Origin of the sequence: Nocardioides sp. IC4_145 (genome assembly GCF_011250565.1) — a bacterium.
Taxonomy (GTDB): domain Bacteria; phylum Actinomycetota; class Actinomycetes; order Propionibacteriales; family Nocardioidaceae; genus Nocardioides.
The window spans coordinates 1-57,394 of sequence record NZ_JAANMS010000005.1; the positions used below are offsets into that span (position 1 = coordinate 1).

The 57,394-nt window shown below is 74.1% G+C and carries 50 protein-coding genes, 2 pseudogenes and 1 riboswitch (1 of these 53 cut by a window edge); of the genes and pseudogenes, 16 read left to right on the forward strand and 36 right to left on the reverse strand.

Going from position 1 to position 57,394, the window contains the following annotated elements; all coding sequences use genetic code 11:
- The first annotated feature begins 482 nt into the window (after positions 1–482).
- Positions 483–1,650 (forward strand): annotated as a pseudogene (locus tag G6553_RS22005) (DUF222 domain-containing protein).
- A 669-nt stretch (positions 1,651–2,319) separates the two neighbouring features.
- On the forward strand, positions 2,320–3,243 hold the full coding sequence (locus tag G6553_RS03775; protein ID WP_166189319.1) for an NADP-dependent oxidoreductase: 924 nt from the start codon (positions 2,320–2,322) through the stop codon (positions 3,241–3,243).
- Between the two features lie 21 nt (positions 3,244–3,264).
- On the opposite strand, the gene G6553_RS03780 is transcribed toward G6553_RS03775, so the two are convergent.
- The 3 genes from G6553_RS03780 to G6553_RS03790 are packed head-to-tail and all read right to left on the reverse strand — an operon-like array spanning position 3,265 to position 5,774.
- A complete protein-coding gene (locus G6553_RS03780) occupies positions 3,265–3,843 on the reverse strand; it encodes a GNAT family N-acetyltransferase (RefSeq protein ID WP_347565468.1) in 579 nt (192 codons plus the stop codon).
- Positions 3,813–5,204: an amidase gene (locus G6553_RS03785; RefSeq protein WP_166189321.1), complete on the reverse strand. Its 1,392-nt coding sequence runs from the start codon at positions 5,202–5,204 to the stop codon at positions 3,813–3,815. Before G6553_RS03785 ends, G6553_RS03780 begins: the two co-directional genes overlap by 31 nt.
- Positions 5,205–5,222: 18 nt before the next feature.
- The gene (locus G6553_RS03790) at positions 5,223–5,774 is read right to left on the reverse strand and encodes an NAD(P)H-dependent oxidoreductase (RefSeq protein ID WP_166189323.1); all 552 of its coding nucleotides are present in this window, start codon (positions 5,772–5,774) and stop codon (positions 5,223–5,225) included.
- Between the two features lie 107 nt (positions 5,775–5,881).
- On the opposite strand from G6553_RS03790, the gene G6553_RS03795 reads away from it, so the two are divergent.
- Positions 5,882–6,523: a TetR/AcrR family transcriptional regulator gene (locus tag G6553_RS03795; protein ID WP_166189325.1), complete on the forward strand. Its 642-nt coding sequence runs from the start codon at positions 5,882–5,884 to the stop codon at positions 6,521–6,523.
- Here the strand turns inward: G6553_RS03795 and cimA are convergent.
- The 9 genes from cimA to G6553_RS21560 form a co-directional block, all read right to left on the reverse strand.
- On the reverse strand, positions 6,504–8,096 hold the full coding sequence (cimA, locus tag G6553_RS03800; RefSeq protein ID WP_166189327.1) for a citramalate synthase: 1,593 nt from the start codon (positions 8,094–8,096) through the stop codon (positions 6,504–6,506). The two genes, G6553_RS03795 and cimA, sit on opposite strands and share 20 nt — an antisense overlap.
- 206 nt (positions 8,097–8,302) lie before the next feature.
- Positions 8,303–9,910 carry a serine/threonine-protein kinase gene (locus G6553_RS03805; protein ID WP_166189329.1) on the reverse strand — a complete coding sequence of 536 codons (1,608 nt, stop codon included), beginning with the start codon at positions 9,908–9,910 and terminating at the stop codon, positions 8,303–8,305.
- 89 nt (positions 9,911–9,999) lie between these two features.
- Complete coding sequence (locus G6553_RS03810; RefSeq protein ID WP_207619329.1) at positions 10,000–11,061, reverse strand: iron-siderophore ABC transporter substrate-binding protein; 1,062 nt, start codon at positions 11,059–11,061, stop codon at positions 10,000–10,002.
- Between the two features lie 62 nt (positions 11,062–11,123).
- Complete coding sequence (locus G6553_RS03815) at positions 11,124–12,026, reverse strand: ABC transporter ATP-binding protein (protein ID WP_347565469.1); 903 nt, start codon at positions 12,024–12,026, stop codon at positions 11,124–11,126.
- 23 nt (positions 12,027–12,049) lie between these two features.
- Positions 12,050–13,141: an iron ABC transporter permease gene (locus G6553_RS03820; RefSeq protein ID WP_207619330.1), complete on the reverse strand. Its 1,092-nt coding sequence runs from the start codon at positions 13,139–13,141 to the stop codon at positions 12,050–12,052.
- Positions 13,138–14,217, reverse strand: a complete 1,080-nt coding sequence (locus tag G6553_RS03825; RefSeq protein WP_166189333.1) for an iron ABC transporter permease — start codon at positions 14,215–14,217, stop codon at positions 13,138–13,140. Before G6553_RS03825 ends, G6553_RS03820 begins: the two co-directional genes overlap by 4 nt.
- 123 nt (positions 14,218–14,340) lie before the next feature.
- Entirely contained in the window at positions 14,341–15,426 is a 1,086-nt protein-coding gene (locus tag G6553_RS03830) for a branched-chain amino acid aminotransferase (RefSeq protein WP_166189335.1), read from the reverse strand.
- 97 nt (positions 15,427–15,523) lie between these two features.
- Positions 15,524–16,615, reverse strand: a complete 1,092-nt coding sequence (locus G6553_RS03835) for a 3-isopropylmalate dehydrogenase (protein WP_166189336.1) — start codon at positions 16,613–16,615, stop codon at positions 15,524–15,526.
- Between the two features lie 11 nt (positions 16,616–16,626).
- Complete coding sequence (locus G6553_RS21560) at positions 16,627–16,752, reverse strand: hypothetical protein (RefSeq protein ID WP_257866254.1); 126 nt, start codon at positions 16,750–16,752, stop codon at positions 16,627–16,629.
- Positions 16,753–17,204: 452 nt separating this feature from the next.
- Here G6553_RS21560 and G6553_RS03840 point away from each other — a divergent pair, with 452 nt between their 5' ends.
- Positions 17,205–17,774, forward strand: a complete 570-nt coding sequence (locus G6553_RS03840) for a class I SAM-dependent methyltransferase (protein WP_166189338.1) — start codon at positions 17,205–17,207, stop codon at positions 17,772–17,774.
- 100 nt (positions 17,775–17,874) lie between these two features.
- Here the strand turns inward: G6553_RS03840 and G6553_RS03845 are convergent, their stop codons facing one another.
- On the reverse strand, positions 17,875–18,531 hold the full coding sequence (locus tag G6553_RS03845) for a hypothetical protein (protein WP_166189340.1): 657 nt from the start codon (positions 18,529–18,531) through the stop codon (positions 17,875–17,877).
- A 62-nt stretch (positions 18,532–18,593) separates the two neighbouring features.
- Between G6553_RS03845 and G6553_RS03850 the strand changes: the two genes are divergently transcribed.
- The gene (locus G6553_RS03850; RefSeq protein ID WP_166189342.1) at positions 18,594–20,030 is read left to right on the forward strand and encodes a PLP-dependent aminotransferase family protein; all 1,437 of its coding nucleotides are present in this window, start codon (positions 18,594–18,596) and stop codon (positions 20,028–20,030) included.
- Between the two features lie 167 nt (positions 20,031–20,197).
- Positions 20,198–21,805: an ABC-F family ATP-binding cassette domain-containing protein gene (locus tag G6553_RS03855; protein WP_166189343.1), complete on the forward strand. Its 1,608-nt coding sequence runs from the start codon at positions 20,198–20,200 to the stop codon at positions 21,803–21,805.
- Here the strand turns inward: G6553_RS03855 and G6553_RS03860 are convergent.
- The 7 genes and pseudogenes from G6553_RS03860 to G6553_RS03890 all read right to left on the reverse strand — a co-directional run bounded on the left by G6553_RS03860 (position 21,769) and on the right by G6553_RS03890 (position 28,290).
- On the reverse strand, positions 21,769–22,236 hold the full coding sequence (locus G6553_RS03860) for an MSMEG_6728 family protein (protein ID WP_166189345.1): 468 nt from the start codon (positions 22,234–22,236) through the stop codon (positions 21,769–21,771). The genes G6553_RS03855 and G6553_RS03860 overlap by 37 nt on opposite strands.
- Before the next feature lie 156 nt (positions 22,237–22,392).
- Entirely contained in the window at positions 22,393–23,112 is a 720-nt protein-coding gene (locus G6553_RS03865; protein WP_166189347.1) for a DsbA family oxidoreductase, read from the reverse strand.
- Positions 23,113–23,162: 50 nt separating this feature from the next.
- Positions 23,163–24,191: a ketol-acid reductoisomerase gene (ilvC, locus tag G6553_RS03870; RefSeq protein ID WP_347565470.1), complete on the reverse strand. Its 1,029-nt coding sequence runs from the start codon at positions 24,189–24,191 to the stop codon at positions 23,163–23,165.
- Between the two features lie 98 nt (positions 24,192–24,289).
- Complete coding sequence (gene ilvN / locus G6553_RS03875; protein ID WP_166189349.1) at positions 24,290–24,829, reverse strand: acetolactate synthase small subunit; 540 nt, start codon at positions 24,827–24,829, stop codon at positions 24,290–24,292.
- Between the two features lie 76 nt (positions 24,830–24,905).
- Positions 24,906–26,714 (reverse strand): annotated as a pseudogene (locus G6553_RS03880) (acetolactate synthase large subunit); the annotation flags it as partial.
- Between the two features lie 344 nt (positions 26,715–27,058).
- A complete protein-coding gene (locus tag G6553_RS03885) occupies positions 27,059–27,877 on the reverse strand; it encodes a VOC family protein (RefSeq protein WP_347565471.1) in 819 nt (272 codons plus the stop codon).
- Positions 27,874–28,290, reverse strand: a complete 417-nt coding sequence (locus G6553_RS03890) for a VOC family protein (RefSeq protein ID WP_166189351.1) — start codon at positions 28,288–28,290, stop codon at positions 27,874–27,876. The genes G6553_RS03885 and G6553_RS03890 overlap by 4 nt, the downstream gene beginning before the upstream one ends.
- A 215-nt stretch (positions 28,291–28,505) precedes the next feature.
- Between G6553_RS03890 and G6553_RS03895 the strand changes: the two genes are divergently transcribed.
- Genes G6553_RS03895 through G6553_RS03905 form a run of 3 tightly spaced genes read left to right on the forward strand, consistent with a single transcriptional unit; the run spans position 28,506 to position 31,965 of the window.
- Positions 28,506–29,243: a hypothetical protein gene (locus G6553_RS03895; RefSeq protein ID WP_166189353.1), complete on the forward strand. Its 738-nt coding sequence runs from the start codon at positions 28,506–28,508 to the stop codon at positions 29,241–29,243.
- Between the two features lie 57 nt (positions 29,244–29,300).
- Positions 29,301–31,301 (forward strand): sensor histidine kinase, encoded by a 2,001-nt coding sequence (locus G6553_RS03900; protein WP_166189354.1) that lies wholly within the window; start codon positions 29,301–29,303, stop codon positions 31,299–31,301.
- Entirely contained in the window at positions 31,294–31,965 is a 672-nt protein-coding gene (locus G6553_RS03905) for a response regulator transcription factor (protein WP_166189356.1), read from the forward strand. Before G6553_RS03900 ends, G6553_RS03905 begins: the two co-directional genes overlap by 8 nt.
- 77 nt (positions 31,966–32,042) lie before the next feature.
- On the opposite strand, the gene G6553_RS03910 is transcribed toward G6553_RS03905, so the two are convergent.
- From G6553_RS03910 to G6553_RS03925, 4 genes are all read right to left on the reverse strand, one after another.
- Complete coding sequence (locus G6553_RS03910) at positions 32,043–33,059, reverse strand: S66 peptidase family protein (RefSeq protein ID WP_166189358.1); 1,017 nt, start codon at positions 33,057–33,059, stop codon at positions 32,043–32,045.
- Entirely contained in the window at positions 33,056–34,009 is a 954-nt protein-coding gene (locus G6553_RS03915; RefSeq protein ID WP_347565472.1) for an FUSC family protein, read from the reverse strand. Before G6553_RS03915 ends, G6553_RS03910 begins: the two co-directional genes overlap by 4 nt.
- Before the next feature lie 110 nt (positions 34,010–34,119).
- Complete coding sequence (ilvD, locus tag G6553_RS03920; RefSeq protein WP_166189360.1) at positions 34,120–35,826, reverse strand: dihydroxy-acid dehydratase; 1,707 nt, start codon at positions 35,824–35,826, stop codon at positions 34,120–34,122.
- 60 nt (positions 35,827–35,886) lie between these two features.
- Complete coding sequence (locus tag G6553_RS03925) at positions 35,887–36,978, reverse strand: sialidase family protein (RefSeq protein ID WP_166189361.1); 1,092 nt, start codon at positions 36,976–36,978, stop codon at positions 35,887–35,889.
- A 42-nt stretch (positions 36,979–37,020) separates the two neighbouring features.
- On the opposite strand from G6553_RS03925, the gene G6553_RS03930 reads away from it, so the two are divergent.
- From G6553_RS03930 to G6553_RS03945, 4 genes are all read left to right on the forward strand, one after another.
- Entirely contained in the window at positions 37,021–37,899 is an 879-nt protein-coding gene (locus G6553_RS03930) for an EamA family transporter (protein ID WP_166189363.1), read from the forward strand.
- 60 nt (positions 37,900–37,959) lie between these two features.
- A complete protein-coding gene (locus G6553_RS03935; RefSeq protein WP_166189365.1) occupies positions 37,960–38,187 on the forward strand; it encodes a hypothetical protein in 228 nt (75 codons plus the stop codon).
- Between the two features lie 291 nt (positions 38,188–38,478).
- Entirely contained in the window at positions 38,479–39,405 is a 927-nt protein-coding gene (locus tag G6553_RS03940) for an alpha/beta hydrolase (RefSeq protein ID WP_166189367.1), read from the forward strand.
- Positions 39,405–40,631: a PQQ-dependent sugar dehydrogenase gene (locus tag G6553_RS03945; RefSeq protein ID WP_166189368.1), complete on the forward strand. Its 1,227-nt coding sequence runs from the start codon at positions 39,405–39,407 to the stop codon at positions 40,629–40,631. Before G6553_RS03940 ends, G6553_RS03945 begins: the two co-directional genes overlap by 1 nt.
- Here the strand turns inward: G6553_RS03945 and G6553_RS03950 are convergent.
- The 11 genes from G6553_RS03950 to gatC all read right to left on the reverse strand — a co-directional run bounded on the left by G6553_RS03950 (position 40,621) and on the right by gatC (position 54,269).
- Complete coding sequence (locus tag G6553_RS03950; protein ID WP_347565473.1) at positions 40,621–41,478, reverse strand: ECF transporter S component; 858 nt, start codon at positions 41,476–41,478, stop codon at positions 40,621–40,623. The two genes, G6553_RS03945 and G6553_RS03950, sit on opposite strands and share 11 nt — an antisense overlap.
- Positions 41,475–43,043 (reverse strand): ABC transporter ATP-binding protein, encoded by a 1,569-nt coding sequence (locus G6553_RS03955; RefSeq protein WP_166189370.1) that lies wholly within the window; start codon positions 43,041–43,043, stop codon positions 41,475–41,477. The genes G6553_RS03950 and G6553_RS03955 overlap by 4 nt, the downstream gene beginning before the upstream one ends.
- Positions 43,040–44,131, reverse strand: a complete 1,092-nt coding sequence (locus G6553_RS03960) for an energy-coupling factor transporter transmembrane component T (protein ID WP_347565474.1) — start codon at positions 44,129–44,131, stop codon at positions 43,040–43,042. Before G6553_RS03960 ends, G6553_RS03955 begins: the two co-directional genes overlap by 4 nt.
- 29 nt (positions 44,132–44,160) lie before the next feature.
- Positions 44,161–45,102 carry a hypothetical protein gene (locus G6553_RS03965; RefSeq protein WP_166189371.1) on the reverse strand — a complete coding sequence of 314 codons (942 nt, stop codon included), beginning with the start codon at positions 45,100–45,102 and terminating at the stop codon, positions 44,161–44,163.
- Complete coding sequence (locus tag G6553_RS03970) at positions 45,102–46,724, reverse strand: hypothetical protein (protein WP_166189373.1); 1,623 nt, start codon at positions 46,722–46,724, stop codon at positions 45,102–45,104. Before G6553_RS03970 ends, G6553_RS03965 begins: the two co-directional genes overlap by 1 nt.
- Before the next feature lie 79 nt (positions 46,725–46,803).
- Positions 46,804–46,969, reverse strand: a riboswitch (cobalamin riboswitch).
- A gap of 69 nt (positions 46,970–47,038) precedes the next feature.
- Positions 47,039–48,400, reverse strand: coding sequence for a phospholipase D-like domain-containing protein (locus tag G6553_RS03975; RefSeq protein ID WP_166189374.1), 1,362 nt, complete (start codon positions 48,398–48,400; stop codon positions 47,039–47,041).
- A 135-nt stretch (positions 48,401–48,535) separates the two neighbouring features.
- Entirely contained in the window at positions 48,536–49,282 is a 747-nt protein-coding gene (locus G6553_RS03980) for a hypothetical protein (protein WP_166189376.1), read from the reverse strand.
- 52 nt (positions 49,283–49,334) lie between these two features.
- On the reverse strand, positions 49,335–50,717 hold the full coding sequence (locus tag G6553_RS03985) for a phospholipase D-like domain-containing protein (protein WP_166189378.1): 1,383 nt from the start codon (positions 50,715–50,717) through the stop codon (positions 49,335–49,337).
- Between the two features lie 215 nt (positions 50,718–50,932).
- On the reverse strand, positions 50,933–52,438 hold the full coding sequence (gene gatB / locus G6553_RS03990; protein WP_166189380.1) for an Asp-tRNA(Asn)/Glu-tRNA(Gln) amidotransferase subunit GatB: 1,506 nt from the start codon (positions 52,436–52,438) through the stop codon (positions 50,933–50,935).
- Entirely contained in the window at positions 52,435–53,973 is a 1,539-nt protein-coding gene (gene gatA / locus G6553_RS03995) for an Asp-tRNA(Asn)/Glu-tRNA(Gln) amidotransferase subunit GatA (protein ID WP_166189381.1), read from the reverse strand. Before gatA ends, gatB begins: the two co-directional genes overlap by 4 nt.
- A complete protein-coding gene (gene gatC, locus G6553_RS04000; RefSeq protein ID WP_166189383.1) occupies positions 53,970–54,269 on the reverse strand; it encodes an Asp-tRNA(Asn)/Glu-tRNA(Gln) amidotransferase subunit GatC in 300 nt (99 codons plus the stop codon). Before gatC ends, gatA begins: the two co-directional genes overlap by 4 nt.
- A 98-nt stretch (positions 54,270–54,367) precedes the next feature.
- Here gatC and wrbA point away from each other — a divergent pair, with 98 nt between their 5' ends.
- From wrbA to G6553_RS04015, 3 genes are all read left to right on the forward strand, one after another.
- Positions 54,368–54,964: an NAD(P)H:quinone oxidoreductase gene (gene wrbA, locus G6553_RS04005; RefSeq protein WP_166189384.1), complete on the forward strand. Its 597-nt coding sequence runs from the start codon at positions 54,368–54,370 to the stop codon at positions 54,962–54,964.
- Positions 54,965–55,091: 127 nt separating this feature from the next.
- A complete protein-coding gene (locus G6553_RS04010; RefSeq protein WP_166189386.1) occupies positions 55,092–55,613 on the forward strand; it encodes a SigE family RNA polymerase sigma factor in 522 nt (173 codons plus the stop codon).
- Entirely contained in the window at positions 55,606–56,709 is a 1,104-nt protein-coding gene (locus G6553_RS04015) for a hypothetical protein (RefSeq protein WP_166189388.1), read from the forward strand. The genes G6553_RS04010 and G6553_RS04015 overlap by 8 nt, the downstream gene beginning before the upstream one ends.
- Before the next feature lie 58 nt (positions 56,710–56,767).
- Here the strand turns inward: G6553_RS04015 and ligA are convergent, their stop codons facing one another.
- Positions 56,768–57,394 carry the end of an NAD-dependent DNA ligase LigA gene (gene ligA, locus G6553_RS04020; protein ID WP_166189390.1) on the reverse strand. Its footprint extends 1,527 nt past the window's final position, so 627 of the gene's 2,154 nt are visible here — the last part of the coding sequence; its start codon lies off the right edge, out of view; its stop codon occupies positions 56,768–56,770.

The window sequence follows — 57,394 nt, forward strand, 5'->3', positions numbered from 1 at the left end:
CCCCCGCGCCTACCTCACCCCCTTCGTCGTCCGCGTCGTCGCCCGCGCCCACGAGACCGGCGACGCCCTCCACGCTCGCGGCCTCGGCGACTGACCTTCGTCGCTGGTCGAGCAGCGAGCGTCGACGAGACCCCGGCAGCCGAACCCCCGGCCTGGGGGCCGTGGGCGGTCGCGGTGGACGCAGCTGGAGGAGGTACGCCGTGGGTTCCGCGCCGTCGCCGGCTGCCGGGTCACCGCCTCGGCTGCTGTTCTCGGCTGGTTGAGGAGGGCCGGCAGGCCCGTCTCGAAATCCGCCGAGAAGCTGCTCAGATCAGTGTCCGAATGCTGGTCTGACCTGGGGAAACGACGGCCGCACTGTCGGTGGTCGCTGCTTGAGTGGACCCATGGCCGAGGACTCCCGACACAGCGCGCACCCGGTGTGCCGCGCGGTCGCGAAGTCCCGGAAGAAGACCACCTCCACCTGCGGTGAGCAGCTGTGGAAGATGTCTGACGCCGAGGTCACCGAGACGCTCCTGGAGGTCACCCGTCTGCGGGCGCAGGTCGAGGCCCTCGAGCTCAAGCTCGCAGCAGAAGCCGACCGCCGAGCGGTCGGGGACAAGACCGGCGCGACCGACACGGCGTCCTGGTGGGGCCACGAGACCCGGCAGGACCGACCCGCAGCCAAGCGCCGGATGCGGCTGGCGGAGTCCCTCGACCGCCACGCACCCACCGCGGCTGCGCTCGCCGAGGGCGCGATCAGCGTCGACCACGCGAAGGTGATCACCGAGTGCGTCGACCGGCTCCCGGACGACCTGCCCGACCCGACCATCCCCGAGCGCGCCGAGAAGCACCTCCTGAACGAGGCACTCGACCTCGACCCCAAGGCGCTGGCGATCCTGGCTAAGCACGTGCTCACCGTCGTCGCACCCGAGATCGGCGAAGAACGCGACGCCCGAGCCTTGGAACGCGAAGAGCGCGAAGCACGCGCCACCGCCTGGCTCACGATGTGCCCGGACGGGAAGGGCAGCTACCGGGGCAAGTTCTCCATCCCCACCCTGCACGGCGAGATGCTCAAGAAGGCGCTGCTCGCGTTCGCCGCCCCCAAAGCACCAAGCCAGCAAGAAGGCCGACGAGGACGCACCGGAGGTCGTCGAACGGCGCCCGTCACCGGAACGGATGGGCGACGCGTTCTGCGAGCTCATCGGACGCCTCCCGGCCGACAAGCTCCCCCAGCTCGGCGGGCTCAATGCCTCCATCGTGGTGCTGATCGACTACACCAGCCTCAAGAGCGACACCGGCCGCGCGACGCTCGAGGACGGACAACCGATCTCGGCCTCACTGGCTCGACGCATGGCGTGCGAGGCCGGACTCATCCCCGCCGTCCTCGGCAGCTCCTCCGAGCTCCTGGACCTTGGCCGGACCGCCCGACTGTTCTCCGGGGCACAACGCCGCGGGCTCGCGATCACCCAACGGGTCTGCACCGCAGTCGGGTGCGACTGGCCGGCCCACCTCTGCCACGCCCACCACGACGACAGCTGGCTCCACGGCGGCAAGACCGACATGAAGAACGCACGCCTGCTCTGCCCGAGGCACCACGCCCGCATCCACGACCCCAGGTTCGAGACCACCATCCACCCCGACAACCAGGTCACCTTCCACATGCGGACTTAGACCGCGACACCGCTGGTCGAGCAGGGAGGCGCCCCAGCGCCGACCGATGACGAGACCCCGTGAGAGACCCACGGCCGCAACCACCCGCCGACCCCTGCTTCACCACCACCACAACGGTGGACCCCCGCGGGCCGTGAGCCGGGAAGCAGCCGCGCCGAAGCATCTCGACCACGACGGCGCGCAACGACCTCTTTCTACGACCTCCCTGACAACGCTCCACCCGCCGGCCGGATGACCAACCCGACGCCCTGCGCACCCCACCGGGTTTCGACACGGCTCGCTGGCGCTCACCTGCTCAACCAGCAGGAAGGGTTTCGACACGGCTCGCTGGCGCTCACCTGCTCAACCAGCAGGAAGGGTTTCGACACGGCTCGCTGGCGCTCGCCTGCTCAACCAGCAGGAGGGGTTTCGACACGGCTCGCCGGCGCTCGCCTGCTCAACCAGCAGGAGGGGTTTCGACACGGCTCGCCGGCGCTCGCCTGCTCAACCAGCAGGAGGGGGTTTCGCCACGGCTCGCCGGCGCCCGCCCGCTCAACCAGCGGAGGGGGTCTCGTCCTCGCCGACGCTCCCCAGGGCTCGCTGCTCGACCTGGGGCCGGCGCGGGTGCATGGGACCCGGGGGTGGGCGGGCACCGGGCGGAGGACCTGGACGGCGCGAGAGAGGGACGACGTGCGAGCAGCGGTGTACGACCGGTTCGGTGGGGCCGACGTGATCGAGGTGCGGGAGGTCGACGACCCGCCGGTGGGGCCGGACACGGTGCTGGTCCGGGCGCGCGCGACGAGCGTGAACCCGGTGGACTGGAAGGTGCGCGAGGGCTACCTGCAGGGCGCCTACCCGCACCACCTGCCGATCATCCCCGGCTGGGACGTCGCCGGCGTGGTCGAGGCGGTCGGGCCGGCGGTGCGGACGGGGCTGCGGCCGGGCGACGAGGTGTACGGCTACGTCCGCCGCGACGACCTGTGCTTCGGCACGTCCGCGGAGCTCGTGCCGGCCCCCGAGCGCACGGTGACCCGCAAACCCGCGAACCTGTCGTTCGAGGAGGCCGCGGCGATCCCGCTGGCCGGCCTGACGGCGTACCAGCTGGTCGTCGAGGCGCTCCAGGTCGACGAGGGCGAGCGGGTGCTCGTGCACGCAGCCGCCGGCGGTGTCGGCCAGTTCGCGGTGCAGATCGCCAAGGCGCGCGGCGCGGTGGTCGTCGGCACGGCGCGAGCCGACAAGCACGACTTCCTGCGCGGGCTCGGCGTCGACGAGCCGATCGACTACACGCAGGGTCCGGTCAGCGAGCAGCTTAGCGCGAAGGTCGATGCCGTCGTCGACCTCATCGGCGGCGACGCGCTCGAGGACGCACCCGACCAGGTGCACGACACCGCTCGGGTCGCGTCGGTCGTCGACGCGGACACGGTGCTGGGGCTCGGCGGGCGGTACGTGTTCGTCCGACCCGAGCGCGCCCACCTCGACGAGCTCCGCGCGCTCGCCGAGGACGGCAGGCTGAAGGTCGACCTCGCAGCGACGTACCCGCTCGAGCAGGTCGGCGACGCCCACCGCGCCAACGAGGACGGCCGCACCCGCGGCAAGATCGCCGTCACCATCTGACGCAGGCGGCCGGCGGCGCGGTCACCAGACGTCCCCGTCGCGCCAGTCGCACGCGATCGGTGCATCGAGGTCCAGCGCCGGCGCTCCGAGCAGCACGAAGACCGCGCCGTCGTCGTCCGGGGTCCGCCGCGGACCCGTCGGCCCCAGCACCGAGGTCGGCCCGCGCCACGGCACCCAGCCGCGGGCGGCGTACAGCGGGACGCCGTCGTCCGAGGCTGACAGCGCGAGGACGTCGTACGCCGGCGCGAACGCCTCCAGCGCGGCCATCACCGCGGCCGCGTGGCCCCGACGTCGGTGGTCGGGGTGGGTGGCGACGGCCTCGACGTACCCGCAGCGCAGCGAGCGGGCGCCCGAGCCCGACTGCTCCCCCGGCTCGACCAGCAGTCGCCGCTGCACCAGCGACCCGTGCGCGACGAGCACCCCGTCGACGCGGACCAGCGCGTGCATGCCGCCCAGCGCGTGCGACCAGTCGGTGTCCGTGAACCCGCCGGACGGCCCGAAGGCGACGTCCATCAGCGCCCGCGCCTCGGCCAGGTCGGCCGGGTCGAGCTGCGCCGTGTGCGCGACGCTCACCACCCGGGCGGCCTGCGGTGCGCCCACGGCGTCGCCTCCTCGACCTGCGCGGCGACGGACAGCAGCAGCTCCTCCCCGGCCGGCCGCGCCGCGAGCATCACGCCGACCGGCAGCCCCTCGGGCGTCCAGTGCAGCGGGAGCGACACCGCTGGCATCCCGGTGACGTTCCAGGCCGACGTCCACGGCGTGAACCGCTTCTGCGCCTCGAAGTCCCCCTCCGGATCGGCGTCGTCGCGGATCGCGCCGACCGGCAGCGGCGGAGCGGCGACGGTCGGCGTCAGCACCAGGTCGTACGCCGCCAGGGACTCCAACGCCTGCGCGGCGAACCGCCGCATCGCCCCGATCGCAAGGCCCAGCTCGGGCCCGGTGACGGCGTGCCCCCGCTCGGACAGCCAGCGGGTGAGCGGCCGCAGCTGGTGCTCGCGACCCTCCGGCGCCGCCGACATCGCGGTCAGCACGGCCCAGCAGGTCTCGAAGACGGGCACCGCCTCGCGCGGCAGCGGCACCGCGACGTCCTCGACCTCGTGCCCGAGCGACTCGAGCAGCCGCGACGCGTCCTCCCACGCCTGCGCCACCTCCGGGTGCACCGACGTGTCGGCGATGACCGGCTCGACGAACCGCGCCACCCGCAGCCGCCCCGGCGGCCGGTCGCAAGCGGCGAGGAACGTCCCGGTCGGCTCCGGCGCCCACGACGGGTCGCCCGGGCGGCGGCCGGCCAGCACGTCGAGCATCGCCGCGGCGTCGCGGACCGTCCGGGCGATCGGCCCGGCGGTGGCCAGGCCGATGGGGTCGCCGTACATCGGTGCGCCCGAGATCCGCCCCCGCGTCGGCTTGAGCCCCACCAGCCCGCAGCAGGACGCAGGGATCCGGATCGACCCGCCGCCGTCGGAGCCCTGCGCGAGCGGCACCAGCCCGGCGGCGACCGCCGCGGCCGCGCCACCGGAGGACCCGCCCGCCATGCGCGACCGGTCCCACGGGGTCACGGCGGCGGGCCGGCCCTCGGGCTCGGTGTAGCAGGGCGAGCCGAACTCCGGCGTGCTCGTCTTGCCCAGGCTCACCAGCCCCGCCGCCTCCAGCGACCGCACGACGCCGTCGGAGACGTCCGGCACGAAGTCGTCGTACGCCGCCGAGCCGAACGTCGTCCGCACGCCCTCGGTGAGGTTGAGGTCCTTGATCGCCGTCGGGACGCCGGAGAGCGGCCCGACGGCCGAAGCGGCCGAGTCCGAGCGCGACCGCGCCTGCTCCGGGGTGAGCGTGACGAACGCGCCGACGTCGTCCAGACGCTCGGCGCGCTCGAGGTAGTGGTCCACCAGCTCTCGGCTCGAGACCTCCCCACGCCGGACGAGGGCCCCCTGCTCGAGGGCGGTCAGGTCGTGGAGGTCGGCCATGCGGCCGACGCTAGTACGTCAGGCGGCGGTCGAGGGGGCGGCCTCGTAGGCCACCAGTGCCTCGAGCGCGCCGCGCAGCTTGCCGAGCACCTCGTCGTCGTTGAGGACGTCGACCTCGATGCCCGGCTGGGAGACGGTGAGGTCCTCGAGCACGACCGCGCCGGCGACGTTCGCGGAGCGGTTGGCGTCGGCGTGGGCCCAGCGGCCGCCGTACGGCGTGGGCGTCGTGCCGACGACGGCGAACGGCTTGGCGACCAGCGCGCCGGCGCCGTACGGGCGGGAGAGCCAGTCGATGGCGTTGTTGAGGACGGCCGGCATCGTGCCGTTGTACTCCGGGGTCACGACGAGCACGCGGTCGGCGGCGGCGACCTGGCGGCGGACGTGGGTGGCGGCCTCGGGGGCGGTCTCGCCGTCGACGTCCTCGTTGTAGAACGGCAGGTGCTCCAGGCCGTCGACGATGTCGAGGACGACGCCCTCGGGCGCCTCGGCGGCGAGCAGCTCGGCGATCTTGCGGTTGAGCGAGTCGGCGCGGAGGCTGCCGACGAGCACGGCGACGCGGGTCTGGGACATGTGGCTCTCCTGAGGTCGGGTTCGGACGAACACGAGCCTAAACGGACCACGGTCCGGTTCTATTCCCGGCCCGCTCCGGCGATCCGGTCCCTACAGTGGCGGGCACCATGTCCGACCCCCTGTCCGACCCCCTGTCCGGCCCCCTGTCCGGCCCCGATCTGCTGCCGCTCCTCGGCGGCCCGCCGACCGAGCGCCGCGACGCCGCCCGCAACCGGGAGGCGCTGCTCGTCGCTGCGGACGAGCTGGTCGATGTCTGCGGGGTGGACCACGTGACGATGGAGGCGGTGGCCGCGCGGGCCGGGGTCGGCAAGGGCACGGTCTTCCGCCGGTTCGAGTCCCGCGAGGGGCTGATGGCCGCGCTGCTGGACCGCTCGGAGACGGTCTGGCAGGCCGCGGTCATCTCCGGCCCTCCCCCGCTCGGCCCCGGCGCCGACCCGATGGAGCGGCTGCTCGCCTTCGGCCGCTCGCGCCTGGAGACCACGCTGCGGCACGCCGAGCTCATCCGGGCCGCGGGCCGCGCCGGCTCGAGGTCGTACGCCGCGTGGTCGTTCACCGCGATGCACGTGCGGTACCTGCTCGGCGAGCTCGACGTGCGCGGCGACCTGCCGGTGCTCGCCACCGCGCTGCTCGCGCCGCTCGAGGTGCCGGTGCTCGAGCAGCAGGTGCGGGTCGAGGGCTTCCCGGTCGACCGCGTCCTCGCCGGCTGGGAGGACCTGGCCCGCCGGGTGGTCAGACCCCCTGACGCCTGAGGCCGAACGTCAGCCCGTCGACCAGCGCGCCCCACGACGCCTCGATGACGTTCGCGCCGACGCCGACCGTCACCCACGACGACTCGCCGTCGGAGGTCTCGATGAGGACCCGGGTGATGGCGTCGGTGCCGTGGCCCTGGTCGAGGATGCGCACCTTGTAGTCGATCAGCTCGAACTTGGCGACCTCCGGGAACGCCTGCCCGATCGCGGCGCGCAGCGCCTGGTCGAGCGCGTTGACCGGGCCGTTGCCCTCGCCGGTGACGACGTACCGCACACCCTCGGCGCGCAGCTTGACCGTCGCCTCCGACAGCGCCTCCTCGGTCGGCTTGGAGTCGGTGATCACCCGCCACGACTCGACCTCGAAGTAGGACGGGCGCGCGCCCTCGACCTCCTCGAGGAGCAGCAGCTCGAAGGACGCGTCGGCCGCCTCGAAGGTGTAGCCGCGCGACTCCAGCACCTTGACCCGGTCGGTGATCCGCGTGATCAGGTCCTTGCCCTCGGGCGTGCCGGCGTCGAGGTCGAAGCCGAGCTCGCGCCCCTTGAGCTCGATCGACGCGCGGCCGGCCATGTCGGAGACCAGCAGCCGCATGTCGTTGCCGACCCCGACGGGGTCCATGTGCTGGTAGAGGTTCGGGTCGACCTTGATCGCGCTGGCGTGCAGGCCGGCCTTGTGGGCGAACGCCGACGTGCCGACGTACGGCTGGCGCGACGCGGGTGGCACGTTGGTGACCTCGGCGATCGCGTGCGCGATCCGGGTGGCGTCCCGCAGCAGGCCGGGCGGCAGCACCTGCCGGTCCAGCTTGAGCTCGAGGTTGGCGACGACGGTGACCAGGTCGGCGTTGCCGGTGCGCTCGCCGTAGCCGTTGATGCACCCCTGCACGTGCGTCGCGCCGGCCTCGACCGCCGCGATCGTGTTGGCGACCGCGCAGCCGGTGTCGTTGTGGCAGTGGATGCCGACCCGCACGCCGGTCGTCTCGACGACGTCGTGGACCACGTCGGAGACCCAGGTCGGCAGCATCCCGCCGTTGGTGTCGCACAGCGCGACGACCTCGGCGCCCGCGTCGTACGCCGTCCGCAGCACCTCGAGCGCATAGGCACGGTTCGCGCGGTAGCCGTCGAAGAAGTGCTCCGCGTCGAGGAACACCTGCTGCCCCTCGGCGCGCAGGTGGCTCACGGTGTCGCGGACCATCGCGAGGTTCTCCTCCAGCGTGGTCCGCAGCGCCAGCTCGACGTGCCGGTCGTGCGACTTGGCCACCAGCGTCACCACACCGGCGCCGCTGTCGCGCAGCGCGGCGACCAGCGGGTCGTCGGCCGCCTTCACCCCCGGCCGCCGGGTGGCGCCGAACGCTGCGAGCCGGGCGTGCTTGAGGTCGAGCTCGTGGGCGGCGCGGCGGAAGAACTCGGTGTCCTTGGGGTTCGCGCCCGGCCAGCCGCCCTCGATGTAGCCCACCCCGAGCTCGTCGAGCTGGTGCGCGATCGACAGCTTGTCGGCGACGGAGAGGTTGAGCCCCTCCTGCTGGGCGCCGTCGCGCAGCGTCGTGTCGTAGACGTGGAACGAGCCGTGGAGGTCCATCGGTCTGTCTCTTCCTGCGGGGCTGCTGGGCTGGTGCTGCTGGTGTGCGGGCACAAAAAAACCTCTCGGGGTGCGAGAGGTCGGCGCGTCGAGGGGCTCGACGCGCTAGGGAATGATGATCCGGGGGTGCTGCACGAGGCCATCGTGCCACGCCCGTCCGCTGACCGGGACGGTCATCTCAGCACCCGGGCCGCGGGCCCTCCGCCTCAGCGGCTGCCGAGCATCCCGCCGTCCGGCAGCGAGACGCCCTCGAACGGCCGGCCGTCGTCGGGCGCCCAGGAGGTGCCGGAGGCCTGCACGAGAGCACCGAGCCCGCAGCCGAGGACCGCGACGAGCACCAGGGCGCCGACCCAGCCACGGACGCCGCGGGCGGCGGGGTCGACGACCCGCGACACCGGGCCGCGGACGCGGGAGCCGCCGGGGCCGAGCCAGAGCGCGGCGGCCAGCAGCGTGCCGCACACGAACAGGGTGGCCGGCACCGACGCCGCGACGGCGTAGCAGAGCAGCGCGCCCGCGACGGCCAGCCCGAGGCTCCACAGGAGGAGCACGATCGTGCCCGGGACCGAGCGGACGAGGTCCCAGGGCGCGCCGAGGAGCACCTGCACGCCGTCGTACCACTTGCGTCCGCGCAGCCGGCGCCGGTCGCCGGCCCGGCTGGCGGCCAGCGAGCCGCTGCGCAGCAGCCAGACGAGGAGGAGGGTGAGGACCGTCGCCACCCAGGGGTACGCCGCGAAGCCGGCGCCGACGGCCAGCGCGCCGCCGACGAGCAGCGTGCCGCGACGCAGCCGCTCCCCGAAAGAGGGTCGCGGGACGACGTACTCCGCGACGTCCCAGTCGTGCACGGTCGGCTCGTCCCCGGCGACGCGGGCGTCGTGGTCGACGAGCGTCTCGAACGGACGCGTGTGGGTGCTGTCGGCGTCGGGCCGGTCGAGCATCACCGGCAGCGTCTCGACCATCGGCTCCAGGACCGGCTCGAGCGCCGGCTCCGGCTCGGGCAGCGGCGGCGGCACGCGGCGGCCGCGGCCGACCTGTGGGCGCAGCCACGCGAGCAGCTGGTCGAGCGTGGGCCGTCGCTCGGGCTCGGGGTCGAGCGCGGCCTCGACGACCGCGGCGAGGTCGTCCGGCAGCCCGGAGACGTCGTGCTCGCCGCGCCGCACGCGGTCCATCACGGCCATCGACGGGCCGCGGCCGAACGGCGGACGGCCGGTGCCGGCGTACGCGACCGTCGCCGCCCAGGAGTGGACGTCAGAGGCGGTCGTGGCGTCGTCGCCGTACAGGATCTCGGGCGCGAGGTAGCCGGGCGTGCCGAGCAGCCAGCCGGTGTGGGTGAGCTTGGGGTCGTCGGCGACGCGGGCGAGCCCGAAGTCGATGAGGATCGGCGTGCGGCCCTCCATCAGCACGTTCGAGGGCTTGACGTCGCGGTGGAGCACCCCGGCGGCGTGCACCGAGGCCAGGCCCTCGGCCAGCGAGGCGGCGAACCACACGAGGTCGGCGCCGGTGACCGGGCCCTCCTCGACGACGTGGTCGTGGAGCGACAGCCCGGGGACGTAGCGCGTGGCGACGAACGGCACGACCGCCCACGGGTCGGCGTCGACGATCTCGGCGACCCAGCGGGACCGCACCCGCGAGAGCGAGCTGACCTCGCGTGCCAGCCGCTGCCGGGCCTCGTCGTCGCCGACGATGTGCGGGCGCAGCACCTTGAGCGCGACGCGGTCGCCCTGCGGGCCGCGGGCGAGGTGGACGACGCCCATGCCGCCCTCGCCGATCTTGGTGAGGAGGGTGTAGTCACCCACCACGGCCTGCTGCGTCGTCACCAGCGCAATCTACTTCGCAGCAGGCCCGGGAAGGCATCGACCGCGCCCGGAGCACCGGACGCGGTCGACGTGGTGGAGCAGGAGGTGGCTCAGCCCTGCGCGTCGGCCTTCTCGACTGCCGGGACGAGCGCCGCGACGAAGTCCTCGAGGCCCCAGGTCAGAGACAGCGCGGTCGGCGGGCCGACGGCGGCGACGAGCGACGCGCCGGTCACCTCCGCGACGGCGCCGTCCTGGAACTGCGACATGGCCTTCGCGCCCGCGCTCTCGGCCACCGCGGCGGCGGCCTCCTCGTCGGGCGCGTAGGAGACCAGCACGTCGGAGGTCAGCTTGTCGGCCTCCTCGGTGGAGATCGTGTAGTAGAACGACGTCTCCTCGGTGTCGAGCTCACCGACGCTCGGGGCGAGGGTGAAGCCGAGGTCCTCGAGGAACTCCACGCGCGGGTCCGCGCCGCGGTAGACGTAGAACGCCTGCGGGTCGATCGCGACGGCCGCGATGGTCTTGCCCTCGAACTCGGGGTGCTCCTCGGCCGCGGCGGCGACCTCGGCGTCGATGTCCTCGAGCACCTGCTCGGCCTCCTCGGCCTGGCCCAGCGCCTCGCCGACGGTGGTGATCACGTCGCGCCACGGGGTGGCCCACGGCTCCTCGGGGTAGGCGACGGTCGGGGCGATCTTCGAGAGCTTCTCGTAGTCGGCCTCGGTGATGCCGGAGTAGTTCGCCAGGATCAGGTCGGGAGCCGCGGCGGCGATCTCCTCGATAGGCGGCTCGGCGGTCTCGCTGAGCAGGGTCGGCTCCTCGCCGTCGAGCTCTGCGAGCGCCTCGGACTGCCACGGCATCCGCCGGTCCTCGTCGGCGCCGTAAGAGTACGCCGGCATCGCCACCGGCACCACGCCGAGCGCCAGGACGGCGTCGCCGCTGCCCCAGCCCCAGGTCGCGACCCGCTCGGGCTGCTCGCTGATCTCGGTCTCGCCGAACGCGTGGGTGATGGTGACCGGCTCGAACGACTCGGCGGCGGGGCTGCCGCCGTCGGTCGCCTCGTCGTCGGAGTCGGACTCCGAGCCGCAGGCCGCCAGCGGCAGTGCGAGCAGGAGGGCGCCGAGCGGGAGCGCCAGGCGGGCCCGGCGGCGCCGGGTCAGGGGACGAAGGGACGTCACGTCCACTCCTCGTGGTGCGGGACCGGCCGAGCCCGGTCGAACGAATTTAGGTGAGGCTCACCTTACACGGGATCGGCGAGGGTGCGCCCGCGCCTGCCCACGGGCACGACGAGCGGCGAGCCGGTGACCGGGTCCGGCACGACCTGGGCCTCCAGGCCGAAGGCCTCCCGGACGCACGCGGCGTCGAGCACGTCGGCCGGGGCACCCTCCCGCAGCACCCGTCCCTCGCACATGACGACCAGGTGGTCGGCGTACCGCGCCGCGAGGTTGAGCTCGTGGAGCACCATCACGACCGTCGTGCCCCGCTCCTCGTTGAGCTCGGCGAGGAGGTCGAGGACGTCGACCTGGTGCGCGATGTCGAGGTACGTCGTGGGCTCGTCGAGCAGCATGATGCTCGGGTCCTGCGCGAGCATCATGGCGACCCAGACCCGCTGGCGCTGGCCGCCGGAGAGCTCCTCGACGCGACGGCCGGCCAGCTCGTGGGTGTCGGTGAGCGCGAGCGCCGTGGCGACCGCGTCCGCGTCGGCCGCGCTCCAGCGGCGGAACGCACCCTGGTGCGGGTGCCGGCCGCGGCCGACCAGGTCGGCGACCGTGATCCCCTCGGGAGCGACCGGCTGCTGCGGCAGCAGGCCGAGCAGGGCCGCGACCTCGCGCGGGCGCATCCGCTGCACGTCGCGGCCGCCGAGCTCGACCGAGCCGCCCGTCGGCTTGAGGATCCGGCCCAGACCGCGGAGCAGCGTGGACTTGCCGCAGCCGTTGGCGCCCACGATGACCGTCACCGCGCCCGCCGGGATCGCGAGGTCGACGCCGTGGACGACCGTGCGCTGGTCGTAGGCGAGCGTGACGCCGCGCGCGACCAGGCTGACCGGGTCGTGGTGCTGCAGCGCGTCCGCCGGGAGGTGGGCTGACGGGTCGGCCGGGTCGGCGGCGCCGGCCGGGCTCGGGCGGTCGACGACGATGCTCACGGGTTCTCCTCGGGTCGGTGCCATCAGGCGGTCCGGGCGCGTCCGCTGGCCATGAGCCAGATCAGGTAGGGGCCACCGATCGCGCCGGTGACGACGCCGACGGGGACGGTGAGGTCGGCCGGCAGCAGGTGCTGGGCCACGATGTCGGCGCCCACGACGAGAACGACGCCCACGAGCGCCGCCTGCACGAGCGCGAGGGTGCCGTCGCCGAGCAGCCGGCGGGCCACGGGGGCGGCGGTGAAGGCGACGAAGGCGACCGGTCCGGCCGAGGCCGTCGCCACGCACGCCAGCGCGACGCCGAGGGCGACCACCGCCGCGCGGGTGACCTCCGGGCGCAGGCCGAGGCTGCCGGCCTGCTCGTCGCCGAGCAGCAGCAGCGAGAGCCCACGCGCGACCACCGCCACCAGCGGCACGAGCACGACCATCGCGACCGCGAGCGTGCGCACCAGCGACCAGTCGGCCTGCCCGAGGCTGCCGGTCATCCACAGGAGGGCGAGCTGCGCCTCCTTCACGTCGCTGCGCGTCAGCAGGTAGCCGATGATGCTCGTGCAGACATAGGCGACGCCGATCCCGGCCAGCACGAAGCGGTGACCGGTCATCCCGCCCCGCCACGCCACGGCGTACAGCAACAGGCCGACGGCGCCGCCCCCGGCGAGCGCGGAGAGGGGTACGACGAAGCCGCTGGTGGCGCCGACGGCCAGCAACGCCACGACGGCGCCGGCGCTGGCCCCCTGCGAGATGCCGATGACGTCGGGGCTGGCCAGCGGGTTGCGCAGCACCGACTGGAACAGCGCTCCAGCCAGCCCGAACGCCGTGCCGACCAGGACGCCGAGCACCAGCCGCGGCAACCGCAGCTCCATGACGATGAAGTCCGCCGCGCCCTCGCCCCGCCCGGCCAGCGTGCGGAGCACCTCGGCCGCCGACAGCTTGAAGTCGCCGAGCATCAGCGCGGTCACCGACAGCACCACCGCGAGGGCGACCAGGACGACGGTGACGACGAGCCGGCGCCGCAACCGCCGCCGACGGGTCGTGCGCAGCCCGCGGCTCGCGACCTCGTGGCGCTCCTCGCGCTCCGCGCGTTCGGCGGCCGCCGGCGCCAGCACCGGGGCGCTCACGCGGCGACCGCCCGGGACCGGCGGACCAGGCCGATGAGCACCGGCGCGCCGATGACCGCGACGACGAGCCCGGCCTCGAGCTCCGAGGGCCGCACGACCAGTCGACCGACGACGTCGGCGGCCAGCAGCAGCACCGGGCCGAGCAGCATCGAGAGCAGCACGATCCAGCGGTAGTCCGGGCCCACGATCGCGCGAGCGACGTGCGGGACGACCAGGCCGACGAAGGCGATCGGGCCGACCAGCGAGACCGCCGAGCCGCACAGCAGCACGACAGCGGTGACGACGAGCAACCGGCCGCGGACGACGTCCTGGCCCAGGCCGCGCGCCACGTCGTCGCCGAGCGCGAGCGCGTTGAGCACGCGGCCGGCGGCCAGCGCCAGCGCCAGGCCGACCAGGACGAAGGGCAGGACGGCGGTGAGCACGTCGAGCGGGCGGTTGGCCAGGGAGCCGACCTGCCAGAAGCGGTACTCCCCCAACGTGCGGGTGTCGGTCAGCAGCACGACGGTGATGACGGACGTGCAGGTGGCGGTCAGGGCCGCGCCGACCAGGGCGAGCTTGACCGGCGTGACGCCCTCCCACCCGAGCGACGCCGCGCCGTACACGACGACGGCGGCGACCGCGGCGCCGGCGAAGGCGAACCAGAGGTAGCCGGAGGTCGAGCTGACGCCGAGGCCCGCGATGGCGACGATGACCGCGAGCGAGGCGCCGGAGTTGATGCCGAGCAGGCCGGGGTCGGCGATCGGGTTGCGGGTCACGCCCTGCATGAGCGCGCCGGCCGCGCCGAGTGCCGCACCGCCGACCAGGCCGATGAGCGTGCGCGGCACGCGCAGGTCGCGCACGACGAGGTGGTCGTTGTCGCCGGGCACGGGCGCGAGCAGCGCGTCCCACACCGCCGACGGCGCGACGTCGCGGGCACCCCACGCCAGGCTGGCCAGCGAGACCAGCGCGAGGCCGACCAGCAGGAGCACGACGGCGAGCAGACCGCGGGCGGCGCCGGTCGTCCGGGGCTCGGCCGAGGCCGATCCGGACGGCGCCGGGGTCGCGGACGGCGTCGGGGGGTCGAGTACGGCGCTCACGCGCGGCCTCCCTCACCCGTCTCGGTCGCGCCCGGCGCGCGACCTACTTAGGCAAGGGTAACCTGACCCGCGGTCCTGCGACACCGGTCCCGGAGGACCGTTCGGTGCCGGCCAGGAGTCCGGTCAGACGATGCGGTGCAGCCAACCGAAGGTGTCCTCGGCCCGGCCGAACTGCACGTCGACCAGCGCCTGGCGCACCTTCATCGTCAGCTCGGTCTCCGCCGGGGCGGGCACCTCGCCACCCTCCCACTTCAGGCCGCCGACCGGCGTCACGACCGCGGCGGTCCCGCAGGCGAAGATCTCGCGGATCGCGCCGCTGGTGACGCCCTCGCGCCACTCGTCGATCGAGAAGCGGCGCTCCTCGACCTGGTGGCCGAGCTTGCCGGCCAGCTCGATGATGCTGGCCCGGGTGATGCCCTCGAGGATCGTGCCGGTCGCGGGGGTGACGATGCGGCCGTCGTCGTAGACGAAGTACATGTTCATGCCGCCCAGCTCCTCGACGTACCGCCCCTCCTGGCTGTCGAGGAAGACGACCTGGTCGCACCCCTGCGCGATCGCCTGCTGCTGGGCGACCAGCGAGCTCGCGTAGTTGCCGCCGGTCTTGGCCGCGCCCATGCCGCCGCGGCCGGCGCGGGTGTACTCCTCGGTCAGCCACAGCGTGACCGGCTTGACGCCGCCCTTGAAGTAGGAGCCGGCCGGGCTGGCGATCACCATGAACGTGACGTGCTGGGACGGGCGGACGCCGAGGAACTTCTCCGAGGCGAACATGAACGGCCGCACGTAGAGGCTCTTCTCCCCCGTGCCCGGCTCGGTCGTCGTCGGCACCCAGCGTTGGTCGACCCGGACCAGCTCGTCGACGGCAGCGATGAAGTCGTCGACCTCGAGCACCGGCAGCGCCAGGCGGTGGCTGGAGCGCACCATCCGCTTGGCGTTCTCCTCGGGCCGGAAGGACCAGATGGAGCCGTCGGCGTGACGGTAGGCCTTCATCCCCTCGAAGGTCTCCTGCGCGTAGTGCAGCACCGCCGTCGCGGGGTCGAGGCTGAGCGGGCCGTAGGGCTCGATCCGCGCGTCGTGCCACCCCGCCTCGGGGGTCCACTCCACCGTGAACATGTGGTCGGTGAAGTGGTTGCCGAAGCCGGGGTCGGCGAGGATCTCGGCGAGCCGGTCTTCGGCGACGGGGTTCTCGTTGCGGGTCGTGCGGATCTGCATGGGGGTCACGGTAGTCCTCGGGGAGCTCGGGCCGGCGGGGCCGGGTCGGGTACGTCGCGTCCGCCGGCTCGAGCTCGTCGCGCTCGGGGCCGGACGGTCAGCCGGCTACTCGCGCGGCGACCGCGTCACCGACCTGCGCGGTGGTGCGCGAGGTGCCCGGGTCGCGCTCGGCGAGGTCGGCGACGACGGCGTCCTCGATGACCTTCGCGGCGCCGGGGTGGCCGAGGTGGTCCAGCAGCAGCGACGCGGACAGGATCGCCGCCGTCGGGTCGGCCTTCTGCTGGCCGGCGATGTCGGGGGCCGAGCCGTGGACCGGCTCGAACATGCTGGGCGCGGTCCGGTCGGGGTTGACGTTGCCGGACGCCGCGAGCCCGATGCCGCCGGTGATGGCGGCGGCGAGGTCGGTGACGATGTCGCCGAAGAGGTTGTCGGTGACGATCACGTCGAAGCGCTGCGGGTCGGTGGTCAGGTGGATCATCGCCGCGTCGATGTGCATGTAGTCGGTGGTCACGTCCGGGTGCTCGGCCGCCACCTGCTCGAACAGCCGCCACCAGACCGAGCCGGCGTTGACCAGCACGTTGGTCTTGTGGACCAGGGTGAGCTTCTTGCGGGGCCGGCGCTCGGCGCGCGCAAACGCGTCGCGGACGACCCGCTCCACGCCGTACGCCGTGTTGACCGACACCTCTGTGGCCACCTCGTGCGGCGTGCCGACGCGCAGCGCGCCGCCGTTGCCGGTGTAGGGGCCCTCGGTGCCCTCGCGCACGACCACGAAGTCCACGTCGCCGCGACCGGTCACGGCGTCCGAGAGCGGCGAGACGCTGCCCGGGAAGATCCGCGAGGGGCGCAGGTTGACGTAGTGGTCGAGCTCGAAGCGCAGGCGCAGCAGCAGGCCGCGCTCGAGGATGCCCGGGGGCAGGTTCGGGTCGTTCGGCTTGCCACCCACCGCGCCGAGCAGGATCGCGTCGTGGTCGCGGACCTCCGCCAGCACCGAGTCGGGCAGCACCTCGCCGGTCGCGAGGTACCGCTCGGCGCCGAGGTCGTAGCTGGTCTGCTCGAACTTCACGCCGTCGGGCGAGGCGACCTCGAGGACCTTGAGGGCCTCGGCGGTCACCTCCGGGCCGATGCCGTCGCCGGGGATGACGGCGAGCCGGACCGTGCCGCTGGTGGGGCTGGTGGTGTGGGTGGTCATGGGGCCGGACGTTAGTTGTCGTCGGGGCGCTGGCCGCCGTTGTCCCGCAGGTCGAGAGAGCGCTGGACCGCCTCGTGGCTGCGGGGGTTCTCCGGGTTGTGGCTCGCGGGGCCCCACTCGGGATACATGTCGTACATCGCTGGATCTCCTGTCGGCTCAGGTGTGGCTGTCGTCTCGGGCGGCTGGGGGTGTCTGGGGGTGACTGCCCGGGAGACGCCGCCGCGGAGGAGCGGTCGGCCCGCGGGTCGCGCGGGCCGAGGAGACCGGCAGGGATGCGGATCGCGCACGTGCTGAGGCTGATCCGCCGCGGTGGCGTCTTCGGGTCGTGCTGCTCTCCGGGAAGCGGCCCCCTGCGGGAGCTGCTCCGGGAGGAGCGAGGGGTGAGGCCCGGGAGCAAACGCCGACCACCGCGGCGAGAGGGGCCTCACGGTGCAGTGGTTACTGCTGGGCCTCGCCGCGGCGCTCGATGAGTACGAAGACGCTCCGCATGATGGGGCGACGCTACGCCGCCTCGGGGCGGTTGCACCACGGGTTTCCCGGAACCGTCCGTCATCCGAGACACCTGTCCCGGGATGGGAGACTCCCCCGCATGAGCGCGCCGCCCGACCTGCCCGACGTGGTGTCCCGTGCGTTCGCGGTCTCGCGGCGCTCGGGCTACGTCTCGTTCTGCCGCAACGAGACCGGTCGGCTGCTCGCCACCCTGGCCGCGACCCGCGGCGGCACGATGGCGGAGTTCGGCACCGGTTGCGGCGTCGGCACCGCGTGGCTGCGGTCCGGCGTGCGCGACGGCGACACCCGCATCGTGACGGCCGAGCTGGACGCCCGGCTGGCCGGCGCGGCCGCCGAGATCTTCGCCGACGACCCGCAGGTCGAGGTGCTCTCCGCCGACTGGTCGACCCTGCTCGACAAGGGCCCCTTCTCGCTGCTGTTCCTCGACTCCGGCGAGCCCACCGAGGTCGGCGTCGACGCCGTCGCGGACCTCGTCGAGGCGGGCGGCATCGTCGTCCTCGACGACTTCACCCCCTGCGAGCTCTGGCCCCCCGTCGCCGACGGCCGGGTCGACACCCTGCGCGAGCAGTGGCTCACCGACGACCGGTTCACCGCCGTCGAGGTCATGGTCGCCTCCGACGCCTCGACGCTGATCGCCACCAAGCGCTGACGGGGGCCAGCATCCCAAGTCAACTTGGGATGCTGACGCTGTGCGGCCGATGCAATGGCCGCAGAGCGTGGAGGAAGACAGGGAAGTGGGACGTCCGGCGTCAGTCGCGCGCGGAGAGGTCGACGGTCCAGCCGGGGAGCCAGGCCTGGGTCAGCGGGCCGATGGCGAGGGCGTAGAGCACGGTGCCGAGGCCGAGGACGCCGCCGAGGGCGAGGCCGACGAGCACGACGGTGACCTCGATGCCGGTGCGGACCAGGCGGATCGAGCGACCGGTGCGGCGGGAGAGGCCGGTCATCAGCCCGTCGCGGGGACCGCGGCCGAGCTGGGAGCCGATGTACATCGCGCCGGCGTACCCGCACAGGGCCACCCCGCCGACGACCAGCAGGATCCGCAGGACGAGTGCGTCGGGGCGGTCGAGCGCCCAGAGGGTGGCGTCGGCGGCGAGGCCGACCACGATCGCGTTGCTGAGCGTGCCGAGGCCGGGCATCTCCCGCAGCGGGATCCACAGCAGCAGCACCACGAAGCTCATCAGGACGACCGCCTGCCCGAGGGTGATCGGCAGGTAGCGGATCAGGCCGGAGTGCAGCACGTCCCAGGGAGCCAGGCCGAGGTCGGAGCGGACCATCATGCCGAGCGAGACGCCGTACAGCACGAGCCCGACGTACAGCTGCACCAGCCGCCGCGGCAGCCGGCCGGCGCGGAGCTGGGCGACCGGGCCGAGGTCGGCGAGCACGGGGCGGGTGGCGAGAACGGTCACCTGACCACGATGCGCCGCGATTGGACTGGTCACCAATAGCCAATCGTGCGACGGTGGCCTGCATGCAGCAGTCCGTCAGCGCCCTCCGCGTCGCCTCGCTCGTCGACGGCTTCAGCCGCTCCCCGGCCTACGCCGGTCTGGCCGACGCCCTCACCCTCCTCATCGGCGACGGCCGGGTGCCGCTGGGCGCCCGCCTGCCGAGCGAGCGCGAGCTGACGGATGCGCTGGGCGTCTCCCGCACCACGGTGACGAGGGCGTACGCCGCGTTGCGCGAGAGCGGGTACGCCGAGGCGCGCCAGGGCGCGGGCACCTTCACCCGCGTCCCGGGCGGGCGCGCCCGGTCCCACGACCGGGCACTGCTCCCCCGGCCCGGTGACGACGACGCGATCGACCTGAACTGTGCGGCAGCGACCGCGCCGGCCGGCCTCGCAGCGGCGTACGCGGACGCGGCGGCCGACCTGCCGGCCTACCTCGGCGGGCACGGCTACTTCCCCGCCGGCCTGCCGCGGCTCCAGGCGGCGATCGCGGCCACCTACGACGCGCGGGGCCTGCCGACCGACCCGGCGCAGGTCATGGTCACCCCGGGTGCACTGAGCGCGGCCGGCATCGTCGCGGCGGCGTTCGCCGGCCGCGGGCAGCGGGTGCTGGTCGAGTCGCCGGTCTACCCCAACGCCACCCAGGCGCTGCGGCGCACGGGCGCTCGGCTGGTCGAGGCCCCGGTCGACCCCGACGGCTGGGACCTCGACGCGGTCGGGGCCGTCCTGCGGCAGACCCGGCCGGGGCTGGCCTACCTCGTCCCCGACTTCCAGAACCCGACCGGGCACCTGATGAGCGACGCCCAGCGCGAGCAGTACGCCGCGCACCTGCGCCGGGCGGGCACGGTCGCGGTGGTCGACGAGGCACACCAGGCGCTCGCGCTCGACGGGCAGGAGATGCCGCGGCCGTTCGCGGCGCACGCGCCGGGGACGATCACCATCGGCAGCGCGAGCAAGAGCTTCTGGGGCGGCCTGCGGCTGGGCTGGATCCGCGCGCCGCACGAGCGGATGGCCGAGCTGACCGACGCCCGGGTCGCGATGGACCTCGGTGCACCGGTGCTCGAGCAGCTGGTGCTGGCCCGGCTGCTGGCCGACGGCCCGGTGCTGCCCGACCACGTCAGGCGGCTGCGCGAGCAGCGCGACGCGCTGGGCGCGGCGCTGGTCGAGCACCTGCCGGACTGGCGCTTCCGGCTGCCCGGCGGCGGGCTGGCGGTGTGGTGCGAGCTGCCGCGACCGCTGGCCACCGCCGTCACCGCCCAGGCCGAGCAGCAGGGCGTGATCGTCGCGCCCGGGCCGGTCTTCGCGGTCTCCGGCGGACTCGACCGCTTCGTGCGGGTCCCGTGGACGCGGCTGGTCGAGGAGCTCGAGGAGGCGGTCCGGCGGCTCGCGGCAGCGTGGGCGGTAGTGCGGGACCGGCCCGCCGGGGTCTCCCGGCGGCGTACCGGTCGGGTGATGGTGGCCTGAGCGAGCGCCGGCGAAAAACCGGTCGCGGCGGGGCCGGCCGCGGACGTATGGTCCTCCGCGTCCCATCCCCGACGACAGGACCGCCGTTGTTCCTCTGAGGTGACCCCGCGCCGCTGCCGAGCCGCCCGGCCGCTGCGACGCACCCTCCACACCTCCCGGGAGCAACCGTGCCCTCGTCCGTCGTCACCCTCTCCTCCGTCGACCTCAGCTGGCCCGACGGCAGCACCGCGCTGCGCGGCCTCGACCTGCTCGTCCCACCCGGCCGCTCCGGCCTGGTCGGCGCCAACGGCTCCGGGAAGTCCACGCTGCTGAAGGTCGTCGCCGGCCTGCTGCGTCCCACCGCGGGCCACGTCGTGGTCGTCGGCGAGGTCGGCTACCTGCCGCAGGACCTCACCACCGATCCCGAGCGCCCGGTCGACGACCTGCTCGGCCTCGCCGACCTGCGCCGCGCGCTCCGGGCGGTCGAGGCCGGCTCGGTCGAGCAGGCGCACTACGACGTCGTCGGCGACGACTGGGACGCCGAGGACCGTGCCGTCGCCGAGCTGGCCAGGCTCGGCCTGCCGCCCGACGTGCTCGACCGCCGGCTCGGCGAGCTGTCCGGCGGCGAGGTGACGCGGCTCGGGCTGGCCCGGGTGCTGCTGCGCCGGCCCGACGTCCTGCTGCTCGACGAGCCGACGAACAACCTCGACGCCGACGCCCGCGCCGCCCTGCACGACCTGGTCGCCGGCTGGTCCCGCACGCTGCTGGTGGTCAGCCACGACCGCGACCTGCTCGAGCGGGTCGACCGGATCGGCGAGCTCCGCGACGGCTCGGTGCGGTGGTACGGCGGCGGCTGGACCTCGTACGTCGCGCAGGTCGACGCCGAGCAGGAGGCTGCCGAGCGGGCCGTCACCGCGGCGCGGTCCGACCTGCGGCGGCAGAAGGCGGACCGGGTCGAGGCGGAGCGGGTCCTGGCGCAGCGCCGGCGGCAGGGCCGGGCCGTCCAGCTGTCGGGCAGCCTGCCGCCGATCGTCGCGGGGCGGAAGCGCAACGCGGCGGAGCGGTCGGCGGCGGCGTACCGCAAGGTGCACGAGGAGCGGCTCGACTCCGCGAGCGAGCGGCTCGGCGAGGCCGAGTCGCGGCTGCGCGAGGACCGCGAGATCCGCGTGGACCTGCCGGGCACGGCCGTCCCGCGCGGTCGCGCGGTGCTCACCACCGACGGGCTGGTGCTGCGCACCGGCGCGGCGGTCGAGCTCGACCTGCGTGGCCCGGACCGGGTCGCGGTGGTCGGCCCGAACGGCATCGGCAAGACCACGCTGCTGCACACGCTCGTCGGGGCCGCCGAGCCCGCGGCCGGTGCCGCGCAGGTGCACGTGCCCGTCGCGCTGCTCCCCCAGCGGCTCGACCTGCTCGACGAGGACGCCAGCGTGGTCGTCAACGTCTCGGCCCGCGCGCCCGGGCACGAGCCGGGCGAGGTGCGGGCCCGGCTCGCGCGGTTCCTCTTCCGCGGGCGGGCGGCCGACCGCGTCGTCGGCGCGCTGTCGGGTGGCGAACGGTTCCGCGCGACGCTGGCCGCGCTGCTGCTGGCCGACCCGGCTCCGCAGCTGCTGCTGCTCGACGAGCCGACGAACAACCTCGACCTGGCGTCGTACGACGCACTGGTCTCGGCGCTGTCGTCCTACCGCGGGGCGCTGGTCGTGGTCAGCCACGACCAGCGGTTCCTCGACGACGTGGGGGTCGACCGGGTGCTCGACCTCGGTCAGGCCGCGGCGGTGGGGTCGGGCGGCCAGACGTAGGGGAGGTCGTCGGGCACGCCGGGGAACCGCGGGCCGTAGAGCTCGGGGTCCTTGCGCACGAGGTTCGACTGGTGGCTGCGGTGCAGCGCCTCGTCCCCGAGCCACGGCGGGAGGGCACCCGCCTCGGCGAGCTCGGCCTGGGTGCGCACCTCGCGGACCCCGGCCGCGGCCAGGTCCGTGCCGAGGGTGGCGGCGCAGGTGTCGCCGTACCCCAGCTCCACCCACGCCTCGCAGCACGCGAAGGAGTAGCGCCCCAGCGCCTCGAGGTGGCCGCGCCACATCTTCACGGCGGGGTGGTTCTTCCAGCCGTACGTCGGGTAGGTCAGCCCGCGGACGACCTGGATGCACTCGACCCGCTGCTTGCCGAGCCGCTTCTGGTCCAGCACCCGCGCGGAGCGGTCGAAGTCGGCGTACGGGAGGAACGTCTGCACACCGCTCCGGTAACCGGTGGCCCGTCGCCGAGACGGCCGCGTAGGGGCAGGTCGCGCCGGAGCGGTAGTCCGTGACGTTCCGCAGGTCCTGGGAGCCGGAACGCCTGCCGAACGTCACGGACTACCCGGGCAACCCCCGGCCGCCTGTGGAGAAGCTCAGATGGCGCAGCCGTCGGGGCCGCAGGCGTCGGCGTCGCCGCCGACGGGCGTGAGGACCGGGTTGGCGTCGGCCCAGGCCTGGGTGAGCACCTGCTCGAAGACCTCGGTGGGCTGGGCGCCGGAGACGCCGTAGCGCTGGTCGACGACGAAGAACGGCACGCCGGTCGCGCCGTAGGCACGCGCCTGGGCGACGTCGGCGGCGACCGCGTCGGCGTACTCCTGGCTCGCGAGGACCGCGTCGACGCGCTCCTCCCCTGCCGCCTCGGCGAGGCCGGCGGTGCGGGCGGCGCCACGCAGCACGTCGTGGTCGCCGACGTCCTCGGCGCGCAGGAAGTACGCCGCCAGCAGCTGCTCCTTGAGCTCGCGCTGCAGCGCTGGGCCGCCGGTCTCGAGCGCGAGGTGCAGCAGGCGGTGGGCGTCGACGGTGTTGGTGTGGACGTTGTCGAAGAGCTTCATGTCCAGGCCCTCGCCGGCGGCGGTCTCGATGAGGGACTGCATGCCGGCGCGCATCTGCTCCTCGGACTGGCCGTACTTCTTGGCCAGCTGGCTCAGCGTCGACTCGTGGCCGTGCCGGGGGGCAGAGGGGTCCAGCTCGAAGGAGCGGTAGACGACCTCGACGGCGTCGCGGTGCTCGAAGCCCGCGAGGGCCTTCTCCAGACGGCGCTTGCCCACGTAGCACCACGGGCAGACGACGTCGCTCCAGATCTCGATGCGCATGAGACCGGAACGCGTCGCCTGCCCGCGTTTGTTCCTGGTGCTGCCGTGCGTCAGCGCGTGGCGGTGCCCTCGGTGTAGTCCGAGTCGTGGCTCTTGACCCACGCCATGAGCTTGCGCAGCTCGCGACCGGTCTTCTCGATCGGGTGCTGCTCGCCCTGCTCGCGGAACTTCTTGAACTCCGGCGAGCCGTTCTCCTGGTCGGTGATGAAGCGCTCGGCGAACGAGCCGTTCTTCACGTCCTCGAGGACGGCGACCATGTTCTGCTTGACGCGCTCGTCGATGACGCGCGGGCCGGAGACGTAGTCGCCGAACTCCGCGGTGTCGGAGACCGACCAGCGCTGCTTGGCGATGCCGCCCTCGTACATGAGGTCGACGATCAGCTTCAGCTCGTGGAGGCACTCGAAGTAGGCGACCTCGGGCTGGTAGCCGGCCTCGGTGAGGACCTCGAAGCCGTACTGCACCAGCTGCGAGGCGCCACCGCACAGGACGGCCTGCTCGCCGAACAGGTCGGTCTCGGTCTCCTCGGTGAAGGTGGTCTTGATGCCGCCGGCACGCAGGCCGCCGATGCCCTTGGCGTAGGACAGCGCGAGGTCCCAGGCCTTGCCCGAGGCGTCCTTCTCGACGGCGACGAGCACGGGGACGCCGCGGCCGTCGACGTACTCGCGACGCACCAGGTGGCCCGGGCCCTTCGGCGCGACCATGAAGACGTCGACGCCCTCGGGCGGGGTGATGTAGCCGAAGCGGATGTTGAAGCCGTGGCCGAAGACCAGGGTGTCGCCCTCGGCGAGGTGCGGGGCGATCTCCTCGGAGTAGAGCTTCCGCTGGTGCTGATCGGGGGCGAGGATGACGATGACGTCGGCCTCCTCCGCGGCCTCGGCCGGCGTGACGACGCGCAGGCCCTCGGCCTCGGCCTTCTCGCGGCTCTTCGAGCCGGGCTGCAGGCCGACGCGCACGTCGACACCGGAGTCACGGAGCGACAGCGCGTGGGCGTGGCCCTGGCTGCCGTAGCCGATGACGGCCACGTTCTTGCCCTGGATCAGGGACAGGTCGGCGTCGTCGTCGTAGAACATCTCAGCCACGAGGGCTTCTCCTTCTGGTTGGGTCCTGCCGGTTGGCGGCAGTGGGCGTCGGTGGTGCTGGTCCGTGCGGTGCGGGAGTACGCCGTGGCGTACGGCGGTCAGCCGACGGCGGGCCGCGCGGGGACGGTCACCGGGCGCAGGCTGCGCTCGGAGATCGACCGCGAGCCGCGGCCGATGGCGACCATCCCGGACTGCACGAGCTCGCGGATGCCGAAGGGCTCGAGCACGCGCAGGAAGTCCGCGATCTTGCCGGCGTTGCCGGTGATCTGGATGGTGACCGCGTCGGGGGCCACGTCGATGACCTTCGCGCGGAAGAGCTGGACGGTGTCGAGCACCTGGCCCCGGGTCTCCGCGGTGGCGGCGACCTTGACCAGGACGAGCTCGCGGTCGACCGATGCGGTCGGGTCGAGCTCGACGATCTTGATGACCTCGACGAGCTTGTTGAGCTGCTTGGTCACCTGCTCCAGCGGGGACGACTCGACGTTGACGACGATGGTCATCCGCGAGACGTCGGCGTGCTCGGTCGGTCCGACCGCGAGCGAGTCGATGTTGAAGCCGCGGCGGCTGAAGAGGCCGGCGATCCGGGCGAGGACACCGGGCTTGTCCTCCACCAGGACGCTCAACGTGTGCTTGCTCATCGACGTCCTCGCTTCGCTCCGGGCGCCGATGAGGCTCCACCTGCGCTGTCTTGAATGATTCGCTCGCTCCGCTCGCTCATGCGGGTCGGACCTCCCAGTCGTCCTCGACCCGGTCGAAGTCGGGTGCGAGGTCACGTGCGTACTTGATCTCGTCGTTGCTCTTGCCGGCGGCGACCATCGGCCAGACCATCGCGTCGCGGTTGACGCGGAAGTCGACGACGACCGGGACGTCGTTGATCGACATGGCCTTCTCGATGGTCGAGTCGACGTCGGCCGGGCTCTCGCAGGCCAGGCCCACGCAGCCGTAGGCCTCGGCGAGCTTGACGAAGTCGGGGATCCGCTTGGAGTGCAGGTCGGTGTTGGAGTAGCGCTCGTTGTAGAAGAGCGTCTGCCACTGCCGGACCATGCCGAGCGACTCGTTGTTGACGATCGCGACCTTGATCGGGATGTCGTTGATCGCGCAGGTGGCCAGCTCCTGGTTGGTCATCTGGAAGCAGCCGTCGCCGTCGATCGCCCACACCGTCGTGTCGGGGGCACCCACCTTGGCGCCCATCGCGGCCGGGACGGAGTAGCCCATCGTGCCGAGGCCACCGGAGTTGAGCCAGGTCATCGGCTTCTCGTAGCCGATGAACTGCGCAGCCCACATCTGGTGCTGGCCGACGCCGGAGGTGTAGATCGCGTCCGGGCCGGCGATCTCGCCGAGGCGCTGGATGACGTACTGCGGCGCGAGGCTGCCGTCGGCCGGGGTCTCGTAGCCGAGCGGGTAGCGGCGCTTGATGCCCGAGAGGAACTCCGCCCACGCCTCGAAGTCTCCGGTGTGGCCGGCGTCGGCCTCGGCCTTGAGCACCGTGACCAGGTCGGCGATGACCTCGCGGCAGTCTCCGACGATCGGGACGTCGGCGTGGCGGTTCTTGCCGATCTCGGCCGGGTCGATGTCGGCGTGGATGACCTTGGCGCCGGGCGCGAAGGAGTCGAGCCGGCCGGTGACCCGGTCGTCGAAGCGGGCGCCGAGGCTGATGATCAGGTCGGACTTCTGGAGGCCCGCCACCGCGGAGACCGAGCCGTGCATGCCGGGCATGCCCAGGTGCTGCGGGTGGCTGTCGGGGAACGCGCCGCGGGCCATCAGCGTGGTGACGACCGGCATGCCGGTCAGCTCGGCGAGCGCTCGCAGCTCGGCCGACGCACCGGAGCGGATCGTGCCGCCACCGACGTACAGCACCGGGCGGCGCGACTCGAGGATCAGCTTCGCGGCCTCACGGATCTGCTTGGCGTGCGGCTTGGTCACCGGGCGGTAGCCGGGCAGCTGGAGCTCGGTCGGCCACCGGAACGTCGTCATCGCCTCGAGCGCCGACTTGGCCACGTCGACGAGGACCGGGCCGGGGCGACCGGTGGAGGCGATGTGGAACGCCTCGGCCACCCGCTGCGGGATCTCGGCGGGGTCGGTGACCAGGAAGTTGTGCTTGGTGATCGGCATCGTGATGCCGCGGATGTCGGCCTCCTGGAAGGCGTCGGTGCCGATCATCGACGCGCCGACCTGGCCGGTCACGGCCACCATCGGCACCGAGTCCATGTGGGCGTCCGCGATCGGCGTGACGAGGTTCGTCGCGCCCGGCCCCGAGGTCGCCATGCACACGCCCACCCGGCCCGTCGCTGCGGCGTACCCCTGGGCGGCGTGGCCGGCGCCCTGCTCGTGGCGGACGAGGACGTGGCGGATCGAGGAGTCCATCAGCGGGTCGTACGCCGGGAGGATCGCGCCGCCCGGGATGCCGAAGATGTCGGTGACCCCGGCGGCCTCCAGCGACCTGACCAGGCTCTGGGCACCCGTGATCTGCTCGGTCATTCCTGCTTCCCCGTTCCGGTGGTGGTGCTCGGTCCTGCGGTGTTCCGTGCGTGTGTGCCTGCGTGTGCCCGGCCAACAAAAAACCCCTCGGCCGCAGGCGGCGAGGGGTGACGCGCTGGCGGGAGCCGGTCTGGCTCAGCCCACGCGTCGCGTGCGTACAAGGAGGTCCTGGCGCATGCGACCACGGTAGCCGCCCGGCCCCGCGCCCGTCACCCGGTCACGGCTGCCGTCCCAGCATACGGGACGCATGTCCCACATGCTGGGCCGGGGTGGGTTCGCGCCGGTGACAGCTTTATCGGGTGGCCGATGAAGCTGCCGGTCCCCCGACGAAACTTCATCGGGTGGCCGTGAGGTTCATCGGGGCCCCGATGAACCTCACGGCCAAGCGCTCAGGCGCCGCGGCCGAGCCAGGTGGTGATGCAGGCGCGGTTGCCCTGGGCGTCGGCGAGGACCCAGAACCGCGGGGCGTACCCGTCGTCGACGAGGGTGCCGCCGGCCTCGACCGCGGCCCGGACTCGGCGCTCGGCGACCTCGGGCGGGACGCGGAGGTCGAGGTGGAAGCGCTGCTCGACGTCCTCGGGCGAGCGCGGGTCGGACTCCTGGAACCACAGGGTCGGACCGTGGCCGGTGGGGTCGCGGAGCTCGTCCGGGGTCTCGTCGTCGCCCTCGTAGCCGAGCAGTGCCGCCCAGAACGGGCGGACCGCGTCGAGGTCGTGGGTGTCGAGTGCGAGCTCGAGCACCGAGAGGCGCTCCGGCTCCGCGGTCGCCCCGACCCGGGCGGCCGCGTCGCTGATCTCCCGGGCGAGCCGGACGTCGCGCATCGTGGTGCCGCCGACGTCGTGGCTCCACAGACGGACCACCACGGCGGCGTAGGTCAGCTCGACGTCGGGGTGATGGTCGGCCTCCTCGGCGGCCTCGCCGATCGCGGCCACGAGCCGCAGCCCGGTCGCGAAGTCACCGGTCGCGAAGCGCGCGTGCAGCTGGTCGAACATCACCCGCCAGTCCGCGAGCAGCTCGGCCTCGACGTCGTGACCGCTGAGCACCGTGCGGTCGTCGGCGCCGGGGGTGGCGTTCATGGCGACCGTGGCGGGCTCTGAGGTGACGCCAGGATCGGCGCCGCGCTCGGGCGTCGCCCGCGGCCCGCCCTGCACGCCGGGCTCGGGAGCGTCGGTCCGGCCGGGGTCGCCCTGCTGGTTCTGGTCGGTCACGGGAGCACCTTCGATCCGATGGGTCCGGGGTTGTGCGCGACCTCCCACCGATACCCGTCGGGGTCGGCGAAGTAACCGGTGTAGCCGCCCCACACCCGCTCCTGCGCGGGGCTCACCGGGTCGGCACCGGCGGCCCGCGCGGTCGCCAACGACGCGTCGACCTCCTCGCGGGTGGCCACGTTGTGCGCGAGCGTGAACGGCGCGACGCCGGGCCCGGTCGCGACCGGGCCGACCTCGGCCTCGAACGCCGCCCGCACCCACAGCGAGAGCACGAGCCGCTCCCCCACCTCGATCATCACCACGTCGTCGGGCACCTCCAGCGCCGGCTCCCACCCGAGCCCGTCGCAGTAGAAGGCGCGGCTGGCCGCCAGGTCGGCCACCGCGAGCGTCACGAAGCTGAGCCGCTGGTCCATGGCCCGACCCTGCCACGGCTCACCGACACCGGCCATTGGCCATCGGCCATCGGCCATCGGCCATCGGCCATCGGCCATCGGCCATCGGCCATCGGTCACCGGCCACCGAGACCACCAGGAGCCCACGGAGTCGGGACGCGCGGCCCTGCCGGCCGGGACGGCGGGCGCAGCACGCTCGACCCACCGAGCACACCCGTCACCACCAGGAGCACCCCATGACCGCGATCGACGCCCTCGCCACCCCCGCCCCGGACCCGGCGGCGACCACCCCGAGCACCACCACGACCACCCGCCGTACGCCGCGGAGCGGCCGTCTCTGGGGCGCGAGCGGCGCGGTGGCCGGCCTGGCCGGCGTCGTGGCGATCCAGTCCTCGCTGCAGGTCGACGCGGCGTACTCCGAGGACGCCCAGGGCGCCGAGGCGATCGCCGACCGGCTGGCCGACCAGGTGCCGCAGCTGGTCGCGCTCCACGTGTCCTCGATGGTGGCCTGCGTGCTGCTGCTCGTCGTCGCCGCGGGCCTGCGCCGCCGGCTCCAGGACCAGGCACCGGCGGGGAGCCTGCTGCCGGACGTCGCGGCCGGCGGCCTGTTGCTGACCGCCGTGGTGGCGCTGATGGGCAGCGCGTTCACGACCGAGACGATCTTCGCGATCGGCGACGAGGAGTGGCCGCTGACCACCGAGTTCGCAGCCGTGGTCGCCCACTGGGTCGGCACCGTGCCGTGGCTGTGGATGGGCGCCGGGGTCACGGGCGTCGCGGTCGCGGTGGCGTCGTTGCGCCACGCGGCGGCCCCGCGCTGGCTCGGCTGGGTCTGCGCCGTCCTGGGCGGTCTGACGCTGGTCGCCGGCATGTCACCGATGCAGTACCTCGCCGGCATGCCCGGCCCGGTCCTCGTCCTGCTGCTGGGCCTCGGGTTCGCCCTGGGCGACCGGCGCGACCGGCCGCGTCACGGCTGAGCCGCGATCGTGCCAATCGCCCCCGGGACAGCGCCGCCGCGGCCTACGCTGCGCGCCATGTCGACCGTCGACACCGGCGTCCGGGCCCCCGCCACGGGCCCACTGCCTGCACCGCCCACGCGGCCGGTGGGCCGCCCGCTGGCGGCGGGTGCCGTCGCCATCACGTCCTGGACCCTCGTCGCGGCCGCCCTCGTGCTCCTCGCGCTGGCCCGTCCGACCGTCGACGAGAACATGTGGTTCCTGCTCGTCGACCTCACCGTCGGCGCGGTCTACGGCACGGTCGCGGCCGTCACGCTGAGCCGCCGCTCCCACCCGGTGCCGTGGCTGCTCGCCGTGGCCGCGGTGGGCGGCGGGCTGGCGGGCTTCGGCGCGACGTACACGATGCTCGACATGCGCCGCGGCGACCTGCCGTGGGTGGAGCACGTCTCGGCGCTCCAGGGCACGGCGTGGATGCCCGGCACGTTCGCGCTCTTCCTCGTGGTGCCGTGGCTGGTGCGGGAGCAGGCGCTGCGGCCGCTGGAGTGGGCCGCGGTCGCGGTCGGTGGAGCGCTGTCGGTGTGGATGCCGATCGCGTCGTACCGGATGGACCCGCACTTCTTCGACTGGTGCCGCCTCACGATCGTGCTGGGCCTGGTCACCGCGCTGGCGGTGGAGGTACGCCGCCGGCGCGGGCCGGTCGAGGAGCGCACGGGCCTGGGCTGGCTGGTCCTGGGCACGCTCGTCCTCGCCGTGTCCTTCCTCCCGCTGGTGGTCACCGTCGTCACCCTGCCGTTCTGGCTGACGCCGGCGCTGCACCTGGTCTCGCAGGCGGTGTTCCCGGCCGCCGTGCTGGTCGTGGTGCTGCGCAACCGGCTGTGGGGCCTGGGGCTGGTCGTGAGCCGCACCGTGCTCGCCGGCCTGCTCGCGACCGGCCTGGTCGCCCTCTACCTCGTGGTGGTCGTGCTGCTGACCCGCGTGCTGCCCGGCGACGGCACGCCGCAGCTGCTCGCGGCCGCCTCGGTCGCCGTGGCGGTCCAGCCGGCGCGGATCGTGCTGGCGCGCCGTGTGCACCGGCTGGTGTACGGCGACGCGGCCGACCCCAGCCGCGTCGTGCGCCGCCTGGGCTCGCAGCTGGTCGGCGACGCCCCCGTCGCGGACCTGCTCGCCTCGCTGGCCGAGGACGTCGGCCGGTCGGTCCGGCTGGAGTCGGTGGCCGTGCTGGCCGACGGGCTCGAGCCGGTCCGCTGGGGCGAGCCGACCCAGCAGCCGCAGGAGCTCGCGCTCCGCCACCGCGGCGAGCGCGTCGGCACGCTCGAGGTCACCCCGCGCGCCGGCGAGTCCCTCTCACCCCGCGACCTGGCGACCCTCGCAGACCTCGGGTCCGTGCTCGCGGCGTCCGTCGCCGTCGCCCGGGCCGCGGCCGACGTCGACGCGCTGCGGGTCCGACTGGCGTCGGTGCGCCTCGAGGAACGCCGGGTCATCCGCCGCGAGATCCACGACGGCCTCGGCCCCTCCCTCGCCGGCATCCGGCTCGGCCTGCAGGGCGCCCGCAACCTGCTCGCCACCGACCCCGCCGCCGCCACCGAGCTGCTCGGGCACCTGCAGGGCGAGGTCGACGCCGCCGTCGCCGGCGTCCGCAGCCTCTCCCACCACCTCCTCCCGCCGGTGCTCGACGAGCTGGGGCTCGGCGCGGCGCTCACCGAGCTCGGCGCCCGCCACTCCGGGAGCGAGCTCCGCGTGGACGTCGAGACCGACCGGTTCGACGGGCTGCACCCGCTGGTCGCGGCCGCGGCGTACGGCATCGCCTCGGAGGCCGTCACCAACGTCGTGCGGCACGCCGGCGCCACCCGCTGCCGCATCACCGCCCTGCGCGCCGAGCGCGAGGTCGTCGTCGAGGTGGCCGACGACGGCCGCGGCGTCCCGCCCGACGCGGTGCCGGGTGTCGGGTCGCGCTCCATGCGCGAGCGGGCCGCCGAGCAGGGCGGCACGCTCACCGTCTCCCCCGCACCCGGCGGCGGGACCGTCGTCCGCGCCGTCCTGCCCGTCGAGCCCGTCCCCTCCGAGGAGCGTCATGGCTGAGCCGGCCGCCGAGTCCACAGCCCGTCCGATCCGCGTCGCCGTCGTCGACGACCACCCGGTGTTCCGGCTCGGCATGGCCGGGCTGCTCGGCTCGCTCGAGGGCATCGAGGTCGTCGCGCTCGCCGAGGACGCCGCGCAGGCGGTCGAGCGGGTCACCGACGCGGTGGACGTCGTCCTGATGGACCTCCACCTCGGCGAGGACTCCGGCATCGAGACGACCCGCACCCTGGTCCGCGCCCTGCCCCGCCTCGCGGTCCTCGTCATCACCATGGACGAGGACGACGAGTCGGTGGTCGCCGCGGTCCGGGCCGGCGCCCGCGGCTACCTGCTGAAGTCGGCCTCCCCCGAGGAGGTCGAGCGCGGGATCCGCGCCGTCGCCAACGGCGAGGCGATCATGGGTCCGCAGGTCGCGGCCCGCGCGATGGCGAGCCTGACCGGCAGCCGGACGTCGGTGCAGGTGCCGTTCCCGGAGCTCTCCGACCGCGAGCGGGAGGTGCTGGACCTGGTGGCGCGGGGCTTCGACAACGCCACCATCGCCCGCCGCCTGGTGCTGAGCCCGAAGACCGTGCGCAACCACGTCTCCAACGTGCTGGCCAAGCTCGGCGTCCCCGACCGGGCCCAGGCCATGATCACCGCGCGTCGGGCGGGCCTGGGCGGGGAGTGACGGTCAGCCGGGTGCGGCGGCGCCGGCCTCGTCGGCGTCGGCCGGGTCGAGCCATCGCGCGCGCTCGTCGCGCCCGCTCACCACTCCTGGGTGATCTCGTGGCGGTCGCCGTCGACGACGACGCGGGCGCGGGCGCCGTTGACCAACGGGGCCTGCGGCTGGACGTGGCCGAGGTCGACGTCGAGCACGACCGGCACGTCGAGCCCGCCCAGCGCGTCGACGACGGCCTCGCGCTGGCTCATCTCCGGGTGGTCGGGCGCGGCGGTGCGCCCGACGAGCACGGCGTTCGCGTGGTCGAACCAGCCGGCGAGCCGCAGCCCGTGGAGTGTCCGGGCGATCGTGAACGGGCCGTCCTCGCACGCCTCGAGGTAGACGACCAGCCCCTCGTCGGCGTGCTCGCGGCCGAACGCCGGCACGTCGCCGTACGGCGTCCCGGCGATGGGCCCCATGATCTCGACGCAGCCGCCGACCAGCCGGCCGGTCACGTCCGCGCCGCCTCCGCCGAGCACCGACCAGGTGCCGGTGCCGTCGAGGGTCATCGTCCGCACGCCGGGGTCGGCCTCGTAGTCGTCCCAGCCGCTCGTGCGGTACCGCCCCGGGCTGCGCTGCGTGACCGGTCCGGTCGCGGAGGCGACGTCGACCCAGTGCGAGAGCCCGGCCGGCGGGTCGTAGGGGGTGTCCATGAGGTTCGCCCCGTGCAGGGTGCCCCAGCCGAGGCGGGTGGTGAGCGCGACGAGCAGCAGCGAGGTGTCGCTGAAGCCGACCAGCCAGGTCGGCTCCGCCCGCTCGAGCGCGGCCCAGTCCAGCAGGTCGAGCAGGTCGATGCCGAGCTCGCCGCCCCACGGCGGCACGACCGCGGCGATCGTCGGGTCGCACAGCATCGCGGTGAGCTCGGCCGCCCGCTGCTCCTTGGGCGCCGAGGTGACCCCGGGCGTGCCCAGGCACTCCCCCAGCACCACCTCGAGCCCGCGCTCCCCCAGGGCGGCGACGGCCGCGTCGAGCCGGCCCCGCATCGAGGGCTGGACGCCCGCCGACGGCGCCGTCACGCCGATCCGGTCGCCGGGGCGCAGGGGTCGCGGGAAGCGCAGGCTCATGCCGCCATCCTGCCGCGCCCCGCCGACGTCGTGCCGAGCCGGCGGGCGGCCCGGCCGACCACCAGCCCGACGACCACGCCGAGGAGCGTCTCGACGCCGCGGTCGAGCAGCAGCGTGGCGGTCGGGGTCGGCGCGACGAGGTGGACCATCAGCAGCGCCAGCGGGGTGATCACCACGAGCGCCGCGGCGTAGTTGCGGCCGACCAGGAGCTCGGCCAGCACCTGGAGCAGGACCACGACGAGCACCACGCCCAGCGGGCTGGGGTCCCAGGCGAGCAGCAGCGCGGCGAGGCCGAGCCCGAGCGTCGTCCCGACGATGCGGTGCAACCCACGGACCACCTGTCGCAGCGGGTCGGCAGCGGCGAGCGGCACGACGGCGGAGACCATCGCCCAGTACGGGTGGCCGATGCCGAGCCCGGTCGCCAGCGCCCCGGCGACCAGGACCGCGAGCGCGCTGGGCGCGACGTGGCGCCACAGACCCGTGCTCCGCCCGATGGCCGGCTCGCCGGGCGGGCGCGTGGCGGCGTACCCCCACTGACGCCGCAGCCCGGCGCCGGCGTTGCCGACGAGGAGCGCGAACGCCGCGGTGGCGCCGGCGACGAGGAGCGCGACCGGGGCGTCGGCCGGCTCGCTGGGGATCGAGGCGCAGGCGGTGAACGCGAAGACCGGGAACAGCGCGCCGGGCGGGTGCCACCGCTGCCGGTCGGACAGGACGGCGGCGCCGGCAGCGAGCAGGGCGGCCAGGGGCACGGCGAGCCAGGCGCGGTGCTCCGAGGTGCCGACGAGCACGCCGGCCACGACCACGCCGGCGAGCAGCACGCCCACCTCGGTCTGCAGGCGCAGGCGCAGCGGCCCGACCCGCTCGCGTCCGTAGAGCGAGGTGAACGCGCCGAACGCCGCGTAGATCGACCACTCGACCCGGTCGGCCGCGAGCAGCACGAGCAGCGGCACCAGGACCGTGAGCCCGGCGCGGGCGGCGACCCGGTGCGCGCCGGCGTGCGGCCCGAAGCCGAGCAGCTCGTCGACGAGCTGTCCGGCCCGGGACCGAGGAGCCTCGGCCGTCAGCTGGTGACCGCGCCGTGCGCGGCGGAGCGGACGGTGGCGGCGTACTTGCCGAGGACGCCGCGGGTGTACTTCGGCGGGTTGGGGGTCCAGCCGACCTTCCTGCTCTCGATGTCGTCGATCTCGACCTCGAGGCTGCGGTTGAGCACGTCAAGCGTGATCGGGTCGCCGTCGCGGACGAACGCGATCGGGCCGCCGTCGACGGCCTCCGGGGCGACGTGGCCGACGCAGAGGCCGGTGGTGCCGCCGGAGAAGCGACCGTCGGTGAGGAGCAGGACGTCCTTGCCGAGGCCCGCGCCCTTGATCGCACCGGTGATCGCGAGCATCTCGCGCATGCCCGGACCGCCCTTGGGGCCCTCGTAGCGGATGACCACGACGTCGCCGGCGACGATGCGGCCCTCGGCCAGCGCGTCCATCGCGGCGCGCTCGCCGTCGAAGACCCGGGCGGTGCCGGTGAAGACCGACTCGTCGAACCCGGCCGACTTCACGACCGCGCCCTCGGGGGCCAGCGAGCCCTTGAGGATGGTCAGGCCGCCGGTCTTGTGGATCGGGCGGTCGAGGCTGCGGATGACGTCGTCGTCGAGGTCCGGCGGGGCCAGGTCGGCGAGGTTCTCGGCCAGGGTCTTGCCGGTGACGGTGAGGCAGTCGCCGTGCATGAGCCCGGCGTCGAGGAGCGCCTTCATCACGACCGGGATGCCGCCGATCTTGTCGACGTCGTACATGACGTACTTGCCGAACGGCTTGAGGTCGCCGAGGTGCGGCACCTTGTCGCCGATCCGGTTGAAGTCGTCGATGGTCAGGTCGACCTCGGCCTCGCGGGCCATGGCGAGCAGGTGGAGCACGGCGTTGGTGGAGCCGCCGAGGGCCATGACGACGGTGATGGCGTTCTCGAACGCCTCCTTGGTCATGATCTGGCGCGCGGTGATGCCCTTGCGCAGCAGGTTGACCACGGCCTCGCCGGACTTGTGGGCGAAGCCGTCGCGCCGGCGGTCGACCGCCGGCGGAGCGGCCGAGCCGGGCAGCGACATGCCGATCGCCTCGGCGACGGCGGCCATGGTGTTGGCGGTGTACATGCCGCCGCACGCGCCCTCGCCCGGGCAGATCGCGCGCTCGACCTTGTCGACCTCCTCGCGGGTGATCTTGCCGGCCAGGCAGGCGCCGACGGCCTCGAAGGCGTCGATGATCGTGACGTCCTTGCCGTCCACGTTGCCCGGCATGATCGAGCCCGCGTAGAGGAAGACGCTGGAGAGGTCGAGGCGGGCCGCGGCCATCATCATGCCCGGCAGCGACTTGTCGCAGCCGGCCAGCAGCACCGAGCCGTCGAGGCGCTCGGCGCTCATCACGACCTCGACGGAGTCGGCGATGACCTCGCGCGAGACCAGCGAGTAGTGCATGCCCTCGTGGCCCATGGAGATGCCGTCGGAGACCGAGATGGTCCCGAACTCCATCGGGAAGCCGCCCGCCGCGTGCACGCCGTTCTTGGCGGCCTTCGCGAGGCGGTCCAGCGAGAGGTTGCAGGGGGTGATCTCGTTCCAGCTCGACGCGACGCCGATCTGGGGCTTCTCCCAGTCGTCGTCGCCCATGCCGACCGCACGGAGCATGCCGCGCGCCGCGGCCCGCTCGAGACCGTCGGTGACGTCGCGCGAGCGGGGCTTGATGTCGGGCGTGCTGGGGGTCTGGGCCTGCTGCGGGTCCTGCTCGGTCATGAGATTCAGCCTAGTCCCGGACGCCGCCCGCCCCCGGGCGGTCTCAGCGGGTGTGACGTGTCAGACGGCGGCGGCGCGCACGACCATGACGTCGGGCAGGTCGGCGACCGCGCAGCGCCAGGTGTCGCCCCCGTCGGGCGAGCACCAGACGGTGCCGTTGCGGGCGCCGACGTACACGCCGACCGAGGGGTGCTCGTCGGTGCACATCGCGTCGCGCACGACCGCGACCCAGAGCCCGTCGGGCAGGCCGTCGGGACCGCTGCCGAGCTCCTCCCAGGACTCCCCCGCGTCCCGCGACCGCCACACCCGCGCGCGCCCGTCGGGCGGGAACCGGCCGTCGCCGAGCGGGAAGACGTAGATCGTGTCCGGGTCGTGCGGGTGCACGACGACGGGGAAGCCGAAGTCGCTGGGCAGGCCGTCGGCGATCGAGGTCCAGGTGGCGGCGTGGTCGTCGGAGCGGTAGACGCCGCCGTGGTTCTGCAGGTAGAGCCGCTCGGGCCGTGCCGGGTGCCGGGTCACCTTGTGCACGCACTGGCCGAGCTCGGGGAACTGCTCGCCCTCGGGCAGGAACTCCGCCCGGATGCCGACGTTGCGCGGTCGCCACGAGGCGCCGCCGTCGGAGGTCTGGTAGACCCCGCCGGTCGAGATCGCGACCGTGACCGACGCGGGGTCGGTCGGGTGCGGCAGCACCGTGTGGAACGCCTGGCCGCCGAAGCCCTCGCCCCACTCGAGCCGGTGCGGGTGGTCCCACAGCGCCCGCTCGAGCGCGAACGTCTCGCCGCCGTCGCGCGAGCGGAACACCGCACCCGGCTCGGTGCCTGCCCACACCACCCCGGGCTCGGCGCCGGCGACGAGCTGCCAGATCCGCTCGACCGAGGCGTCGACGTCGTCGGGGAACCGGACCGCCCCGCCCGGGGTCTGCTCCCACGTCGCGCCGAGGTCGTCGGAGCGCCACACCTGGGGACCGAGCCAGGACGACGACGCGCCGGCGAGCAGCCGGACGCGTCCGTCGCGGGTGTCGACCAGGCAGGAGTAGACCTCCTCCATGGCGAAGTGCGGGCCGGTGAACGTCCAGTCCTCGCGCGCCTCGTCGGACCGCCCGACCCAGAGCCCCTTGCGGGTGCCGACCATGAGGACCGTGCTGCGGGCCATCCCCGCTCCTTCCGCCGTGCCGATGTCCCCTACGTTGACCCGGTGACGCGGACGAACTCATCGGCGGCCGTCCGCTCGGTCTCCCCGGTCTGGCTCGTCCTGGCCGGGATCGCCTCGGTCCAGCTCGGCGCCTCCGTCGCGAAGTCGCTCTTCGACGAGGTCTCACCCTCCACGATCGTCTGGCTCCGGCTGGTCACCAGCGCGCTCGTGCTCGTCGCGGTCGCCCGACCGGTGCTTCGCGGGAAGACCCGGCAGGACTGGCTGGTCGTGCTGGGGTACGGCGCGTCGCTGGGCTGCATGAACTGGGCGATCTACCAGTCCTTCCAGCGCATCCCGCTCGGCCTCGCGGTCACCATCGAGTTCGTCGGACCGCTGACGCTGGCGGTGCTCGGGTCGCGCCGGCTGCGCGACCTCGCCTGGGTCGGCCTGGCCGGCATCGGCGTGCTCCTCCTCGGCTTCGAGCGCACCGACCTCGACCTCGCCGGCGTGGCCTACGCCGTCCTCGCCGGCGCCGCGTGGGCGGCGTACATCCTGCTCAGCGCGGAGACCGGCGCCCGCTGGCGCGGCCTCGACGGCCTGGCGGTGGCGAGCATCGTGGCGACGCTGCTGCTCTCTCCCGTGGCGCTGGGGAGGTACGGCGACCAGCTGGCCGACCTGCGCATCGTCCTGATCGGGGCGCTGGTCGGCCTGCTGAGCTCGGTCGTGCCGTACACCTGCGAGCTCGTCGCCCTCCGCTCGATCAAGCCGTCGGTCTTCAGCGTGCTGATGTCGCTGGAGCCCGCGGCCGCGGCGCTCGCCGGCATCGTGGTGCTCGGCGAGCTGCTGGCGCCCGTGCAGTGGCTCGCCATGGCCTGCGTGGTGGTCGCCAGCGTGGGCGCGACCCGGACGGGCCGGTCGCTCGCCGAGCCGGTGCCGGACTAGTTCACCGGGACGTCACACGACCTTGACCGGGGTGTCGTCCCGGCCTCCTAGCGTCGGGTCATGGCCTCCCGCGCGTCGCTCCCGCTGCTCCCGACCCTCGTCCGCCGGGTCCGCGAGTGGCCGGAGGAGTCGCAGCTGCAGGCCAGGCGCAACGCCATGGTCGCCTCCACCGCACTGGCCCGACGACGTGCCGAGCGCATCGAGGTGGAGGAGTTCCTGGCGGCCCGGGCGATGACGGCCGCCCCGGCTGCCCCGGCCACACCGGCCGGTCGCGTCGCGCACGGCTGAGGTCGCCGGCCCGGCACCTCCCTGCCGGGCCGGCGGCCTCCTTCGGCCGCTCCGCCGGCCCCTCCGGCCGGTTCGGCCGTCACTCCCGCCACTCGAGCCACACCGGCGGGTCACTCCGCGGCCTTCCCCGTCGCTCTTCGGCCATCGCAACAGCAGGGAAGCGCCAGCATCCCAAGTTCACTTGGGATGCCGACACTTCCCTGCCTTTCCCACCGCCGCACCGACCCGCCCGCCCGTGGGCTCCGCCACGACTCCCGCCGCGGGCCGGACCGCTCTGGCACGCTGGAGCGCATGCAGTCGACCGCGCGCCCCGCGCCCGCCGCCACCATCGCGTTCTGCGACGTGCTGTCCGACGACGGCACGCGGCTGCGGGCGTGGACCAACGACCCCGAGGGGCGGATCGAGGGCCCGACGGTGCTGCTGTGCAACGGCCTGGGCACCAACCCCCTGGTCTGGCCGGCGCTGCTCGAGCCCGACTGCGGCGTGCGGGTCGTGTCGTGGAACCACCGCGGCACCGGCGGCTCGGACCGCCCGACCGACCCGGAGGCGTGCGGCGTCGACGAGCTGGTCGAGGACGCGCTGTCGGTGATGGACCACTTCGGGCTCGACAAGGCGGTGGTCATGGGTTGGTCGATCGGCGTCAACACGATGTTCCAGCTCGCGGTCGACCACCCGGAGCGGGTGAGCGCGCTGCTCGCGGTCGCCGGCGTCCCGGGCGACACGTTCGCCACGATGCTCGGTCCGCTGCGACTGCCGCGGGTCGCCGCCCGGGCGGTGACGGTCAACCTCTCCAAGGTCGTCAAGCTCGCCGGCCGTGCGATCACGCCGGTGACGACCCGGCTCCCGATCGGCGACAGGACGATCGCGGTGCTCAGCCACTCCGGCTTCATGTTCCCGGTGGCCGACCCGCAGCTGACCGCCGCGGCGGTCAAGGAGTTCCTCAGCACGCCGATCGACTGGTACTTCCACATGGCGCTCACCACCGCCCAGCACCGCCGCGTCCCGCTGAGCCGGGTCGGCGTGCCGTGCGTCTTCGTCGCGGGCCGCTGGGACGTCCTCGCCGGGGCCCGGCACATGGCCACCGCGGCCGAGCGGGTCGCCGACGGCACCTACGTCGAGCTGCCGGGGTCGCACTTCGTCCAGATGGAGCACCCCGACGAGGTGCACCGCCAGCTGCTCGACCTGGTCGCGCGGGTCTCCGACGAGAAGGTGGCCTGATGGACCGGCCGACGAAGCGGCCGCGCACCCGCCGCACGCTCGCGTCGTACGCCGTGGGCGCGGTGCTGCTGCCGGTCGTCCTGGCCGGCTGTGGCCAGGGCGGCGACGAGGTCGACGTCGACGTGACCGGCACGGCGCCGGCCAGCCCGTCGCCGCAGGCGTCCGAGAGCGCGTCCGGCACCGCGAGCCCCTCGGCCGGCACCGGCCAGGGACGGGGCGAGCGGGTCGAGCTGCCCACCTCCCGGCGACCGAAGGTCGTGGCGACCGCGGTGACCGGGCTCGCGGCGCCCTGGGGGCTGGACTTCTTCGCCGACGGCGACGCGATCGTCACCGAGCGCGACACCACCCGCGTGCTGCGTGTCTCGCCGGACGGCGAGGTGACCGAGCTCGGCACCATCGACGCGGCGGCACCCGAGGGCGAGGCCGGGTTGCTGGGCGTCGCCCTGTCGCCGGGCTTCGAGCAGGACCGGCTCGTCTACCTCTACGTCACCACCGCCGAGGACAACCGGGTGGTGCGCGCCGAGCTGGACGGCGACCGGCTCGGTCCGACGCAGGACGTGCTGACCGGCATCCCGAGCGGCTTCATCCACGACGGCGGCCGGATGCTCTTCGGGCCCGACGGCCACCTCTACGTCTCCACCGGCGAGATCGGCGAGCCCGAGCGCGCGCAGGACCGCGACGACCTCGGCGGCAAGATCCTGCGGATCACGCCCGACGGCGAGCCGGCGCCGGGCAACCCGTTCGGCTCACCGGTGTGGTCCTGGGGGCATCGCAACGTCCAGGGGCTCGCGTTCGACGGCGAGGGCCGGCTGTGGGCCTCGGAGTTCGGCGACAGCACCTGGGACGAGCTCAACCTGGTCGAGAAGGGCGCCAACTACGGCTGGCCCGAGGTCGAGGGCCGCGCCGAGGGGACCATCCAGGGCGGCCCGAGCGAGGAGCTCGTCGACCCGCAGGCGCAGTGGCGCACCGACGAGGCCTCCCCCTCGGGGCTGGCCTACGCCGACGGCCACCTCTACCTCGCCGCGCTCCGCGGCGAGCGGCTCTGGCGCGTCCCGGTCGAGGGCGACGGCGCCGGGGAGCCCGAGGCGTTCCTCGTCGGCGACCACGGCCGGATGCGCACGGTCGCCTTCGCCCCCGACGGGCGGCTGTGGCTGACCACGAGCAACCGCGACGGCCGCGGCGAGCCCGGCGAGGGCGACGACCGGATCCTGGTCCTCAAGCCCTGACAGGCCTCTCGGACCGCACGGTCCCGACCACGGTGGCGCGCCGGGCGGCGCGGCGCAGCGTGGTGAGCACCGCCGGTCCGAGCAGCACGACCGCCACCACGTTGGTGATCGCCCGGACGGTGTCGAAGCTGCCGGTCGAGGTGACCAGCGTGTAGACGAGGAACGTCGTCAGGTTCTCCATCAGCGGCGCGCCCGGCACGAACGCCAGCGACCCCTCGTGTCCGGGGACCTGCACGCCGAGCAGGAACGGCCAGGACGACAGGTTCATCAGCGCGCCGAAGAGGTACGCCGCCACCGCGGCGTACGCCGCCAGCATCGCGATCTCCCAGCGGCCGCGCACGCGGCGCGGCAGCAGCCCGGCGCCCATGCCCATCCACGCCGCGCACATCATCTGGAAGGGCAGCCACGGCCCCACGCCGGCGGTCATCAGCGCCGAGGCGAACAGCGACGTGCAGCCGAGCACGAAGCCGAACCCGGGCCCGAAGACCCGGCCGGCCAGCACCAGCAGGAAGAACACCAGCTCGACCCCGGCCGTCCCCGCCGACACCGCCCGCAGCACCGCCTGGACCGCGCTCAGCACGCCGAGGACCGCCAGCACCCGCGCGTCCAGGCCGCCCTCGGTGAGCTCGGCCAGCACCACGGCGACCACGACCGGCAGCAGGGCCAGGAACAGGAACGGCGGGTCGACCCGGGCGTCGTCGGGGACCTGGAGCAGCAACGGCCAGCCGAGCATCATCAGGCCCGCCAGCGACGCGACCGTCAGCACGACCGCCGAGCGGCGTGAGACACGCACGGCGCTGGTCGTCGGGCTGGTCGTCGGGCTGGTCGTCGGGCTGGTCCCGCTCACGCCGACTCCAGCGCGGCCGCGACCTCGTCGACCCGCAGCCACGGCGGACCCAGCACCTTGGCGACCTGCGGCGCGAACGACGGCGACTCGGCGAGCACCCGGTGCGCGGGCCCGGACGAGACGACCTCCCCCTCGGCGAGGACGACCACCGCGTCGGCCGCCTGGGCGACGAACTCGACGTCGTGCGTGGCGACCAGCACCGCGTGCCCGTCCGCGGCGAGCCGCCGGAGCGTGCCGGCGAGGACCTTCTTCGCCGCGTAGTCCAGCCCGCGGGTCGGCTCGTCGAGCAGCAGCACCTGCGGCCGCGCCGCCAGCACGAGCGAGAGCGCGAGCGCCAGCCGCTGGCCCTCGGACAGGTCGCGCGGATGGGCGTCGTCGGGCACGTCAGGGACCAGCGAGGCCAGGATTGCCCGGGTCTCCGGGCCGCCGGCGGCGCACTCCTCGGCGACCGTCTCGAGGTAGAGCAGGTCGGCCGCGTCCTGCGGCAGCAACCCGACCGCTGCGCGCCGCTCCGCCGGCTCGAGCCGCGCCGGGTCCTGGCCGCCGACGTCGACGCTGCCGGTGCGCCGCTTCCGGCTGCCCTGCAACGCCCAGAGCAGCGAGGACTTCCCCGCGCCGTTGCGCCCCATGAGCGCGGTCACGCAGCCGCCGTCGAGGTCGAGGTCGACCTCGCGCAACGCCGTCGTGCGGCCGTGCACGACGGTGAGCGACCGCGCGCCGAGGAGGGGTACGCCGACGGGCTGGGGCCGCGGCTCGGGTGCGGCGAGGTGGAGCGTCCGGGCGCGGCGGCGCGCGTCGCGCACGCTGAGCGGCAGCGGGTGCCAGTCGGCGAGCCGGCCGAGCTCGACGATCGGCGGGACGACCGGCGAGGTCTCGAGCAGCTTGGCGGTCGGCCCGACGCGGACCGACCCGGAGCCGTCGAGCACGACCATCCGGTCCGCGAACGGCACGACCCGCTCGAGCCGGTGCTCGGCGAGCAGCACCGAGACGCCGAGGTCGTGGACCAGGCGGGTCAGCGTGGCCAGCACCTCCTCGGCCGCGGTCGGGTCGAGCGCGCTGGTCGGCTCGTCGAGCACGAGCAGCCGGGGGTGCATGGTCAGCACCGCGCCGATGGCGACCCGCTGCTGCTGGCCGCCGGAGAGGGTCCGCAGGTCGCGGTCGCGCAGGGCGGCGATGCCCAGCAGGTCGAGGGTCTCCTCGACGCGTCGGCGCATGGTCTCCGGCGGCAGGCCGAGCTGCTCCATGCCGTAGGCGAGCTCCTCCTCGACCGTGTCGGTGACGAAGCCGGCCGCCGGGTCCTGACCGACGTACCCGACGACGTGCGCGCGGTCGCGCGGGGCCGCGTGGACCACGCTGGCGCCGTCGAGCAGCACGTCGCCGCTCAGCACGCCGCCGGAGAAACGCGGCACCAGGCCGGTGACCACGCCGAGCAGCGTGGACTTGCCGACGCCGGTCGGTCCGCTGACGAGGACCAGCTCGCCCTCCTCGATCTCGAGGTCGACGGCGTCCAGCACCGGCGGCGCGCCCTGGGCGTACCGGAAGCAGATGTCGCGCAGCTCGATCACGCCGTCACCATCCTCGGCTCGGGGGCGACGAGCGCCGGGAGCGCCCCGACCAGCACGCCGACCAGCAGGGCGAGGCTGATCTCCGGCACGCGGGTGAGGTCGGGGTAGGCGATGGTCAGCTGGGCGCGAGCAGCCCACACGCCGACCGCGCCGACGACGACCCCGGAGCCGACGACGGCGAGCTCGGGCCAGCGCCAGGGGTCGGGGCGGTAGCGCGAGCGTTGGACGCGGCGGCCGGCGGACGCCAGGCCGGCGACGGCCGCGGCGAGGCCGAGCACCAGCATCGGGACGGCCAGCACGCGCGGCGCGGTCTGGTCGAGGACGCCGTAGACCCCGACGCAGATGCCCCCGAGGCCGACGAGCAGGAACGCGCCGGTCGTCCACCGCTCCCGGCGGGTCTGCCCGGGCGCGCGGCCGTAGCCACGGGCGTCCATGCCGGCGGCCAGCGCCAGCGAGCGCTCGAGGGCGTCCTCGAGGACCGGCACGAGCACGCGGCGCAGCCCGCGGACCCGCCGCTCCTCCCCCGCCCGCAGCTGCTGCGCGGCGCGGACGCGCCGGACGCTGTCGGCCAGCTGCGGCAGCACGGACACCGCCACGACGAGCGCGGTGCCGACCTCGTGCAGCGCCGGCGGCACCGAGCGCAGCAGCCGCTTGGGGTTCGCCAGGGCGTTGGCGGCGCCGACGCAGACGATGATCGTCGCGAGCCGCAGCCCGTCGTACACCCCGCCCAGCAGGCCCTCGCGCGACAGCGGGCCGAGCAGGGTGATGCCCAGGACCCAGTCGGGCAGCGGGACCTCGGGCAGGTCGAGCAGGACCGTGCCCGGGTAGGTGCCGCCGAAGACGATCCGGAACACCACCCGGAGCACGAGCACCAGGAGGGCGAGCCACAGGTAGAGCCGGAACGACGCCGCCCACGGCTGGTCCGAGCGCCGGGCCACGACCACCAGGGTCGCGACGGCGAGCAGCAGGCCGAGGACCAGCGGGTTGGTGGTCGACGAGGCCGCCGCCGCCAGCCCGATCGCCCAGGCGTACCACGCGACCGGGTGCAGGTCGCGCGGCAGCCGCGCCGCGCGGGCCCGGCTGCGCACGCTGCTCGCCCTCGCGGCCACCGTCCCGGTCACGACGCCGACGTGCTCCGTCTGCGCAGGACGACCGCGCCCCCGGCACCCAGCAGGAGCACCACGAGGACGAGCGGCACCCACGCCGGGAGGCCGCCGTCGGCGGGGTCGGCCCCCTCGGTGCTCGACGAGGTCGCCAGGGTCTCCGGGTCGGCCTCGGCGCTCACCGTCACGGCCGGCTCGTCGCTCCCCTCGTCGCGGTCGGCGCGGCGGTCCTTCTTCCGCGCGCCGTCGCCCTTGGCCCGGTCGCCCGTGGCCTGCTTGCCGTCGGCACGGGCCGGCGCGGGCTCCGCCCGTCCCTCCGCGGCCGACGGCGACGCCGAGGGGCCAGCCGTGGAGCTCGCCTGCGGAGCGGCCGGGGCCGTGCCCGACGTGCCGGCGCCACCCGAGCCCCCGGTTCCGCCGCCCGTGGCGGCCGGCGGCTTCGTCGCACCCGCGGTGGGGCTGGGCGAGGCGGCCGGTGCGCGGTGCGGCGCGGGCGTGGCGCTCGGCGGGCTCTTGGTCGACGAGCCCTGCCAGGAGAAGGCGACGTACGCCCCGTCGGGCACCGTCAGGCCACCGGCGCCGAGCGAGGAGTAGACCCAGGAGCCGGACTTCCCGTCGGACCAGTAGAGCGCCCAGTAGGCGTCGGCCGGCGCCGCGTTCACGCACGGGTCGCTGGTCGGGACGCCGGCGACGCGGCAGACGAAGCCGGGGTCGCGCTGGGCGTAGGTCAGCGGGAAGCCCGCCGCGGAGAAGATCGCGGCCGCGCTGTCCCCGCCACCCCCGGCGACGCAGACCTGCTGCACCCCGCCGCCGAGCTCGTTGCGGTCCACCACGGCGGTCACGCCGGTGCTGCCGGCGCACGCGGCGGCGTACGACGGGGTGGGCGCGGCGACCGCCCCGCCCGCCGCGACCACGAGGGTCGCGGCGGCGAGACGGGCCAGCAGGCCGCGCAGCATCAGCGGGTCACCCGGTACGCCGCGGTCCCCTTGCGGTTGCCGAACTGGCCCTTCACGACGACCTTCGTGCGACCGTTGCCGGTCGCCTTGAAGCGGCTGGTGAAGCGGCCCTTCGCGTTGGCCTGGCCGGTGTCGACGCGGCGGCCGCCGACGACGACCCGGACCGGCTCGGCGGGCGCGAGGCCGCGGACCTCGACCACCTGGTTCACGCCGCGGCGCACGGCGCTCTTCTTGGCGCGGACGGTCAACTTCGTCGCGCCCAGGGCGCGGTAGCGGGCGGTGCCGACGACGCCGTCCGCGTCGCTGACGGTCACGGTGCGGGTGCCGGCGGCCTTCGGGAGGCGGACGCGGAGCACGGCCTCGCCGGCGACGTCAGCCGGGACGGAGGCGGTCGCGCCGGCGACCGAGGCGCACAGCCACTCGCCCGGCGCGGCGCCGGTGACGCCGGGGCTCACGCGGCTGCCGGCCTTGACGTAGTCCGGCGTCGCGAGGACGTTCGCCTCGCCGGCGGCCGGGGCCCACTGGAGCGCCGGCAGCGCCTGCGCCGTGGCACGGAGGTACTGCCCCTCGGTGGCGGCCGTGATGCCGTCCTTGCGGGCGGCGGTGACGGCGCCGTCGTCGTACGCCACGGCGCCGAGGTCGGCGGGCCGGAACGGGGTGCAGGTCCCGACGTTGGTCAGCTGGTGGGCGCGCAGCCAGGCCGCGGCCTTCGCGGCCGGCGCCTCGCGGCTGGCGAGCCCCAACGCCCAGCCTGCGAGGCCGGTGCTGTTGGCGTTGGGGGTCTCGATCTGGTCGTCCGCGCCGAAGGCGCCGTCGGCGCGCTGCACCGAGGCCAGCCAGGTGGTCGCGCGGTCGACGGCGGCGGCGATGGCGGCCTGGTCGGCGTCGTCGCGGGCGAGCAGGTTGACCACCGCCGTGGCGGTGGCGTCCACGCTCGGCTCGGCGTCCGCCGCGCCGTCGCAGGTCTGGTCCGCGGCGTCGGGGGCGGAGAACGCCTGGCGGAAGAAGCCGGCCTTGCACTGCTGGTCGAGCAGGAAGTCGGTGGCGGTGGCCGCCTCCGGGCTGCCGGCCGCGGCGAGCCCGCGGGCGGCGAAGGACTGGCCCAAGGTGTTGGCGTAGTCGCCGTAGGTGCTGACGTCGGCGGTCCGGCCGGTGGATTCGTCGGTGACGGACTCGACCCGGGTGACCAGGTCGACGCCGCCGAACGACTCCGGGTCACCACCGGTCGCGGTGGCGAGGGCGAGGGCCTTGCCCGCCGCGCCGGCGTACGTGCTCCCGGCGTCGCCGAACGCCTCGCCGGAGATGTATCCGTCCAGGCCCGCGGCCACGGCGTCCCGGACCGCGGTCACGGCCGCGTCCTGCCCGCCGACCTCCTGGAGGGCCAGGGCGGCGTCGATGGAGAGGCCGTAGTCGGTGCTCTGGAACTCGCCGGCCTGGTAGGTCAGGAGGCCGTCCTCGAGCTGGCCGGCCAGCCAGGACGCGGAGGCGGAGGCGGGCGCCGGGTCGGCGCCGGGGACCGGTGCGGCGGACGCCGCTCCGGGGGCGGCGACCAGGCCGGCCGCCCCGAGGGCGGTGACGGCGAGCAGCGCGACGGTGCTGCGCGCGAGGGTGGGCTTGTGCACGGTGGTCCTTCCCGCTGTGCCAACGGGAGGGCTGCGACCGGGGACCCGGCGTGGCCACCCGCTGCGTTCCTCGACAGCGTGTGATCAGGCGTCTCGCAGCAGGTGCTCCGGCTCGCCGCGCGGTCCCGGTGGTGCTCGTGTGGTGCTGGGACCGTCGGCCTACGGTTGCGGGTCAGCGCCGGACTCGGACCGGCTTCCCCTGGTGGCGGACGATGTGGATGTCGACGGCAGCCTACTGCACCTCGGACCGGTCGCCCCCTGGCCGACCGGTGAGGCCGGACACGGCCGGGCCGGCCCGGGTGCGCCCCGGAGGCTCAGCCGGCCTGGAGCTTGGCGTAGGGGTCGACGCCGTTGATCCGCGTGCCGAGCGGCAGGTGCTCGGGGAGCTCGACCGGCGCCGTCTGGTCCGCCTGGTCGGTCCGGGTCGTCGGGCGACCGGCGACCGGACGGCTGCGCGGCGGCGGGTTCCGGAAGAGCCGCTCGATGAACGCGTTGTACTTCTGCATCGGCCCCTTGTGCTGGAGCCGGATCAGGACCTCGTCGCTCGGCAGCGCCGCCGGCGACCAGTTGGCGGACCCGTTGAGGGTCATGGTCGCGCTGCGGTCCTTCCCGTAGCGGCCGCGGACGGTGAGCACCTTGGTGTGCAGGTAGCGGTCGTAGACGCCGTCGCCGTTGAAGTCCTGGGTGATCTGGCGCAGCGGCACGGGGCGGGGACCCTCACGGCGCAGGATGCGGAGCACCTCGTTGCCGGCGACGGCGTACACGATCTTCACGTTGCAGCCGGAGTTCTGCTTGCGCCGCACGGCCCAGGCGATCTTCTTGCCGCGCTCGCCGTGCCAGGAGGTCATCGAGATGCGGATCTTGGTGCGGCCGTTGGCGGTGTTGCGCGCGCCCTTGCAGGAGATCTTCGACATCTCCTTGAGCACCGGGTCGCCCTTCGTGCCGGACCCGCGCCACGGGTAGACCATCGTGGTCAGGCCCTTGCCGTAGGACTTGTGGCGGTAGCCCTGCTTGACGTTCTTGTCGCGCCACATCTGGTTGAAGACGACGCGCATCTCCTGGTAGACCGCCTTGCGGCCGACCACGGTGTACATGTCGTTCCACTGGCCGTGCGCGGCCAGGTCGGTGGCGTTGAACGAGCCGTTCATGACCACCCAGCGGGCCTTGCCGGCCTGGCTGAAGAGGAAGAACTTCGAGTGCGCGATGCCGCCCGGGCCGCGGCAGGCGCTCACGCACTTGCGCAGCCCGCTGCGCAGGTAGGGCTTGCGCGAGTCGTTGCCCTTCCCCAGCTCCCGCTGCAGGCGGTTGACGCCGCGGTTGGGGTTGTCGGGGTTCGCGTTGAGCCGGTCCATGACCACCTTGACGCCGACCTTGCGCTTGTGGTGCGCGCGGACGAGGGCGTCGACGATGTCGTCGCTGCGGATGTTCCAGCTCGCGATGCGGATCTGGCCCCCACGCGGCACCGCGTCGATGGATCGGATCACGTGCCCGATGACCATCCGACGGGCCTCGCGGTCACCGAGCGGGTTGTTGGTGCGGACGCCCGACGGCGGCGTGTACTTCGCGTGCGCCGGCACGGCCAGGGGGCCCGCCAGGAGCGCCAGGACTGCGACGACGGCGGTCAGCATGCCCCGGGCCGGGGCGCGGGCAGGGAGGACGGACGAGCGGTTGTTCATCGACGAGGCACCCCGGGAATCGGCTCGGTCGTGGGGACGAAGGCTGCGCCACGACCGTAACAAGCGGGTCCGCCCCCGGCCGGGACCGGGCTCGCCCGGGCCCGTCGCCGGTTGCCTCTCGTGCGTGGTCGGGGCTCAGCCGGCGACGACGGTGACCACGCAGTTGCGCAGGACGTCGAGCGGGTCGCGCGCGCCGACGTAGGTGATGCGTCCTGGAGGGCCGCCCAGCGTGGCGCAGAAGATGTCGTCCCGGACGCCGTCGTCCGTGGCGATCACCTCGTTGTCGCCCTCCTCGCCGTAGACCTCGTCCGCCCCGTCCCCTGGTCGGATCACGTCGTCGCCCTCGTCGCCGGTGACCTGGTCGCCGCCCGGACCGGCGTCGATGACGTCCTCGCCCTTGTCACCGTCGAGCTCGTCGTCGCCGGGCCCGCCGGTCACCCGGTCGTCGCCCGGACCGCCCTGCGGATGGTCGTTGCCGACACCACCGGCGACCACGTCGTCGCCGTCGCTGCCGTGCAGCCAGTCGTTCCCACCGCCGCCGAGCACCCGGTCCGCGCCGGGCCCGGCCAGGACCCGGTCCGCGTCGCCCATCCCCCGCAGCAGGTCCGCCCCCGGACCGCCGTTCAGCCGGTCCTCCCCCGTCCCTCCCGCACCGGTGTCGTCGCCGGCGTTGAGCGTCACCACGTCGTTCCCCGCCCTGGCGCCCACGTGGTCGTCGCCGGCCTTCGCCTTGATCGAGTCGGCCGACCCGGTGCCGACGAGCCGGTCGTCGCCGGGCGTGCCCGCAATCGCCCGGTCCAGCGGGCCCGCGGCGCCGGCTCCCGCCCCGGCGGCCAGCAGCGCGGTGGTGGCGGCGACCAGGGACAGCCGGGGTGCGCGCATGCGGCCACGGTACGCCGCGGGGCTCAGGCCGGGCCCCGGCTCGCGGGCAGCGTCAGTGCGGCTCGATCTCGGCGTACGGGTCGATCATCCCGAGCCGCCGGCCCAGCACCGGTGCGATGAGGCCGGTGTCCGGCGGGTTCCGGTAGAGCTTCTCGATCCGCCGGTTGTAGGCCTTCAGCACCGGCGCGCGGCGGATCCGCAGCACGGCCTCGTCGCTGTTGAGCACGGCCGGGGACCAGTTCGCGGAGCCGTTGACGACGACGGACGCGCGCCGGCTGTCGCGGTAGCGGCCCTTGATGGTGAGGACCTTCATGTGGAGGTAGCGGTCGTAGACGCCGTCGCCGTCGAAGTCCTGCACGACCTGCTGGAGCCGCACCGGCCGCCGGCCCTCGCGACGCAGGATCCGCAGCACCTCGTTGCCCATGACGGCGTAGACGATCTTCACGTCGCAGCCGTTGTTCTGCATCCGGCGCACCCGCCACGCGAGCTGGGTGCCGCGCTCGCCGAACCAGCTGGTCATCGCGATCCGGATCTTGGTGCGGCCGCTGGTGGTGTTGCGGGCGCCGCGGCACCGGACCGCCCGCAGCTCGCTGAGCGCGGGGTCGACCCGCTTGGCCCGCCGGCCGGCGTACGGGTAGAAGAACGCGGTCACCGGTCCGACCCGGGTGCGGGTGTAGGCGTTGCGGACCGGCTTGTCGCGCCACATCTCGGCGAAGGTGCTGCGGAAGGCGGCGTACACCCGCGGCTTGCCGCGCACGACGTACATGTCGTTCCACTGGTTGCTCGAGGCCAGGTCGGTGGCGTTGAACGAGCCGTTCATGACCACCCAGCGGGCCCTGCCGCTGCGGCTGAAGAGGAAGAACTTCGAGTGCGAGATGCCGGTCGTGCCGCGGCAGGAGCTCCGGCACGACTTCACGTGGCTGCGCCGCGCCGGCCGCCGGAGCTTGTTGCCGTTGACCGACAGCTCGTGAACCAGACGGCGCACGCCCGGGTTCGGGTCGCCCTTGGTGCCGAGGTTGCCGCGGGACATGATCAGCCGCACCGTGACGTCGCGGCGGTGCGCCGAGGCCAACGCCCGGGTGATGCCGGCGTTGCGGACGTTCCAGCTCGCGATCCGGATCTCGCCACGCGGCGGGGTGTGGTCGATCGCCTTGATCACCTGGCGCACGATCCGCCGACGCGCCTGCCGGTTGCCGAGCGGGTTGTTGAACAGCACCCCCGCCCGCGGCTTCCAGCCCTTCCCCCGGCGGGCGAGCGGCGCCGTCGCGAGGGTCGAGCTCGACGCGGCCGCGCTCGACGCGGCGGCGGCCGGGGACGCGGCGTACGCCGCGGTGCCGAGCGGCACCATGCCGACCAGCGTCACGGTGAGCGTGAGGACCAGGGCGAGGACCGTGCTCAGCGCGAGCAGACCCCCGGTACGGCGGACGACGGGCACGACACTCCTGACGGCGAGCGAGACGAAGCGGTCCCCACGACCGCCGCCCTCAGGCTACGGGTTCGTCACTCTCGTCCCATGCGTCACACGCCGAGGCGGCCGCCGGGTCGCCAGGTTTGTCGGGGCCCCGATGGACCTGCCGGTCCCCCGACGAAGTTCCGTCGGGGGACCGTGAGGTTCATCGGCGCCCCGATGAACCTCACGACTGCCGCGACCTAGGTGAGCTTCTCCAGGATCAGCTCGCGGACGCGACCGGCGTCGGCCTGGCCGCGCATCTCCTTCATCACGGCACCGATCAAGGCGCCGGCGGCCGCCACCTTGCCGTCGCGGATCTTGTCGGCGACGTCGGGGTTGGCGGCGATGGCGTTGTCGACGGCGGTCGAGAGCGCGCCCTCGTCGGAGACGATCGCGAGCCCGCGCTTCTCGACGACCTCGTCGGGCGTGCCCTCGCCGGCGAGCAGGCCGTCGAAGACCTGGCGGGCCAGCTTGTCGTTGATCGCACCGGAGTCGACGAGCGCCTGGACGCGGGCGACGTCGAGCGGCGAGACGCCCAGGCCCGCGAGCTCGGTGCCGGCCTCGTTGGCGCGGCGGGCCAGCTCGGAGAGCCACCACTTGCGGGCGGCCTGCGGGGTGGCGCCGGCGGCGATGGTCTCCTCGACCAGGCCGAGCGCACCCGCACCGACGGTGTCGCGCATCTCGAGGTCGGAGAAGCCCCACTCGGCCTGGAGCCGCGCCCGCTTCTGGGTCGGGTTCTCCGGCAGCGTGCCGCGCAGCTCCTCCACCCACTCCCGCGAGGGGGCGACGGGGACGAGGTCGGGCTCCGGGAAGTACCGGTAGTCCTCGGCGTCGGACTTCTCCCGGCCACTCGTGGTGATGCCGGTGTCCTCGTGCCAGTGGCGCGTCTCCTGCAGGATCGAGCCGCCGCCGGAGAGGATCGCGCCGTGGCGCTGCATCTCGTAGCGCACGGCCCGCTCGACCGAGCGCAGCGAGTTGACGTTCTTGGTCTCCGTGCGGGTGCCGAGCAGACCGGAGTCCTTCGGCGCGAGCGAGAGGTTCACGTCCGCGCGGATCGAGCCCTGGTCCATCCGGGCGTCCGAGACGCCGAGCGCGACGATCAGCTCGCGCAGCTGCGCGACGTACGCCTTGGCGATCTCGGGCGCCTTCTCCCCCGCCCCGCGGATCGGCTTGGTGACGATCTCGATGAGGGGGATGCCGGCGCGGTTGTAGTCGACCAGCGAGTACTCCGCGCCGTGGATGCGGCCGGTGGCACCGCCGACGTGCAGCGACTTGCCGGTGTCCTCCTCCATGTGCGCGCGCTCGATCTCGACGCGGAAGGTCTCCCCGTCCACGTCGACGTCCATGAAGCCCTCGAACGCGATCGGCTCGTCGTACTGCGAGGTCTGGAAGTTCTTCGGCATGTCCGGGTAGAAGTAGTTCTTCCGGGCGAACCGGCACCACTCCGCGATGTCGCAGTTGAGCGCCAGACCGATCCGGATCGCCGACTCCACGGCCTTGCCGTTGACGACCGGCATCGCCCCCGGAAGCCCCAGGCAGGTGGGGCAGACCTGGGTGTTCGGCTCGGCGCCGAACTCGGTGGGGCAGCCGCAGAACATCTTCGAGGCGGTGTTGAGCTCGACGTGGACCTCCAGGCCGAGCGCAGGGTCGTACGCCGCCAGCACGTCGTCCCAGGGCAGCAGCGCCTCGCGGGTGCTCGTGCTCATCGGGTTCCTCCTTCGAGGGTCGGGGCCTTCGCCAGCAGCGGGCCGCCCCACTGCTCGTGCAGTGCGGCCTCCAGCGCGGCGCCGACCCGGTAGAGCCGGTCGTCGGCCAGCGCGGGGGCCAGCACCTGGAAGCCGGCCGGCAGGCCGTCCTCGTCGGCGAGGCCGCTGGGCAGCGAGATGCCCGGCACGCCGGCGAGGTTGGCGGGGATGGTGGCGAGGTCGTTGAGGTACATCGCCAGCGGGTCGTCGAGCTTCTCGCCCAGCTTGAACGCCGTGGTCGGCGCGGTCGGCGAGACCAGCACGTCGGCCTGCTCGAAGGCCGCCGCGAAGTCGCGGCTGATCAGCGTGCGCACCTTCTGCGCCTGGCCGTAGTAGGCGTCGTAGTAGCCGCTGGACAGCGCGTAGGTGCCGAGGATGATCCGGCGCTTGACCTCGTCGCCGAAGCCCGCGTCACGGGTGGCGCGCATGACCTCCTCGGCGCTCGGGTTGTCGACGCCCTCGGGCAGCACGCGGAGGCCGTAGCGCATCGCGTCGAACTTGGCGAGGTTGCTGGACGCCTCGCACGGCATGACCAGGTAGTAGGTCGCCAGCGCGTGCACGAAGCTCGGGCAGGAGACCTCGACGACCTCGGCGCCCGCCTTGACCAGCAGCTCGACGGCCTCGGTGAACCGCGCCTGCACGCCGGCCTGGTAGCCCTCGCCCTGCAGCTCCTTGATGACGCCGACCCGCAGCCCGGGGAGGTCGCCGGAGGCACCCTGCTCGGCCGCGGCGACGAGCGCCGGCAGCGGCTGGTCGACGCTGGTGGAGTCGAACGGGTCGTGCCCGCCGATGACCTCGTGCAGCAGCGCGGAGTCGAGCACCGTGCGGGTGACCGGGCCGACCTGGTCGAGGCTGTTGGCCATGGCGACCAGGCCGTAGCGGGAGACGCCGCCGTACGTCGGCTTCACTCCGACCGTGCCGGTGACCGCGCCGGGCTGGCGGATCGAGCCACCGGTGTCGGTGCCGAGCGCGAGCGGCGCCTCGAAGGCCGCGACGGCCGCGGCCGAGCCGCCGCCGGAGCCGCCCGGGATCCGGTCGAGGTCCCACGGGTTGCGGGTCGGGCCGTACGCCGAGTGCTCGGTCGAGCTGCCCATGGCGAACTCGTCCATGTTGGTCTTGCCGAGGATCGGCAGGCCGGCGTCCTTGATCCGCTTGACGACGGTGGCGTCGTACGGCGGGAGCCAGCCCTCGAGGATCTTCGAGCCGCAGGTCGTGGGCATGCCGACGGTGGTCAGCACGTCCTTGACCGCGACGGGTACGCCGTCCAGGCGCGAGGCGGGCGCGCCGGCGGCGCGGCGGGCGTCGGACTCGGCGGCCTGCGCGAGCGCGGCCTCGGCGTCGACGTGCAGGAACGCGTGCACGTCGCCGTCCACGGCGGCGATGCGGTCCAGGTGGGCCTGGGTGAGCGCGACCGAGGTGGTCTCGCCGGCGGCGAGGGCATCGGCGAGCTGGGCCGCGGTGCGGGTCTCGGGGCTGCTCCCCTGGGCGGCGCTCACTGCTCGTCCCCCAGGATCCGCGGCACGGCGAAGCGCTGCTGCTCGACGGCGGGGGCCATCGCGAGCGCCTCCTCCGGGGCCAGCGACGGGGTGACCACGTCGTCGCGGAAGACGTTGGTCAGCGGCAGCGGGTGGGAGGTCGGCGGCACGTCGTCGCCAGCGGCACCGCTGATCGAGGCGACCGACTCGAGGATGACCGACAGCTGCGGCGCGAGGTGGTCGAGCTCGGCGGCGTCCAGGTCGATCCGGGCGAGGTTCGCCAGGTGCGCGACCTCGTCACGCGTTATCTCAGGCATGGGGTCGATCTTAGGAGCCCGTCTCGTTTGCCCGGTCGCCGGTCGGGCACCGGAAGGTTGAAGGTTGAACTGATTCCTCTCGGACGGAGACCGTTCCTGTGACCACCAAGCTCGCGATCGTCTACTACTCCTCCTACGGCACGACCCATGCGATGGCCCGGCGCATCGCCGAGGCGGCCGAGAAGCACGGCGCCGAGGTGCGGCTGCGCCACGTCGCCGAGACCGCGCCCGCCGAGGTGGTCGAGGGCCAGGAGGCCTGGGCCGCGCACCGGCGCGAGGTGGAGGACCAGCCCGTCGCGTCGCCCGACGACCTCGACTGGGCCGACGCCGTGGTGTTCGGCTCGCCCACCCGCTACGGCCACGTGACCAGCCAGCTCCAGGCGTTCATCGACACGCTCGGCCCGCTCTGGAGCCAGGGCAGGCTGGCCGACAAGGTCTACACCGCGTTCACCTCGTCGCAGACCCAGCACGGGGGCCAGGAGTCGACCCTGCTGGCGATGCACACGACGTTCGCCCACTTCGGCGGCATCATCGTCCCGCCGGGCTACACCGACCAGCTGAAGTTCAACGACGGCAACCCCTACGGCGTCGGCAAGGTCACCGGCCGGTCCACCGACCTCGACGACGACGACCACGCCGCCCTCGACCACCTCGTCGTCCGCGCGCTGACCGTCGCGGAGAAGCTGGCGGCCTGAGGCTTCCGCCGCGCGCCGGTCCTCCCCCCTGGGGAGGCCGGCGCGCTGCTGTCTCCGGGTCGCGACCCAACCGACCCTCGCCGTCGCGGCATCTCTTCGGGTAGACACCTCCCGACAGGAGCCGCCCGTGCCACGACCACCCTCCGACGCCGAGTTCGGCGAGCTCGTCCACGCGACGTGGCCCTCTCTGTACCGCACGGCGTACCTCCTGCTCGGCGACCACGCCGAGGCCGAGGACCTCGTGCAGACCGCGCCCGCCAAGACGTACGCGTCGTGGCCGAAGGTGCGCACGATCGAGGCGGCGCCGGCGTACGCCCGCACCGTGCTCGTCAACACCGCGGCGTCCTGGTTCCGCAAGCGCGGCTGGCGCAACGAGCGACCCACCGCCGAGCTGCCGGAGGGCGTCGCGCCCGCCAGCGACCTCGCCGACCGGCCGACCGTGGTCGCGGCGCTGGCCGAGCTCGCGCCACGGCAGCGCGCGGTCGTGGTGCTCCGCTTCTACGACGACCTCCCGGTCGCCCAGGTCGCCGCCGCGCTCGGCTGCAGCGAGGGGACCGTCAAGAGCCAGACCTCCGATGCCCTCGCGCGGCTCCGGACGCTGCTCGGGGAAGCCGTCGTCCCGCACACCTCAGGAGCCCGCCATGACTGAACGACTCTCCGCCCTGCTCCACGCCGAGGCCGACGTCGTGGACGTCCCGCCGCCCTCGACCGCCGCGGTGCTCCGCCGCGGCCGGGCCGCCCGGCGCCGCCGACGGACGACGGGCGCGGTCGCCGGCCTCGTCGTCGTGGGCGCGCTGGCCGGCGCCGGCGTGGCCCTCGCACCCGCCGGCGACGACGAGGTCCGCTCGGTCGACCCGGCGACGTCGCCCGGAGACACCGGCGCCACCTTCACCATCGGGACCACGCTCTGGTACGACGACGCGAGCCGCCGCGCCGTCATCGACGACAAGGCGGTCAAGTCGATCTACAGCACGTCCGCCGGCGTCCTCGTGCGGCACGGGGAGAACAACTGGAGCGACGGCGGCGGTCCTCAGCGGTTCTCCCTGGTCACGCCCGACGGGGAGGTCCGCCGGCTCGGGCTGGTCACCGAGGAGGTCGCCCACACCACGGACCCCGGCCAGCCGTACGTCGCTTGGGGCGACCCCCGCGACGGCAGCCTCGTGGTCGTCGTCCACGACGTCGCGGCGGACCGTGAGGTCGCTCGGGTGCCGGTGCCCGAGGCGGACGGCGCCTACTTCGCCACCCTCGAGCTGGTCGGCGACACCGCGTACGTCCGTGCCCTGAGCGAGGACGGCGGCGAGCGGCACTTCGCGCTGGACTGGCGGACCGGCGAGGTCACCCCGCGGGATCTCGAGGTGACCGACGTCGGGGGCGGCCGCGGGGTGGCGGGGCCGTCGATCGTCGAGCTCGACTCCGGCGCCGAGGTGTGGAGCAGCGCGCAGCGCAACGCCTACCTCGACCTCTCCCCGGACGGCCGCCACGTGCTCGTCCAGGGCGGCGGCTGGCAGAACCCCACGTTCACGGTGGTCGCCGTCGACGGCGGGTCCGAGCCGATGCCGCTCGACCCGCCCGCCTCCCGCTACAGCTGGACAGCGGGCAGCGAGCTGATGAGCGTGACGGCGGACGCCGTGACGACCTGCGACCCAGCCAGCGGCGCGTGCGAGGAGCTCCCGGTCGACCTGGGCGTCACCGAGGAGGAGCTGCTGGAGACGCTCCGGCCGATCGGGGCCGTCTTCGAGTCCTGAGGAACGGCCGCGGCCGGGCCCACCTGCTGACTGCGCGAGCACGTGCGCGCGCAACGCGTCACCCGCTGACGTCCTCCTCGGCGGCGACCTCGGCCGCGTCCTCGGCCGCGTCCTCGGCCTCGGGCGGGCGGACGGCGTCGGGCCCCGACTCGAGCAGCAGCACGAACCCGTCCTCGTCGAGGATCGGGAGGCCGAGCTGCTCGGCCTTGTCGGCCTTGGAGCCGGCGTTCTCACCCACGACGACGAAGTCGGTCTTCTTCGAGACCGAGCCGGCCGCCTTGCCGCCGCGGGCCAGGACGGCTTCCTTGGCCTCGTCGCGGCTGAAGCCGGTCAGGGAGCCGGTCACCACGATCGTGAGCCCCTCGAGGGTGCGCGGGGTGGACTCGTCGCGCTCGTCGGCCATCGCGACGCCGGCGGCGGTCCACTTCTCGACGATCTCGCGGTGCCAGTCGACCCCGAACCACTCGATGACCGCCTCGGCGATCGTCGGCCCGACCCCCTCGGCGGCGGCCAGCTCGGCCTCGGAGGCCGCGCGGATCCGCTCCATCGAGCCGAACTCCTGGGCCAGCGCCCGCGCGGCGGTCGGCCCGACGTGTCGGATCGACAGCGCGACCAGCACCCGCCACAGCGGCACCTGCTTGCGGGCGTCGAGGTTCGCCAGCAGCCGCTGGCCGTTCGCGTTGAG

What these genes read in the sequence shown, in the direction of transcription:
- G6553_RS03785 (WP_166189321.1), bottom strand. Translation starts at nt 5,204, where the DNA reads ATGGCCGACCTCCACGACCTGACCGCCCTCGAGCAGGGGGCCCTCGTC.
- G6553_RS03790 (WP_166189323.1), bottom strand. Translation starts at nt 5,774, where the DNA reads ATGTCCCAGACCCGCGTCGCCGTGCTCGTCGGCAGCCTCCGCGCCGAC.
- G6553_RS03795 (WP_166189325.1), top strand. Translation starts at nt 5,882, where the DNA reads ATGTCCGACCCCCTGTCCGACCCCCTGTCCGGCCCCCTGTCCGGCCCC.
- cimA (WP_166189327.1), bottom strand. Translation starts at nt 8,096, where the DNA reads ATGGACCTCCACGGCTCGTTCCACGTCTACGACACGACGCTGCGCGAC.
- G6553_RS03830 (WP_166189335.1), bottom strand. Translation starts at nt 15,426, where the DNA reads ATGCAGATCCGCACGACCCGCAACGAGAACCCCGTCGCCGAAGACCGG.
- G6553_RS03835 (WP_166189336.1), bottom strand. Translation starts at nt 16,615, where the DNA reads ATGACCACCCACACCACCAGCCCCACCAGCGGCACGGTCCGGCTCGCC.
- G6553_RS21560 (WP_257866254.1), bottom strand. Translation starts at nt 16,752, where the DNA reads ATGTACGACATGTATCCCGAGTGGGGCCCCGCGAGCCACAACCCGGAG.
- G6553_RS03840 (WP_166189338.1), top strand. Translation starts at nt 17,205, where the DNA reads ATGAGCGCGCCGCCCGACCTGCCCGACGTGGTGTCCCGTGCGTTCGCG.
- G6553_RS03850 (WP_166189342.1), top strand. Translation starts at nt 18,594, where the DNA reads ATGCAGCAGTCCGTCAGCGCCCTCCGCGTCGCCTCGCTCGTCGACGGC.
- G6553_RS03865 (WP_166189347.1), bottom strand. Translation starts at nt 23,112, where the DNA reads ATGCGCATCGAGATCTGGAGCGACGTCGTCTGCCCGTGGTGCTACGTG.
- ilvN (WP_166189349.1), bottom strand. Translation starts at nt 24,829, where the DNA reads ATGAGCAAGCACACGTTGAGCGTCCTGGTGGAGGACAAGCCCGGTGTC.
- G6553_RS03890 (WP_166189351.1), bottom strand. Translation starts at nt 28,290, where the DNA reads ATGGACCAGCGGCTCAGCTTCGTGACGCTCGCGGTGGCCGACCTGGCG.
- G6553_RS03895 (WP_166189353.1), top strand. Translation starts at nt 28,506, where the DNA reads ATGACCGCGATCGACGCCCTCGCCACCCCCGCCCCGGACCCGGCGGCG.
- G6553_RS03900 (WP_166189354.1), top strand. Translation starts at nt 29,301, where the DNA reads ATGTCGACCGTCGACACCGGCGTCCGGGCCCCCGCCACGGGCCCACTG.
- G6553_RS03905 (WP_166189356.1), top strand. Translation starts at nt 31,294, where the DNA reads ATGGCTGAGCCGGCCGCCGAGTCCACAGCCCGTCCGATCCGCGTCGCC.
- G6553_RS03910 (WP_166189358.1), bottom strand. Translation starts at nt 33,059, where the DNA reads ATGAGCCTGCGCTTCCCGCGACCCCTGCGCCCCGGCGACCGGATCGGC.
- ilvD (WP_166189360.1), bottom strand. Translation starts at nt 35,826, where the DNA reads ATGACCGAGCAGGACCCGCAGCAGGCCCAGACCCCCAGCACGCCCGAC.
- G6553_RS03925 (WP_166189361.1), bottom strand. Translation starts at nt 36,978, where the DNA reads ATGGCCCGCAGCACGGTCCTCATGGTCGGCACCCGCAAGGGGCTCTGG.
- G6553_RS03935 (WP_166189365.1), top strand. Translation starts at nt 37,960, where the DNA reads ATGGCCTCCCGCGCGTCGCTCCCGCTGCTCCCGACCCTCGTCCGCCGG.
- G6553_RS03940 (WP_166189367.1), top strand. Translation starts at nt 38,479, where the DNA reads ATGCAGTCGACCGCGCGCCCCGCGCCCGCCGCCACCATCGCGTTCTGC.
- G6553_RS03945 (WP_166189368.1), top strand. Translation starts at nt 39,405, where the DNA reads ATGGACCGGCCGACGAAGCGGCCGCGCACCCGCCGCACGCTCGCGTCG.
- G6553_RS03965 (WP_166189371.1), bottom strand. Translation starts at nt 45,102, where the DNA reads ATGCTGCGCGGCCTGCTGGCCCGTCTCGCCGCCGCGACCCTCGTGGTC.
- G6553_RS03975 (WP_166189374.1), bottom strand. Translation starts at nt 48,400, where the DNA reads ATGAACAACCGCTCGTCCGTCCTCCCTGCCCGCGCCCCGGCCCGGGGC.
- G6553_RS03980 (WP_166189376.1), bottom strand. Translation starts at nt 49,282, where the DNA reads ATGCGCGCACCCCGGCTGTCCCTGGTCGCCGCCACCACCGCGCTGCTG.
- gatB (WP_166189380.1), bottom strand. Translation starts at nt 52,438, where the DNA reads ATGAGCACGAGCACCCGCGAGGCGCTGCTGCCCTGGGACGACGTGCTG.
- gatC (WP_166189383.1), bottom strand. Translation starts at nt 54,269, where the DNA reads ATGCCTGAGATAACGCGTGACGAGGTCGCGCACCTGGCGAACCTCGCC.
- G6553_RS04015 (WP_166189388.1), top strand. Translation starts at nt 55,606, where the DNA reads ATGACTGAACGACTCTCCGCCCTGCTCCACGCCGAGGCCGACGTCGTG.